This window comes from Gammaproteobacteria bacterium (assembly GCA_016200485.1).
GTDB lineage: Bacteria > Pseudomonadota > Gammaproteobacteria > Tenderiales > Tenderiaceae > JACQEP01.
Window position 1 is genome coordinate 57672 of the sequence record JACQEP010000013.1, and the last position, 47859, is coordinate 105530.

A 47859-nucleotide genomic window follows, 5' to 3' on the forward strand; every position below is an offset into this window, starting at 1 on the left:
TTCGTGGCAGATACTTCTTATTTACACAATAACAAACAATGACAATCTTTGTCAGCTCGCCTTAACGTAAATGGATTAAAAGATAACCAACTGAATAAACGAATACTTTCTGAAAAGATTATTCCCTACACCCAACAAAAAAGCCCAAGGATTTGACCTTGGGCTTTTTTGCTATTTCAATTTATTCAAACCTACTACTCAAACGGGTGCCTGAGGATAATCGTTTCTTCGCGGTCGGGACCGGTGGAGATAATATCAATTGGCACCGCGACAACTTCTTCAATTCGTTTTAAATAACGTTTTGCAGCGGCTGGCAATTCATCATAGCGCTTGATGCCGACGGTGGACTCTTTCCAACCCGGCATATCTTCATAAATCGGTTCGCAGCCTTCCAGAGCCTCGGCACCGATAGGCAGGGTATCACTCACTTCACCATTGCAGCGATAGCCAACACAAATACGAATGGTATCCAGACCATCCAACACATCGAGCTTGGTGATGCACAAACCAGAGACGCTGTTGATCTGGTTGGTACGACGCAGGGCTACAGCATCGAACCAGCCGCAACGGCGCGGGCGGCCAGTAGTGGAGCCAAATTCGTGACCACGCCGCGCCAGGTGTTCACCCATTTCATCGAATAACTCGGTTGGGAACGGACCCGCACCGACGCGTGTCGTATACGCCTTGGTAATACCCAATATGTAATCGAAATCAGCAGGACCCACACCACTCCCCGTCGATGCACCACCGGCGGTGGTATTCGATGAAGTCACGAATGGATAAGTACCGTGATCGATATCCAGCAACGCGCCTTGCGCGCCTTCAAACATCATGTTTTCACCGCGCGCCTGATAGCCATGCAACACGGCAGGAATGTCTGCGACTAATGGCTTGATTTGCTCAGCCCAGGCCAGGGAGTTTTCCAGCACTTGCTGAAAATCAACGGCTTCTGACTTGTAATAGTTTTGCAGTACAAAGTTATGATAATCGAGCACTTCGCCAAGCTTGGCGGCGAAACGTTCCCGATGGAACAGATCGCCGACACGCAACGCGCGGCGCGCAACCTTATCTTCATACGCTGGGCCGATACCACGGCCGGTAGTACCGATGGCCGCTTTACCACGCGCCTTTTCACGCGCCAGATCCAGCGCCACGTGATAAGACAGAATCAACGGACATGCCTCGCTGATCAACAGGCGTTCACGCGCGGGCACACCTTTGGCTTCGAGACCGGCGATTTCTTTCAACAAGGCTTCGGGCGACAACACAACACCGTTACCAATCAAACATTGCACGTTTTCGCGCAGAATGCCGGAGGGAATCAGATGCAACACCGTCTTGGCGCCGTTAATCACCAGGGTATGACCGGCATTATGGCCGCCTTGAAAACGAACCACTGCCCCAACGCGATCGGTCAACAGGTCGACGATTTTGCCCTTGCCCTCGTCACCCCATTGCGTACCGATGACGATTACACTCTTGCCACTGCTCATTGTCATGTCGCTCACTGATTGTTTGAACTCACCATTTCAAAATCCAATTCAAAATCTAACGCGGAGACGCAAAGACGCGGAGGAAACCAGGGAACCCCTGATTAATTTAGAGATTCCTTAAAAGACTCCGCCACGATAATTTTATTATCACCTTTGCACCTCCGCGTCTCCGCGTTGGATTTTTAGTTAATCTCGCCTGCTAAATCGCCACCACTTCCCAGCGCCCTTTGCGTAATTCAAGGCGGCGATCACATCCCATTTCGTCCAGGGTGCCTCCCTGCCCCGGCAGGGCACAAATCACCCGCTCACCTTGGGCGCGCAGTGCGTCGATTCGCTGACCAAGGGCTGCGTCATCCACTGCGGGCGCGAGTATACCCTTAATTGGGGCAGCTGCCACCTGGCTGATCTGAATCAAGGTCTTAAGATCGGTACTAAAGCCGGTCGCGGGACGGGCCCGACCAAAGCAACGGCCAATGGCATCGTAACGACCGCCACGGGCCACTTCCTGGCCATGGCCGGGGACAAAAGCGGCGAACACCACTCCGGTCTGATAACGATAACCACGCAATTCGGCCAGATCGAAATACAACGGCAAACCATGGAGATGACGCTTGGCCAGCGCTGTAATTTGGCATAGGTTATCCAAAGCGGCACCGACACCCTCACCGACACCGCTCAATATTTTTTTTGCTTCGGTCAGTACCGTCTCGTCACCATTCAAATCGACCAGTGATAACAGATGCTGGCGTGCCTTGGCAGCAATCTTCCAATCACGCAGATATTCTTCAATTTGCGGTCTGGACTTGCGTTGCAACGCCTCGAACATCGCGACTTCTTGTTCTTGCGTTAGTCCCGCTTCTTGCACCAGACCACGATAGATCCCAACATGTCCAAGATCGATATGCGTATGCTGGATACCTGCCACGCGCAATGCTTCCACCATCAAGCGCAGCACTTCGACATCACTCTCAATTCCCGAGTGCCCATAAAGTTCTGCGCCAACTTGCAAAGGCGCGCGTGAACGGCTGAGTCCATTGGGACGGGTGTGCAGAACTTGGCCCAAATAACACAAACGCGTGGGTGCTTCACGCTTCAGTACATGGGCATCAATGCGGGCGACTTGAGGTGTCATATCAGCCCGAATCCCGATTAAACGCCCGGTCATCTGATCAATGAGCTTGAATGTCTGCAAATCCAGATCGCGACCAGTACCGACCTGCAGCGATTCGATATACTCGATCAACGGCGGCATGACCAGGTCATAGCCCCAGCGATCAAATAAATCGAGCAACTGGCGGCTCAAAGATTCCAAATGCCGTGCTTGTGCCGGCAACAATTCAAAGATACCCTCTGGCAACAGCCAGCGGGCATAATCCGATTTAATCCGTTTTTCCATTTTATTTCAGCGCACCAGATACAAAAGTACAATTCCTGCCACCATACTCAGCAGCCCAGCCCAACGCAGTGTCTTGTCATCCATGTGCGCGATTTGGGCAAAGACCCGGCGCATACTTTGCGGGGATAAAAAGGGCATCATGCCCTCTATCACCATCACGAGCGCCAGAGCGGCCCAAAAATCCTGCCATAGCATCTTACGCTAAGACCTCTGACACAAAAAAAGCGGGCATCACACTGGTGTGTCATGCCCGGCCAAGTTTCTAATATCCAATCCGTCCAATCGCGCCGCGCTTATTTGCGGCCTTCACTATCGCCAAAATAACGGAAGAAATCGGTATTCGGCTGGATCACCATCAGATCTTTCTTGTTCTTGAACGATTCCTTGTACGCCGTCAAACTGCGGTAGAAAGAATAAAATTCCGCATCCTTCTGGAATGCTTTGGCGTAAATCTGCGACGCCGTGGCATCACCCAAACCCCGCAATTGCTCGGACTCGCGATAGGCCTCGGCCAAAATCACCGTCCGCTGCCGATCGGCATCGGCACGAATTCTTTCCGCTGCTTCAGCACCCTTGGACCGCAGATCCTTCGCCACACGCGTCCGATCCGATTCCATACGTCTATACACCGAATCACTGACCGTACCCTTGAGATCAATACGCTTGATGCGCACATCGACCACCTCCATACCGAAGTCTCTAACCTGCTTGTCGGCGCTGGCAGCAAGAATCTTCATGATCTCGGCCCGTTCTCCGGAAACCACCTCTTGAATCGTGCGCTTGGCAAACTCACCCCGTAAACCGTCTTTCATGATTTGCGACAGGCGCTGATTGGCCAGCGCTTCGCTGCCACCCATTGCCGTGTAATATCGTCCCACGTCACTGATTCGCCATTTTACGAACGAATCCACCACCACATTTTTCTTTTCAGCGGTCAGGAATGACTCAGGCTCGGCATCCATGGTCAACACCCGACTGTCGAACTTGCGTACGGTTTGCACCAGTGGAATGCGGAAATACATGCCAGGTTTGATATCCGTGCGTTGGATCTTACCCAGTTGCAACAGGATCACTTTCTCACGTTCATCGACCGTAAAAAATGAGAACAACAAAATGATGAGAACGACTACCGTCGAAACGATAATGGTTAGGCTCTTAGTCTGGTCCATAATTATCTCTCCCGCTCCCGGCTGCGCGTATCACGCTCAGCTGGCGTAGCCAGTTTTGCCGCTGGCGCCGCTTCGGGCGTTGCCGTTGACGCTGGCTGCTGTGGTACCGGCATGCCAGACTGTTCCATTATCCGATCCAAGGGCAGATAGATCATGTTGTTACCACCTTTGACATCGACCATGACCTTGGAAGACTTGGATAACACTTCTTCCAACGCCTCAAGATACATGCGCTCCCGCGTCACGCGTGGTGCCTTTTTGTATTCATTGACAACACGGTCGAAACGAGAGGCTTCACCCTCGGCCTTGGCAATGACTTCAGATTTGTATGCTTGCGCCTCTTCAATCAAACGTGCCGCGCCACCGCGCGCCCTTGGCAATATATCGTTTGAATAGGCTTCAGCCTCGTTAATCTGACGCTGTTCATCTTCACGCGCTTTGACGGCATCATCAAATGCGTGCTGCACTTCATCCGGCGGCTGAGCATCCTGCATGTTGACACTCGTCACCAATAACCCAGTCTGATAGTGATCCAGTATATGCTGGGTCAGTGCCTGAATCCGGGCCACGATGTCACTACGCCCTTCCGTCAATACAAAATCCATTTTGTTCTGCCCGACCACTTCGCGCACTGCACTTTCGGTCGCTTCACGCAAGGTCAGATCAGGATCTTTGACATTAAAAAGATAATCATTGGCTGACTTGACCCGATATTGAACCGCGAACTGGACATCGATAATGTTTTCATCGCGCGTCAGCATCAAGGATTCCGACGGCATGGGTGTCGTCTTGCCACCCTCACCGCTGGAACGGAAACCAATCTCAACGTTTCGACTCTTGTCGACATCCACCCGTTCAACACGCTCCAGCGGCCGTGGCATACGCAAAGTCATGCCAGGCTCCAAAGTGGCAACATACTGGCCAAAGCGCAGCACAACACCTCGTTCAGCGGGCTGAATGATATAGACCATGTCGTAGATCAGCCACAGACCCACAACCAGAAGGATAACCCCCCCGATGCCTGCGCTACCGCCGCCTAAAGGAGAGCGGCCACCACCGGTGTCACCCTGCCTCCCCTTACCACCAAACAAGCCATCCAACTTGCGGCGTATATTGCGGACCACTTCATCCAGATCCGGCGGACCCGATTTCTTGCTCCGGTTGCCCCATGGATCGTTATCCTTGGAACCCCCTGGCTCATTCCAAGCCATTCGCTTCTCCAATCAATAAATTTAAGCAGTTACGCATCAACCAGCCACTCCCGGCCAGAACCTCTAATTCTAAAAAGCTTGAACAAGCACCGCAAGGCAATTATTCAGAAAAGATTAGGCTACGTCCCGTTCCGATTCACATTGGCACCCCGGTTCGGACGCCAAGGCCTCGATCTGACGCGGCCACAACATCACTTCCAGCAGCCAATCCCCATTTTCAGCCTGCTGCTCGGACTTCACCGCACCTTGCTGAAACAACACTGCCCGCAGCCGCCCTGCCTCCGGGGCCAATCTTAGCTGGTACAGACGACGACGGCGCACTTGGCCATAGCCCTGGTCCTCACCTCGGGCCTGAGCCGCAATCACCTGCAAATACTCAGTAATTGCCTCACGTAATAGATCAAGTCCGGCCCCTGTCCGTGCCGACACCCAAACCCTCAAAGGCCGGCCATCATCAGCCCGATCCAGGTGCGGCTCCACTCCTTCCACCAGATCGATCTTGTTATAAACCTCCAACTGGGGCAAGGACTCGGCACCCACTTCCTGCAACACCTTATTCACTTCATCAATCCGTGATTGACGCTGCTCGTCCCCGGCATCAATCACGTGCAGTAACAAAGACGCCGCTTCGGTCTCTTCCAAGGTCGACCGAAACGCAGCCACTACACTGTGCGGTAAATGGCGGATGAATCCTACTGTATCAATTAATACCACATCGCCCTCGGTGGCCAGCTCCAGTTTACGCAGTGTTGGATCCAATGTCGCAAACAATTGATTCGCAACGTAGACATCCGCACGGGTCAACGCATTGAAGAGCGTCGACTTGCCGGCATTGGTATAACCCACCAGCGACACTGTGTTGACATCGGATTTACGCCGGGCACGCCGCCGATCCTCACGCTGACGACGGACTTTTTCCAAATGTTTGTTCAGTTGTTTAATGCGTTCGCCAATTAAACGGCGGTCAGATTCAAGCTGCGTTTCACCGGGGCCCCGCAGACCAATCCCCCCTTTTTGCCGCTCCAAGTGTGTCCAGCCACGCACCAGTCGCGTCGATAAGTGCCGCAACTGCGCCAGCTCTACCTGTAACTTACCTTCAAAGGTGTGCGCCCGCTGGGCAAAGATATCCAGAATCAATCCCGTGCGATCCAGCACCCGGCACTTGAGCAAGAATTCAAGATTTCGTTCCTGGGAGGGACTCAGGGCATGATTGAAAATGACCAGCTCGGCCTGTTGCTGTTCGACCTGGTCGCGGATTTCCTCGGCCTTACCCAGGCCGGCGAAATATTTGGGATCGGGTTTTTTGCGGCTGCCTAAAACGATGGCCACCGGCACCGCACCGGCGGAGAGCGCCAATTCCTTGAATTCATCAAGTTCTTCACGCACGTCCTCGTCCTTAAAGTCCAGGTGGACGAGGACAGCGCGCTCGCCCACATTGGGGCGTTCAAAGAATTCCACGTGTTTCTAGAGTCTCAGGCTTCTTCAACCACTTCTTCTGCACCGGTGGAAAGTTTGACATTCCGCGCCGGAACGATGGTTGAGATCGCGTGCTTGTAAACCATCTGATTGACAGTGTTCTTCAGCAGCACGACAAACTGATCGAAAGATTCCACTTGTCCCTGGAGCTTGATTCCATTTACCAAATAAATCGAAACAGGAACCTTTTCTTTACGTAATGCATTCAAAAAAGGGTCTTGTAAGCTTTGCCCCTTACTCATCATGATCGCTCCTTTGTTATCAATTATTCATGTCCTACTGCATGGTATTTTCGGCATTATCATGCAGCAGTCTACATCCCTATCTAACAACCCCCACAGCCGATTTCCAGCTGTCAAATAGTATCATACCCGGTAAAATCTTTTATACAGAATCTAGATTTAATGCTTTTTTTATACAATTCAATGAGATAGCTAACAAATCCGGCGCCGCGCCATCCAACCACACAGCATCTTTCTCAGCACGTAACCAGGTCAGTTGCCGCTTTGCAAAACGACGTGTGGCAACGATGCCATCATGCAACATCTCATCATATGAAATCTTTCCTTCCAGGTATTCCCACACCTGGCGATAACCCACAGCACGCATCGAAGGCAAATCGACATTTAAATCCCCGCGGGCATGCAAGCCACGCACTTCTTCCACCAATCCTGCATCCAGCATTTGCCGAAAACGCGATTCAATCCTGCGATGCAGTTCTGCGCGATCCGTCGGCGCTAAAATCAATTTTGCCAATCGATAAGGCAATGCCTGACCACTATCCAGCGCTTGTAATTCGGTCATGGTCTGACCGGAGAGCTGATACACTTCCAACGCTCGCTGGATGCGTTGCCGATCGTTGGGATGGATACGTGCCGCAGCAACAGGATCAATTTGCTGCAAACGTTGATGCAAAACCACAGAACCTTCTCGTGCCATTTCATCATCCAGGCTGGCACGCAGCTCAGGATCGGATTCAGGCAAATCAGACAGCCCTCGTTCCAAGGCGCGGAAATAGAGCATGGTTCCACCTACCAGCAGGGGTATGCGCCCCGCCACCGTAATCTGCGCCATGCATTTCAGCGCATCCTCGCGAAAACGCGCCGCTGAATAAGCTTCTGTTGGATCAATAATATCGATCAAGTGATGAGGTACCCGCGCCAGAATGTCAGGCGCGGGTTTGGCGGTTCCGATATCCATGCCGCGATAAACCAAGGCCGAATCAACACTGATGATTTCACAGGGAAGATGTTCACACAGCGCGAGGGCCAGATCGGTTTTGCCCGCTGCGGTCGGCCCCATCAGGAATATGGCTGGGGGAAATGAATTATTCAAAATAACCACCCTGAATTAAGTTCAACGTTGATCAGCCTCGCTGCTGCCTTGGCAGTTTCAATTCCCGAATTTAATTTACGAGTCCTGCCTGAAGCGCAGGCCAATCAACCATCAAGGGTTGATTTGGATATTGACCTTGAGTATGCAGAATTTCACGTAACGCAGCCAGTCGCTCATCACTCGGTGGATGGGTGGATAAAATCGCCAACTGCGGCCCTTTCTGTTTGCTCATGCGCTCAAAAAAATTGAGCATGCCCTCAGGGGAGATTTGCGCCTGTCTGAGCAATGCCACGCCTTTCGCATCGGCATCGTTTTCCTGGCTACGACTGAACTTCAGCGTTCCCAGTTGAGTCGCCAACTCTTCTGCCATGCCACTGCCGACGTTGCCAATCGCCAAACTTACCACTGCCTGCCAACCAATGGCTTGCACCATCGCCCGTAAACTATGGCGTTGCAGCACATGCTGCGTCTCATGTGCTAATACACCGGCTACTTCTTCTGGAGTCTGCGCTGATTTGAGTAGTCCGGTAAACACTACGACATGGCCGCCAGGTACTGCAAAGGCATTAACGACGGGACTATCGACCACATGCCACTGAAAGTGATAGGCACTTCCCTTCGTTAAGAGTTCGCCCGTTTGACGCACAAAATCAACCGCCGGACCATGATCGAGCATCTTCATACCGAGTGTGCTCTGGGCAAAAGCGGCCTCACCCAATTGTTGCTCCATCTCGATCGTGATATGACTTACGGCCCAATCGATAATCCGAGACGATTGCCACCAGAACACAAGCACCAGCAAGACTGGACTCAGCAACAGGAAGATCAATACCACCCATCCGACACGAGAACGACGTTGCGAACGCCGTTGCTGTCCGTTTACCTGTGCCAGCTGGGCAACAATTGCAGCCGGCGCTCGCGTCAACAACACGTAGTGCACCTCTGCATCGGATAAGGACAATGCCGTTTTACCCTGCAAATCCGGCCATTCCAGCAACAGGGTATCGCCGTGAAATCCGCCACTGCGGAGCGTGATTGTATCCCATGCCACACGTTGCGCCCGCACTTCACCAGGACACAGCACCAAGCCATCGGCAGTGATTTCCGCCGCCACGGTTTCACCATTAGAAGAAAATGCCGGGCCATGGGCCCGGCCGGAGAGCTGATTCATCCAACATTCCTTACCACAGAGACACGGAGACATCGAGAAAGAAAAGAAATCAATGAGGTAACGATTTCAAAACCTGACAGATGAGTCCCAGAAACAAAACGATAACCTGTTTTTCCCCTGTGCTCTCTGTGCCTCTGTGGTGAAGCCGAGGTTTTAAGATTCATATTTTTATTATGAATTATCTCCGTCAAGCAAGCCACCCAAACCACCGAGCAGCGATCCTTCTTCACGGCTGCCGCCTCGCTGTGGTATGGCGCTATAAATGCGCCCGGCAAGCCGGCTCAGGGGCAAGGATTGCAACCACACCTTACCTGGCCCGCGCAAAGTCGCAAAAAACAAACCTTCACCGCCGAAGATTGCCGATTTAATCTTGCCAACATATTCGATGTCATAACTAACATTCGGTTGCATTGCCACCAAACAGCCGGTATCGATACGTATCAATTCACCCGGCGCCAGCACTCGCTCACACAAAGTACCGCCGGCATGCACGAAGGCCAAACCATCGCCTTCGAGTTTTTGCATAATAAATCCTTCACCACCAAACAGTCCCACACCTAACTTGCGCTGGAAAGCAACACCAATCGACACTCCCTTGGCCGCACAAAGAAAGGAATCTTTTTGACAAATAAGCTGACCACCCAGCTTATTCAAATCCATCGGCAAGATTTTACCTGGATAGGGTGCTGCATAAGCGACCTTGCGTTTGCCCGTGCCTTGATTGATAAACACGGTGGTAAACATCGACTCTCCCGTAATCAGGCGCTTGCCCGCGCCGACCAGACTGCCGAACAAGCTTTTTTTCTGCTCAGAACCATCGCCAAAGATCGTCTCCATCTGGATGCCGTCATCCATCCACATCATGCTACCCGGCTCGCCGATGGCGGCCTCACCTGGATCCAGCTCGATCTCTACATACTGCATCTCGGAACCGAAGATTTGATAATCAATGACATCCATCCCGGGCATGATTGACTCCTGCGCTTGTTATAAAAAACTGAAAAAGGTGCTTGGATTGTACACCAGATCAATCGCTGGAAGGACCACTCGCACTTCGCACTCGTCACGGTTACCACAATGACTTGACGGCGTCACACACCTTCTCCCTACAATTCAATCATTGGAGAAATAGACTCCTCCGCTATGCTTGGCGCCGTCCTTAGTCTTGAACAGGATGATGACCTGATGCTTGCCGGCATGGCCAAGACTATATCCCGCCATGTAGCTATCGCCCATTGGCATCATCATCTTGGTCTCTTCCTTGCCATCGGGATGGATAACCTTGGAATTCACTTGCGCATCTATTACGGTCTTGCCACCTTTCTCGATGTTCACTATGACATCGTGGCTGCCCCCCATCTCCATATCGGCCTTGGCCCTGGCAATATGGAAGGTAACGGTGTAACCGTCGATGGCTTGTTTTTCTTCCAGTGCACCGCCGGCAGCCACGGTGGTTGCAAATACAAGACCGAATACGGCAGCGATCATGGATGTAATAAATTTCATAACATTCCCTTTTCAAAATAGATCAACAATCAAAGTTTCTCTCTCATCTGCAAGACCAAGCCGTAAATCACCGGCAAGACAATCAAACTCAACACAGTGACGCTCACCATGCCGCCCACCATGGGTGCGGCGATGCGACTCATTACCTCGGAGCCGGTGCCGCTGCTCCACATGATGGGCAACAGACCAGCGGTGATGGCGGTGGCGGTCATGGCGATGGGCCGCACGCGCTCGGCGGCACCCGCCTGTGCGGCTTGCATCAATTCCATTGTGCTTAATCGCGCGCCCGCAGCGCGGCGCTTGGCGACTTCCTGGTCGATAAAGGTCAGCACCAGCACACCGATCTCGGCGGCCACACCGGCGAGTGCGATGAAGCCTACCGCCACGGCCACCGACAAATTGTAACCGAGCAAATATACCAGCCATACGCCGCCGATCAGGCCGAAGGGAATAGACAGCATCACCACCAGCGGTGTGGTGACATTTTTAAAGTTCCAATACAGCAACACGAAAATAATGAGCAAAGTCGCCGGCAGGACGATCTTAAGCCGCGCCGCGGCACGTTCCATATATTCATATTGTCCCGACCAGGCAATGGTATAACCGGACGGCAGCTTCACCTGGCGCGCCACCGCTTCTTTTGCGTGCGTCACATAGCCGCCGATATCCGCGGTATTGATGTCCACATACACCCAGGCATTGGGACGGGCGTTTTCGCTCTTGATGTCCGGTGGACCGCGGCGCAATTTGAGTTCCGCCACCATCGAAAGCGGAATCTGCGCCCCCGTGGGTGTGGGGATCAACACACGATTCAACTGTTCCAGATTGTCGCGCAGTTCGCGTGGATAACGTAGGCTCACCGGATAACGCTCCAGTCCCTCCACCGTCTGCGTCACGTTCATGCCGCCGATGGCGGTTTGAATCACATCCTGCACGTCGCCCACGGTAAGGCCGTAACGTGCCGCCTCATCGCGCCGGATATCGAAATCCAGATAATAACCACCCACGGCGCGATCACCGAAGGCGGAGCGAGTCTCCGGCAGTTGTTTCAACGTCCGCTCCACTTGCGACACCAGTTCCTGTAACACATTGAGATCGGGGCCGCTCACCTTGATTCCCACTGGCGTTTTGATGCCGGTGGCAAGCATGTCGATGCGGTTTTTGATGGGTAACGTCCAGGCATTGGCCACGCCGGGAAACTTGATCGCTGCATCCATCTCCTGAATGAGCTGTTGGGTTAGCTTGTCCGGATCGGGCCAGTCGCTGAGCGGCTTGAGGCGTATGGTTGTCTCTAACATGGACAGTGGCGCCATGTCGGTGGCGGTCTCCGCCCGGCCGCTCTTGCCGAATACCGATTGCACCTCGGGAAAGCGGCGCAGAATCTTGTCGGTTTGCTGAGTGAATTCGCGCGCCTTGGTGATCGACACACCGGGATACATCGTCGGCATGTAGAGGATGTCGCCTTCATCCAGCGGCGGCATGAATTCCGCGCCCAGCTTCAACATGGGATAAAGCGTGACCACAAGCAACGCCCCGGCGATACCCAGCGTGACCCAGCGATGGCGCATGGCCAGCGTCAGCACAGGCATGTGCCAGGCATGCAGGGCGCGGTTGATGGGATTGCGCGCCTCTGGCAGGATCTTGCCGCGTATCAAATAACCCATCAGCACCGGCACCAGGGTAACGGCCAGCACCGCCGCTGCCGCCATAGCGTAAGTCTTGGTGTAAGCGAGCGGCGAAAACAAACGGCCTTCCTGCGCCTGAAGCGTAAACACGGGCAGGAAAGATACCGTGATTATCAGCAGCGAAAAAAACAAAGCGGGACCGACTTCCTTGGCTGCCGCGCTGCACGCCTCCCAACGTTCCGCATGACTCAACGCGCTGCCCTTGGCCTCAGCCGCGCGTTCGAGATGTTTGTGGGCGTTCTCGATCATGACAATCGCACCGTCCACCATGGCGCCGATGGCGATGGCGATGCCGCCCAGCGACATGATATTGGCATTGATGCCTTGCCAGCGCATAACAAGCAGCGCGGCGAGTATTCCTATCGGCAAGGTGACGATGGCCACCAGTGCCGAGCGGATGTGCAACAAGAATATGACGCACACCAGCGAAACCACCAGCGACTCTTCTCCTAGCGAACGTTTCAAGGTGGCGACCGCCCGCTCGATGAGGGCGCCGCGATCGTACACTGGCACGATCTCCACGCCTTCGGGCAGACTTTTCTTAAGCTCCTCCAATCTGGCGCGCACTTGCTGGATGACGGCGAGCGCGTTCTCGCCATAGCGCATCACCACGACACCGCCCGCCACTTCGCCCTCACCGTCGAGGTCCGCCAAGCCGCGCCGCAGTTCCGGGCCGAGATGCACATGGGCGATATCCTTGAGACGGATGGGCACGCCGCGCGCGTCCACCTCCACCGGGATTCCTTCAATATCTTCGCGCGAACGCAAATAACCGCGGCCGCGCACCACATATTCGGTTTCGGCCAGCTCGATCACCCCGCCGCCCACGTCGGCGTTGGAACGCTCGATGGCCTCGCGCACACGGGCAAGAGAGATGTTGTAGGCGGCCAGCGCGCGCGGATCCACTTCCACCTGGTATTGCTTCACATAACCGCCGATGGAGGCCACCTCCGCCACGCCCCGTACGGTCTGCAACTGATAGCGCAGGAACCAATCCTGAATCGAGCGCAGTTGCGACAAATCATGGCGGCCGCTTTTATCTACCAAGGCATATTCATAAACCCAACCCACACCGGTCGCATCGGGACCCAGCGTTGGATTTACGCCGGCGGGCAGGCGTTCGCGCACGTAGTTGAGATACTCCAGCACTCGCGTGCGCGCCCAATAAAGATCGGTACCGTCCTCGAAGATGAGATAGACGAAAGACATCCCGAACAGAGAATAGCCGCGTACCACCTTGGCGTGCGGCACGGCGAGCAGCGCCGTGGTGAGCGGATAGGTGACCTGATCCTCCACCACTTGCGGTGCCTGGCCGGGATAGTCGGTGAATACGATTACCTGCACATCGGAAAGATCGGGGATAGCATCCACCGGCATGGTGCGCAGCGCCCATATCCCCACTGCGATCAGCACCAACGTCGCAAGTGCGACCTGGAATTTGTTACGCAGCGCTGCCGCGATGACGGAGTTAATCATGCTGATGTTTTCCATTGCCCAAGCGCTGCTTATCCGTAGTCTTGCCCGCAGGCACGGATAAGGATATGCCCGACATATCGAGATCATCGGTTGGCGGCGTAATGGAAGGAGAAGGTTGCAGCACATTGGACATCTTGGCCGCAGCCTCGCGCAGCTTGGATTCCGAATCGATCAGGAACTGCGCCGAGGTCACCACTTCCTCGCCGGCGCGGACCCCTCGCTTGATCTCGCTCCAGCCTTCGGCCGAGAGTCCCAGCTCCACCACACGCGGCTCGAACTTGCCCGGCGCGCGCACAACAAACACTTGTTCGCGTTCTCCGGAACGGATTACCGCCTCGCTCGGCACCGCGACTGACTCCAGTTTGAGACCCGTACGCAACGTTACCTGGACGAACATCTCGGGCTTGAGCAGATCGCCGTGATTATCGAATTCCAAACGCAGACGCACCGTGCGGGTCTTGGGGTCCACGAAGGGGTAGATATACGTCACCCGCCCTCTGAACACTTTTCCCGGTGCAGCAGCGATGTGCATCTCGGCACTATCGCCAACCCTTAGCCACGGCAGTTCATTTTCGTAGATATCTACATATACCCACAGTTTTCTGAGATCGGCGATACGATAAAGCTCGGTGTTGGGCGTGACATACTGACCGGGACGCACTCCAATATCCACTACCACCCCGTCAAAGGGAGAATGAATATGGAGGGTCTTGCTGATCTGGTGCTTGGTCTCCAGATCTTGGATCTGATGGGCCGGCACATCCAGCAATTCCAGGCGCGCACGCGCCGCCTCCACCAATTGTTTGGCGCCGTGATGCAAGTCCTCGTAAGGACTGTCCTTCAATGTCTCCATGTTTTGTAATGCCAGCAGATACTCCTGCTGCGCCGTCACCAACTGCGGTGAATAAAGGCTTAACAAGACGGTGCCCTTAGCTATCCGCTGACCTGTAACGGAAACATTGAGTGACTCCACCCAGCCATCGGTCTTGGGATTGAGCCGCGCCAGGCGCTCTTCGTTGTAATCCACTCGACCCACAGCATGAATGGTCTGGCCGAGCACGCGGCGCTCGGCGCGCACGGTGCGTACGCCGATGTTCTGTACCGTACCCGGATCGATGCTCACCATCCCGGCGGAACCCTGCTCTTCTTCGGCGTAAACAGGGACATAATCCATCCCCATCTCGTCCTTTTTAGGCACCGGTGATGTCACAGCAGGATTCATGGAATTGCGGTAATAAAGCGGCTTGCGCTCTTTAGGCGCCTGCGCCAATGGAGCCACGGCTTCTGGCATACCGCGCTGCGCCCACCAATAACCGCCGCCCACGCCCAATATCAGCGCGACCATGGCAATAACGATGATTCTGCTATTCATGCACCACCTCTTGTCCCACAGCCGCATCCAACTGCGCCAGCGCCATGCGGGCCTCGCTCAACGCCTGCCAATAACGGGTTTCGTATTCATAAAGAGTGACCCTCGCCTGGGCGAGATTGAGAAAATCCACCTTTCCCACCTGATAGCCGGCCAACATGGAGACCACACTCAGATTGGCCTGAGGGATCACACCTGTCTTGAGTAGTACCACCTGACGACGGGCACGCTGATAATCGGCCAGCGCCGTCGCCACCTCGACAGCCACTTGCGCCTCCGTCTCCTGCAAGGCGAAACGCTGCGCCATCAACTCGGCGCTGCGCTGATCCACCGCCTTATCCTGGCGGGAGGCTGTATGGATGGGCAAGGTCATGGTAAGCATCACACTCTTCATGTCGGCTTCGCCCTCACGCCACTCGTAATTGGCGCCCACCATGAAGTCGGGGCGGTAATCTTTGCGCGCCAGCGCCAATGAATTCGTGGCGGCTTCTATGTTGCGCTGCCGCACCAGCACTTCAGGCCGGGTCGCCGCCCGATCCAACAGCTCTTTTTCCGCAGGCAATTCGGGCAGGAGTTCGGAGACCTCCATCGGCAATGTGATGGCCTTGGCGACTGGCCAATACATGAGCGTGTTGAGCCGCGCCTCCGCGCCCCGCCGTTGCCCTTCCAGCTCCGCCTCCATCGACAGCAACTTGGCCAGCTCCACCTCGGCGAGCAACACATCTTGCTGCAACCCTTGTCCTACACGGTAACGGGTCTGGGCCACTTCCACCAGTTGACGCATCACTGTCTGGTTGCGCCGCACCGTGGAAAGCGCGCGGTCAAGATAAAACAAACGCCACCAGGCTTGCTTTACCTCAGCCGTGAGCCGCAATACGGCCCCGCCAGTCTCCAACGAAGACGCCTCGGCTTCCTGCTGAGCAATACTGCGTTGTAACTTGAGTTTACCGGGATAAGGCAACTCCTGAGTGATCCCCAGTCTGAACTGAGTCATGGCGGCACGGCCGGGTTCAAGGGTGAGACTGGGATCGGGCAGCGTGCCGGATTGCAAAGGAATGGCGGCGCGCGCCTCGGTCTCGGCACGGCGTTGTGCCAAACCTGGATTGCCGGCTAGCGCCGTGGCAAGCGCCTCTTGCAAACTGAGTACCGGCGGTTCAACAGCATGAGCAGTCACTGTTGCGCCCAACAAAATGGGCAGAAACAAACGCCACCCGCGAAATAAGCAGAGCGGCCTTGGCATGAGATATCCTCCTAATCCTGCCCCGCTCGCGTTTGCAACAGACGCGGCCAGAGCTGAAAAAACATCGATGCTTCTGGAAAGGGTGCCAGATATGCGCCAATAATGGAATTTCGCGCGATCAACACGCTTCCGAACACAACGTGAACTGAATAGTCGCCTCACCCGCTTTTATTCATGTCCGCTTTCCTGCTGATGTCCGATTATTTGTTCGATCATATCGTGCATCATATCCATGCGTTTTTCGATAACGCTAATTCGCGTCTCAATGGATGCGCCATGCGCCGCCGCTGAACAATCACTCGCGAGCTTCAAGTTGTGCATTTCTTCCATGGCCTGCTGCATTTTCGAGAGATGAACATTCAATAGATAGCGGCGCTGATTACTGCCCGCTTTCATTCGGCGTATCTCATCAAGCGAGTTTTTCGCTTGCTCGAGATGCTCATGCAGCCTTTCCTCGTTAACAATCCCCATTTTATCGACGTAGACGGTCACATCATTATTACAGCCCGCATGATCAATACTCTCAGCGAGCGCAGACATGGAGAACATGCTCAAGATAAGTGTTGCAAGTAAATGGCGTATCATTATGACTTTCTCCTTCTTAATAAGCATTGAACGCTAAAAAATCTATTATAGGGTTATACGTACGCACAACACTCATTGATTACCTGGATTTCGACTGGCTGGCGGCGGAAACGTTATAAAGCGGCACCCACACCAGTGCGACGTACCAACCGTACCCATAAGCTTCTGCCAAACCAAGCAAGACGCTCTTCCAAGTGATCCACTCAAACCCCGGCAGCAGTTTCTGCCAACTTTGATACATGGCATGACTGGGAAAAGCGAGATCGAACCCCACACACAGAACGAAAGTGATTACAAATAATAGACTGGTAGCGTGACCGGCCGCCACGAGCGATAAGCCCTTCATAGCGAATCCCCCTTATTGTCGCCTTTGCCAGGAGACGGATGCAGATAACGCTCGGGATCGGTGTCAAATTTATCCAGGCAACTACGGGTGCAGAAGCGATACAGCCTGTCCTGATACATTTTGCCATAACCTTTGTTTGCCTCCACTTCCATGCCGCAGACAGGATCAATGTACTTCTCCTCATCTCCGCCATGGCCAGCGTGTCCTTCATGCCCACCGTGTCCATGGACCATGTGGGCACCACAGCCGAAGCGCATCATGACGTAAAACAAAACCGCAAACAGTAAAAATGAGAATAGTCCTTCCATTATTTTCTCCTTAAACCCGCGGCTGCCGGTCAGTGGCCTGTTTATCGCGCATAGGCGATCTCTTGTCGATGCCTTTCAGATCAATACCGTGGCCAGGCGATCAATCAGCGCTTTCATGGTTTATCCTCTGTCAATGAGATAAGTGTTTATGCGAACTACTGCTACCTGAATGACCAGGATAGCTTTCACCATTGCTCGCGCAACCACCGAATAGAACAAGCGAAACTGCCAACACTGCAAGCCGTACTTTGATCATCGAATATATCCTTGGATTGATTGTAGAACCCCTGAATTATTTGGCCTACCGTTATGGTTCCTTGGCTATATCTGACTATGGGATATCAGCCATGACAGTGGGCTGACACCACGATTACATGTTTGTAAGGTTGAAGCGCGGTCATATGAACGCGATAGTCCGGGCCCGGCACCCTCATCGTTCACACTGATGGACTACTCAAACCACGCTTCAACCCGAGGGGCCGCCACGCTCCTGTTTGTTGCGCACCTGTTCTTGATGATAGCGCTGCGGCGCCTGATCAAACTTGGCCAGACACGCGGGGCTGCAAAAATAATAGTTCCTGCCCTGGTAATCGCGCTGTCCTGCCGTGTGTTCAGGGTCTACCAACATACCGCACACCGGATCCTTCTCCATCGCTCATCTCCTTTTGCGATCACACCAGATGGCGTCGCAGCCGTCGCAAGCTCAGTCCGAGCAGCAGCACGCCAATGGCAAACATGGCGAGCAATCGAGGCCACAGTACCTCGATACCCACCCCCTTGAGAAACAACCCCAGCACCACTTCCATATAGTGGCGCAGAGGACTCGCCTCCGACAGATACTGAAGCGCTAGCGGCATACTCTCCAGCGGTACGATGGTTCCGGATAGGAACAGCACCGGGAATAAGACCAAAAAAGAAACCAGCAGTGCCTGTTGCAGGGTCTGGGTCACCGTGGCCACCATGATACCGATGCCCATGCTGCTCGACAAAAACAGCGCCGAGCTCAACAAGAACAGCAGCAAGCTGCCGCGCAACGGTACGCCCACCGCAGCAGCCACCGCGAGACTCGGAAACAAGGCCATCAGACCCACCAGCAACGGCGGCACCATCTTCGCAAGGATCAACTCGGCAGCGCTGGCCGGTGTCACCAACAATTGTTCGATGGTGCCCGCTTCTTTCTCGCGCACAATGCCGGCGGCGGCGGTGATCACGCCCACCAACATGCCAGCGAGCGACATCATCGACAACACCATGAAATGGCGGTAATCGAGTTCGGAGTTGTACCACACACGCGGACGGTGTACGACGGGCGGCTCCATGCCCGCGTGCCCGCCTTTTTCAAGGGCAAAATTCTGCACAATGCGCTGGGCGTAACCGTGGGCCACGGAAGCGGTATTCGCAGTGGCGCCATCAAGCAATAGCTGCACCTGCGCCGGCTCTCCCAGGACAAGGTGCTGGGCAAAACCGGGGGGGATGATCACTGCTGCCAACACCGCTCCACGATCAAGCAGTGAGGCCAACTCATCCTCCGTACCCGCACTGTGAGTGATGCGAAAATATTCCGAATGGCTGAAGTCTTGTTGCAACTGTCGACTCGCCACCGAGCGGTCATTATCCAGGAACACCGTCGCGAGGTTACGCACATCAAAAGACATGGCGTAAGTACACATCAACACTTCGGCTGTGTAGAGATAGAGGATGAGCAACAACATGGCGCGGGCACGCAGGAACTGGATCAACTCCTTGCGTATCAGTGCCCACACTCGCCCCGCCCGTCCCATCACGCTACCTTCTTGCGAAACAGACGCGCGGTCAACACGAACACCAGCATGGTGTAAAACAACAAGGCCAGGAATTGCGGCCATAGCAACGCCAGTCCCACGTCTTTCATGGCAATGCCCCGCGCAATCTCGATGAAATAGCGCGCCGGAAACAGATAGGTGTACATCTGCAACATGGGCGGCATGGTAAAGGTTGGAAACAAAAACCCCGAGAACAGGAACGACGGCATGAGCGTGACGAGCAGCGCCAGCAACATGGCGACCAGCTGGCTGCGAGTGACGCTGGAGATCAACAGACCCAGACCCACGGTGCAGAAGACATAAATCACGGTGGCGGCCAAAAACAGGGCAAGGCTGCCGCGAAACGGGATCGCGAACCATCCTACGCCGGCGGCAAGAATCATAAGCATTTCCAAAAAGGCGATGACGGCATAAGGGATCATCTTGCCGGCGATGAACTGGTAGGGGCGAATGGGAGAGACGAAGATCTGCTGCACCGAGCCGCTTTCCTTCTCGCGCACCACTGCCAGCGCGGTGAGCAGCGGCGGGAAGGCCATCAATATCACCCCAAACAAGCCCGGCACGATGTAGTTCACACTCTCCAGGGCGGCGTTGTACCACACCCGTCCTTCCACACGAATCAGCATCGGTGTTGCGCCACCGCGCGCCGCGAGTTGCTGCAGGGCATAGTTCTGAATGATGACCTCGGCATAGCCGACCACCACCATGGCGGTCGCGGAAAAGGCGCCGTCGGTCAAGGTCTGCACAGAGGCGGACTCACCCCGTGCGAGCTTGCGCGAAAAATCTGCTGGAATTACCAGAATCAGACGTGCTTGGCCACCATCGAGCACGGCGGCGATCTCATGCTCGCTGCGGATATCATGCACACGTTTGAAGTAACCGGAGCGTGAAAAGGCCTCGCTCAATTCACGGCTCGCGGGGCTTTGATCCAGGTCATAGACCGCAAGAGGCGCATCCTTGACGTCCAGTGAAAGCGCCGAGCCGAAGAGATAAAGCATGAGCAGCGGCAACAGGATCGCCACCGCGAGGGTAACCGGATCTCGGCGGATTTCGCGCACCTCTTTCCATACTATGGTCCAGATCAGGTTGCTCATCGATCACCCTTCTCTAACATGTCTCAAACTCTCAAGACGCGACTGTTCCATTTGGATAAATGCCAGAAACACATCTTCGATACCGAGCGACACCGGCTCGAGGCGCAACACGCGATGTCCTGCCTGATCAAGGCGTGCCTCGATGTGTGGCCGGGCAACAGCGGCATCGTCCACCAACAGGTGTAAACGGTCGCCGAAGAACGAGGCCTGTACCCCGGGTGTGTTGCGAAACAAGGCGAGGGCCTCGATCGGCTGGTCGCACTCGAGTTCCAACATCTCGCCCGCGCGCATGCCCTCACGCAACTCCTGCGGTGAACCGAGCGCGATCAGACGTCCGTTGTAAAGCAACCCGAGGGTATGACAGTGCTCGGCCTCGTCCAGATAATGGGTAGTCACAAAAACAGTGACGCCACGTTCGGCGAGCGTGCCGATCAGCTCCCAGAAGCGGCGACGCGACAACGGATCCACACCAGCCGTGGGTTCATCGAGAAACAACACCTCGGGCTGGTGCAATACAGCACAAGCAAGCGCAAGACGCTGCTTGAGACCGCCGGAAAGCGCGCGCACCAAGCGTTGCTCCTGCCCGGCTAGCCCGGCCAGGGCCAGCGCCTCGGCGCGCCGCGCGGAAAGTACTGCGCGGGGAACCTGATACACCCCGGCAAAAAATTCCAGATTTTCGCCTACCGTCATATCCTCGTAGAGTGAGAAGCGCTGCGACATATAGCCGATGCGCGTTTTCACTGCGGCCGCCTCGCGTGCCACGTCATAACCGGCGACGCGCGCCCGGCCGGCGCTGGGTACAATCAACCCGCACAACATCTTGATGGTGGTGGTCTTGCCCGAGCCATTGGGGCCGAGAAAGCCGAAGATCTCGCCGCGGCGCACGCTGAAACTCACGCCATCCACGGCAGTGAAGGCGCCGAAGCGCATGCTGAGCGCCTCCACCTCTACCGCGATCCCGGCCATCTCCGGCATGGCGACCGCCACGGGCTGGAATGACACCACCGGCGCGGCGGGCAGCAGCGCCACGAACACATCTTCCAGACTGGGCGCGACTGGACGCGATGCCGCCACCTCTACCCCCGACTCCGCGAGCGCTGTGCGCCAGTTTTCTTCTGCGCCTGCACCCGGCGGCAGATACACGTGCAGGCGTTCGCCATAGACATAGACCGTGGCCTGCGGCAACGCCTGCTGCAGTATCGTCAGTGCACGGCGCTGCGGGCGCGCAACGAGCTCATACATCTTCCACGGCAGACCGGCGCGCAATCGTCCGGGTACATCGCTGGCGATCAGTCGCCCATCGTGCAACAGCGCCACCCGCGTACAGCGCTCGGCCTCGTCCATGTAAGGCGTGGAGACGATGATAGTCGTGCCCTCCATGAGCGCCTGATAGAGGATGTTCCAGAACTCGCGCCGAGATAGGGGATCGACCCCTGTGGTGGGTTCGTCGAGAATGAGCAGCGACGGTGCATGGATGAGCGCACAACACAAGGCGAGCTTTTTTTGCATACCCCCCGAAAGGTAGCGGGCTAGCCGTGCACGGTGCGCCGCAAGCCCCGCAAAGGCGAGCAGATTTGACTTGCGCGCCGCCCGCGTTTCCTCCGGCACATGGTGCAGGGCGGCGAAGAAATCCAGATTTTCCTCGACAGTCAACCGTCCATAGAGGCTGAAAATCTGCGACATGTAACCGATGCGCGCATTCACCTGCGCCGCCTCGCGCACAATGTCGTGACCGAGTACTCTCGCGTGGCCTGCCGTGGGATCAAGGATGGCGGCGAGCATTTGCAGCGTCGTGGTCTTGCCGGAGCCATCCGAGCCGAGCAATCCGAATACTTCGCCGCGGCGGATCTTGAGATCGAGCCCGGCCACCGCCGTATGTTCACCGTAGCGCCGGCCCAGTCCCTCGGCCTCGATCACCCAGTCTTCGGCGGAAGCGTTCATGGTTAACGCGGCACCGACAGTTTGTCCGGCCACGACACGTCCGGCTGCCAGCGTATCCAGGCGTCAGCCGGCATGCCGGGCTTGAGGTAACTCTGAGGGTTGTCGACGGCGAGTATCACACCGAATACCAACCGGGCACGTTCATCCGGCATGTGCACATCCTTGGGCGTAAACTGGGCGCGCGCGTCGACACGCGCCACCCGCGCCTCGAAGGTGCGCTCGGGAAAGGCATCGACACGCACGCGCGCCGGATCGTTGAGTTTGATCTTGCCGAGATCCGCTTCCGGGATATAGACCCTGAGTTCCAAACGCGCCAGATCCGCCAGCACGGCGATGGCACGGCCAGGGGCAGTCAGCTCGCCGGGCTCGATGCCCTTGCTGAGAACGGTGCCGGCGCTCGGTGCACGGATCACTGCTTTAGCCAACTGTGCGCGCAATAGCTGCTCCTCGCGCTGTGCCGCCTCCAGATTGGCGGCGGTCTGGGCAAGCTGCGCCTCCAACGCCCCCACCTGACCGCGCGCCTCCTGGTACTGGTTCTGTGCCTTGTCCATGGCCTGCGCCGAAACGGTGCCGGCGTCGCGCAAGGTGCGATAACGCGCCAGATCGGCCTCGGCGGTCTGCAGGTGATGCCGCCAGGCGCTGAGCTGCTGCCCGATTTGCGCGTTGGCACGCTGCACCGCCCGCATCTGAGCCTCGGCTTGCTGGGCGCGGGTGTTGAGGTCGGTCTCATCCAGGCGCACCAATACCTCACCGGCTTGCACCGTGCGCCCCTCCGTCAGATTGCTCTCGAGCACCCGGGCCGTAACCTCGCTGCTCACCGTTACCTCGGTGGCCTCGATCTGGCCGTTGCCGTAGAGCATTCCCGCAGACAGTGTGGGCGGCCGCAGCCATAAAAAAAGTGCAAACGACACTGCTACCAGCACCCCCATCCCGCTCAACGTCCACAACCAACTTTTGCGCATCGCCGTCCCCCCTTTTTTCTAAAGCCGCCCTGAACGAATAATGCCGCTGGACAACAACAGCGTGAACCACAGCGCCAATCCATAACCGATGATCGCAAACACGGGTATGTCGGCCACGCGCGGCCCCACGGCATGCTGCATCAGCAATGAAGAAGCGATGTACAACCCGAGCGATACCAGCGCCAGCGCCAGGCGGTTGGTACCGCGATCGACGTGCCGCTGCAGCTCTTCCAGAGTGCGGCGCCCCACTCCCAAATCCAGCCCTTCATTGCGTAAGGTACGCGCCAGACGGCTCAATGTGCGCGGGACTGCCTGCAGTGTCATGGCGGCCTCGTACTTGAGGCGCGCCTGAGACGCCTTCCATCCATGATCTTGCACAATCGTACCCAAGGTCTCTCCCGCCCTCTGCATCAGCCGTTCCTGCAGGTTAAATTCGGGATCGAGACTACGTACGGTCGATTCCATGATGAAAAAAGTGCGCATCAGCAATAACAAGTGATGCGGCAGGCGGATGTTCTGTCCACGCCCCAGATGCATGATGCGCAGGAAGACCTCGGCGAACGACCACTCCTTGAGCGGCAACCCCGCATAATCCAGCAGCAGTTCCTCCAGGCCGCGCTCGAACTCGGGCCGATCCATGTCACCCGCCAGTACACCCAGGTCCAGATAGGCATCCAGCAGCCAACCGCCATCCTGGTGCACAAAGGCTTGCATAAACGCCGCAAGATTGCGGCGGGTGCGACGATCCAGAAAGCCGACCAGTCCGAAATCGTGGAAACAGATACACCCGTCGTCACGAATGAACAGGTTGCCGGGATGCGGATCGGCATGGAACAGGCCAAGCACGAAAAATTGATGCAGATAGGCATCGACGAAGGCCTCCGCCAACCGCGGCCCACTGGCGTGTATGCCCGGATGATCCACGCGGCGCCCGCTGCTCATGACTTGCACCAGCACCGCCTCGGCGACCAGTCCGTCAATGACAGGCGGAATGTACACCGTCGCCGACCCGCTAAACGCAATGACAAAACGTTTGATATTGTGCGCCTCCTGGCGCAAATCGAGTTCCTTGAGCAAGTTGGTCTCAAGCTCGTCGATGATGTCGAGCGGGCGGAAACGCCGCAGCCCCCACGCCAGCAGCATCGCTACCCGCAACACGCGGCGCAGCAGGCGCATGTCGCGGCTCACCTGGGCCTTGATGCCCGGACGGCGGACCTTCACGATCACTTCCGTGCCATCCGGCAACCGCGCCCGGTGCACCTGGGCGATGGAGGCGGCGGCCATGGGTTGACGCTCGAACTCACTGAACACCTGATCCACTGGTTTGCCGAAGGCTGCTACGATCTCGCGCTCCGCCTCCACGGCGGGAAACGGCGCCACCCGGTCCTGTAGCTCCTGGAAGGCGCTGACATACTCGTCGGGCAGCAAATCGCGACGCAGGCTCAGACTTTGGCCCAGTTTGATAAAAGTGGTGCCCAGACGCTGCAAGGTCAAGCTGGCTTTGCGCCCGGGGGACACGGTCGCTGGCCACAGGTGCAAGCGCCGCAGCAGCAGCCACAGCAGATAACCCCACACCGCGACCCCGATGCGAATCAAACGGAACAGGTCTAGCATGTGCCGATCCTGCAGGCGCTAAGCATTGACAATAACTTGCCCATATCAATGGCTCTCGTCTTCATCTTTGATGCTTCTTTTCTCAAGTATCTCAAGAACGGCAACTGCTTATCCGTTGTCACGTGCAGCAAACGCTGCACCAAGCCGTTGGTCTCGACCACGGCACAACAGCCAAAACGTGCAAGCAACCTGCTCGCGTTATCTCTATTTGCTTTCTTCTTGTTCACCACGTTCACTGCCTCGTTCATAGATGTCATCGCGCCGCAGCGGTGTTGCCAGGGGTTGACGCGCGTGGCCGGCCAGTACCTGATAGACATTGGTACTACCCTCATCAAAGTAATAGGCGGACCCCGCCATATACAGGCGCCATACGCGGTAGGCCGTTTCGCCCACGCTGTCCACCGCCTGCTCGCGGTGGAATTCCAGTGCCCGCAGCCAGCGACGCAGGGTCAGCGCGTAGTGGCGTCGCAATCCTTCCACGTCGATGATCTCGAAACCGGCCTGCTCCATGGCGTTGGATACATCGCTGATACGCGCCAGCTCGCCATCCGGAAACACATAACGGTTCATGAAGCGTGTGATCGGCGTATCCTGCCAGCCGGTGTCGTTGGTGATGCCGTGATTCAGAAACAGGCCGCCCGGTTTGAGCACCCGCTTGACGGTGCCGAAGTAGACCGGAAAATTGGCCACGCCGATGTGTTCGAACATGCCGACGCTGACAACCTTGTCGTAGCGTACGCCTTCGGGTAGTTCACGGTAGTCACGCAGTTCGATCGTTACCTGTCCCGGCAACCCCTCGTTACGCACCCGCTCAACGGCGTAGTGGTACTGCTGCTCACTCAGCGTGATGCCATGGGCGCGAACGCCATAATTACGTGCCGCCCAACACACCAAAGCACCCCAGCCGCAGCCGATATCGAGCAACGTCTGCCCTGGCGCCAGACGCAGCTTGCGGCAGATGTAATCCAGCTTGTCGCGCTGTGCCGCCGCCAACGACTGCCCCGCATCGCGGAAATAGGCGCAGGAGTAGACCATTTCCGGGTCCAGCCACAGGCGGTAGAAGTCGTTGCCGACATCGTAGTGATGGGCGATACTGGCACGCGAGTTGCGACGCGCACTCCGGCTGGCCCGCACCTGCCGAAGCGCGCCGATACTCGCTTTATGGGACAAACGCAGCACTGGCCACAATGTACCCAGGCGCATAGACCTGACTAGTGGATGGCCGTGCAGGTATTCGACCAGATCGAACAGCGACTCCATGTCGCCTTCCACCTCCACTTCGCCGGCCAGGTAGGACTCGGCAAGACGCACCAGATCCCGGTGCAAGATCAAATGCCGCAATACCGTCGGATGCCTGAACACCACATTGCAGGGCGCGCCCGCATCGCCTACGACCCGCTCGCCGTTCCACAGGGTAACCGCCACCTTGCCTCGGTAATCCGCCAGCACCCGAGTGAGGATGTCACGGGCGGCATTTACCGCCTTGTCAAACCGGCCGCTATCGCGCGCGCCCCCGACCGTGACAACAGACCTGCCTACCTTCCGTTTGCTATGTTCTCCCACCATTCCCATTTTTATTTCCCTCTTGGCAGAATGTTACCGGCACCCGTCTCACGCACGCGTGAGGACATGATCAATCTCCGCTTCGGCCTGGAGCCAATCATTCACTTCGCATCCAGGCACGAAGCCACACGGACGAGCGTCACGACTCACCTTGTTGCTGTGCTGCCCGGATCCGTCGCCCGAGCTCGCGAATGGCCTCGGACTGCGTGAAACCCTTTTCCATGAGCGCTTTCACGAACTCCGCCTTGGCCAGGATGCTGACGATTTCTTCCGTCCGGCCCGACGGTTCGCACACGTTGCCGCCCTTCTGGAGCTGGTCGCCGATGCACGCTTCGAGCTCTTTCGAGCTGAAGCGTTGCGCCAGTATCCGGATCTCCGTCAAATGAAGACTCGGGTGCGGCAACCGGCTATCATCATTCATCATGATCAGCACCTCCTCCAATTTACGCCAACCCAAACAATCACGCTGGACGACTCCACCCAATACGCGTCGTGACAGACGCAGACCTTCAATGCTCACAGCCTCTCAAAAAGAGCGCCGCGGCGGGCTGGCCTCCAGGCTCTCGATCTCCCATTCCTCGACTTCGTGCATGAAGGCGCGCTTCAACTGTTCCGTCCAGCCTTCGCCCAGCCGCACACCCGTCCCGGTGAGGGCGGCCTCGATCTCGTCGGCGCTTACCTGCAACAATTCGTAGGTGATCTCGATCACCTCGCCGGCAATAGACACATGCGCAACCCCCATGAGGCCGCGCAACACCTCTTCCACGATGGCCGCGCCTTCACCCGACAACGGCCGGGCCAGACGCAGGCGCCGCCGCTTGAGCACGGTCTTCCCCGCCTGCTTTGCCGCCTTCACGCCCGGATATCCGATGTACAGATGCGGATGCGCGAGGAAACGTGCCCGGCATTGCTCGGAACAAAAAGCAAACTCCATCTGCAGGTGGACCAGCGCATGTTGCCCCGGCGCCACTTCCATGCCGCAGACCGGATCCCGGACTTTTTGCTGCCCTTTGCTCATCGCATGTACGCCTCGGTCGCATAGCGGCGCATCATGCGATGGCTGTTGAAATACGCCGCGTTCTTGCTGATCGCGCCCTTCATCACCTTGATCCAGCCGCCGGGATCGCCGTCATGGCTGTAGTAAAGGGGCAACACCACCTGCTCGAGTTTGTCGTAGAGGGCACGGGCATCGCCGTCGGCCGTACCTGCCGTGTTGCCAACCGCCCAACCGGTCACGCCCTCGATGCAGCCCTCGACCCACCAACCATCAAGCACCGAGAGGTTAGGCACGCCGTTGAACGTGGCCTTCATGCCGCTGGTGCCGGACGCCTCAAGGGGACGCAGCGGTGTGTTCAGCCACAGATCCGCGCCTGACACCAGGGCGAGCGCGGTGTCCAGATCGTAGTCGGGCAGGTATGCGATCGGGATGACGTCTGCAAGTGCACGCATATGGCCGTGCAGGGTTTCGATGAGCTGCTTGCCGCCCGCATCGCGCGGATGCGCCTTGCCGGCGAACACGATCTGGAACGGGCGGTTGCGGGCAATCGCCCTCAAGCGTTCAAGGTCGGAGAACAAGAGATCCGGCCGCTTGTAAGCGGTCATGCGCCGTGCAAAGCCGATGATCAGAACCTCAGGCTGAAGAGCAACGCCAGTGCGCGCCTGCACCTGCGCGATAAGTGCCTGCTTCGCCTGCCCATGCGCTTCACGCACCGCGGCATCGGGGATGCAGCAGTCGGCGCGTGTCAGCAGTTCTGGCTCGTGACACCAGCTAGGGAGATAACGGTCGTAGAGCTGGCGGAAGGGTTCGCTCGTCCAGGTGAACGGATGCACACCGTTGGTGATCGCGTGCACGCGATAGCCGGGGAACATCGCGTTCGACACTTCCGCGTGTTTCTTGGCGACACCGTTGACATATTCGCTCAGGTTCAGCGCCAGCCGCGTCATGTTCAGGCTGTCCTCGCCGGCCAGGCGTTTGATGATCTCGATCTCGAAGCCGTTGTCGAGGACGCGCTGCACCAGACCGTAGGGGAAGCGATCATGGCCGGCCTCGACCGGGGTGTGGGTGGTAAAACTGCACAGATTGCGCACGCGCGGGATGTCGTAGAGCGATTCGCCGGGCCGCAGGTCCTCGGCAGGGTAACTATGGCGCCGCATCAGTTCCAGCCCGAGCAGGGCGGAGTGTCCCTCGTTCATATGGTAATGCCATATCCTGAAGCCGAGCGCCTGCAACAGACGCACGCCACCTATGCCAAGCACAATTTCCTGTTTGAGCCGGTAGACGTTGTCGCCGCCATAGAGATAGTGCGTGATTTCGCGGTCGTCGCCCCGGTTCTCGTCCAGGTCGGTGTCGAGCAGCAACACCGGCTGGCGGCCGCCCATGTGGCCTTCGAGCACGTACAGCCAGGCGCTAATCCAGACCGTGCGGCCTTCGATCGGCACGGCGATCTTGGCGTCGAGCGGATGCGCCCAGCGCCCAGGATCCCAGCCTGTCGACTGCTCCACCTGCCGGCCCTGGGCGTCGATCTCCTGACGAAAATAACCGGCGCGGCTCACCAGGCTGACCGCCACCAACGGCAATTCGAGGTCCGTGGCCGAGCGCATGGTATCGCCGGCGAGTACGCCGAGACCGCCGGCGTATGTCGGGATCTCATTGCGCAACGCAATCTCCATGGAGAAGTAGGCGACACGCGGTTCGTGGGTGAATTCGTCGAGCATGGTCATCTCCTCAGGCCGCATTCACGCGGGTATCACCGGTACAGGGGGCCACTTCCATCCCAGTATCTCCGGCAGGTCCTGGCCGTGGCGCTCGATGTATTGGCGGTGCTCGATGCGCTTGTCGCGCATCTGCTGCTTCAAGTAGGCGGCCTTGTCGCCGAGTTTCGGCACGCGGTCGATCACGTCGGCCACGAGATGGAAGCGGTCAAGGTCGTTGCGCACCGCCATATCGAACGGCGTCGTGGTCGTGCCTTCTTCCTTGTAGCCGCGCACGTGCAGGTTCTTGTGATTGGTGCGGCGGTAGGTGAGCCGGTGAATGAGCCACGGGTAGCCGTGATAGGCGAAGATGATCGGCTTATTGGTGGTGAAGAGTGCGTCGAAGTCGCGGTCCGCAAGGCCGTGCGGGTGCTCCTCCCGGGGCTGGAGCGTCATCAGGTCCACGATGTTCACCACGCGCACCTTGAGATCGGGAAGCTGCCGGCGCAGCAGGTCGACCGCCGCCAATGTTTCGAGCGTCGGCACATCGCCGGCACAGGCCATGACCACGTCCGGTTCACCGCCGGCGTCGCTGCTCGCCCATGCAAAGATGCCGATGCCGGCCGCGCAGTGCTTGATGGCGGCGTCCATGGCGAGCCACTGCGGCTGGTCGTTTTTGCCGGCGACGATGACGTTCACCAGATGACGGGAACGCAGGCAACAATCGGTGACACAGAGCAGCGTGTTGGCGTCGGGCGGCAGGTACACGCGGATGATGTCGGCCTTCTTGTTCACGACGTGGTCGATGAAGCCTGGGTCCTGATGCGAGAAACCGTTGTGGTCCTGACGCCAGACGTGCGAGGTAAGCAGATAATTGAGCGAGGCGATCGGCCGCCGCCACGGGATCTCCTTGCTCACCTTCAGCCACTTGGCGTGCTGGTTGAACATCGAATCCACGATGTGGATGAACGCCTCGTAGCACGAGAACAACCCGTGCCGGCCGGTGAGCAGATAGCCCTCGAGCCAGCCCTGGCAGGTGTGCTCGGAAAGGATTTCCATGACGCGCCCGTCGGGGGCGAGATGATCGTCTCCAGGCAGACGCTCCGCTACCCATGCGCGCCCGGTCACCTCGAACAACGCCCCGAGACGGTTGGAGGCAGTCTCGTCCGGGCCGACCACGCGGAAGTTGCGTGAGTCGGTATTGAGCTGCATCACGTCGCGCAGAAAACCGCCCAGGATGCGCGTCGCCTCCGCGCTTGCCGCACCGGGATGCGGCACCGCCACAGCGTAGTCGCGAACATCAGGCAGTCGCAAGTCCCTGAGCAGTTGACCGCCATTGGCGTGCGGGTTGGCGCCCATGCGGCGCGTTCCTTTGGGCGCGAGCGCCGCGAGTTCGGGCTTGAGCGCACCGCACGCATCGAACAGCTCCTCGGGCCGGTAGTTGCGCAACCACTGTTCGAGGAGTTTCAGGTGCGTGGGCTTCTCTGCCAGTTCGCCGAACGGCACCTGGTGCGAACGCCAGCTGCCCTCGGTCTTCTGGCCGTCTACTTCCTTCGGACCGGTCCAACCCTTGGGCGTCTTGAGAATAATCATCGGCCAGCGTGGGCGGGCACCCACGCCGTTCACGCGCGCCTTCTGTTGTATTGATTTGATCTCGCCGATCACGGCATCGAGCGTCGCCGCCATCTGCTGGTGCATGATCTCGGGCTCATCTCCCTCGACGAAGTACGGCCGGTAACCGTAGCCGATGAAGAGACTTTCGAGCTCGGCGCGCGGGATGCGCGCCAGCACCGTGGGGTTGGCGATCTTGTAGCCGTTGAGATGCAGGATCGGCAGCACCGCGCCGTCGCTCGCCGGGTTCAGAAACTTGTTTGAATGCCAGGCAGCGGCCAGCGGCCCGGTCTCGGCCTCGCCGTCGCCCACAACACACGCGACGATCAGCTCCGGGTTGTCGAAGGCAGCGCCGTAGGCGTGCGACAGGGCGTAGCCGAGCTCGCCGCCTTCGTGGATCGAACCCGGGGTTTCGGCGGTGACGTGGCTGCCGACGCCGCCGGGGAACGAGAACTGGCGGAACAGCTGTTGCATGCCCGCGGCATCGCGCCCGACGTTCGGGTAGAACTCGCTGTAACTGCCCTCGAGCCAGGTGTTGGCGACCAGCGCCGGCCCGCCGTGACCGGGGCCAGCGACGTAGAGCACACTGAGATCATACGTATTAATGATGCGATTCAGGTGCACGTAGAGGAAATTGAGCCCGGGCGTGGTGCCCCAGTGTCCCAACAATCGCGGTTTCACATGCTCGAGCGTCAGCGGCTGCCTGAGCAGCGGGTTGTCGAGCAAATAAATCTGGCCAACGGAGAGATAGTTCGCCGCACGCCAATAGGCATCCATTCCGCGCAGCTCCTCGACGGAGAGCGCGTCTGCCGGTACATCTTCATGCCCGATCGCTATCTGCTTCATCATCTCACCCTCCCATACGGCTTGCCGCTGCGCCCGCCATGACAGCGAGCGCCGCTTCAACCAGAACCCCGGCCTCGTCCACCGGAATCACCCATACCGCCATACGGCTGTCCGCCGCGCTGATGCAATGTTCGCCGCCATTCGCCGCCTGGTTCGCCGCAACGTCGAGACGGATACCGGCCCATTCCAGACCGGCCAGGATCTTTTCGCGCACCGCTGCCGCATGCTCGCCCACCCCGCCGCCAAACAGGATGACGTCGGCGCCGCCGAGCACCGCGAGATAGGCGCCCAAATATTTGCGGGCGCGATAGCAATAGAATTCGATGGCAAGGCGTGCCTCGGCCGTATCGGCGAGGAGCAACGTGCGCATATCAGCGCTGGTCTCCGACATCCCCAGCAGTCCCGAGTCCCGGCTCAACAGCTGGTCAAGCGCAGCCACCGTCATCCCGGCCTCACGCAGCAGATAAAGCAGCAACCCCGGGTCAAGGTCACCGGCACGCGTCGCCATGACCAAACCTTCAAGTGGCGAAAAGCCCATGGAGGTATCGCGTGGTGCACCGCGCTCGATTGCCGTCATCGAACAACCAGCACCAAGCTGTAACGAGATGACGCGTCCTCCCTCGGCTACATCCGGGCGCAGTGCGCGCCAGCGCCGCCACAGTGCCTGGTGCGCGATACCGTGAAAACCATAACGGCGCAGTCCGAACCGTTGCACCAACTGGCGCGGCAACGCATAGCTGCGCGCCACCTCGGGCAAATCCGCATAAAAGCCCGTATCGAACACCGCGACCTGCGCAATATCCGTGCCGAGTACCGCACGGCAGGCGCGGATCCAGGCAAGCGCACGCGGATGATGCAGCGGCGCGAGTGCGGCAAGATGGCCGATCTCCGCCTCCACAGCCGCGTCGATCACGCACGGCGCGCCAAGATGAGCGCCACCATGCACCACGCGATGCGCCACGGCATTCACTGGTCCCGCGCGCAGAAACTCGCGCAGGGTATCTTCGATCTGCGCCTCACCCGGATAGCTAGCGGCGGCAAGCTGCCGCAGCGATCCACCGTCGTGGGTGTAGAGCGTGAGCCGCACCGAAGAACTCCCGGTATTGACCGCGAGCAACCTCATCGCCCTTCCCCCGCCGCGTGCTGATGCGCTGCCCATACCGGTCTCCTCGGCACCAGATCCGCTCCCAAAATGGTTCCGGCTAAATTGCGCGGACTTGCTAATGGATAGCTCCTGAACATCGCATCATCCCTTGCTACCCAAATTGGGCCACAGCTTGCGCATATGTGGAAAAAACGCCGGTGTTACCATGGCGTAACGCGCATATGCCTCGCCAACCTCGGCCGCCACCTCCTGCTCCTCCCGCCGCCCCAATCGCACATACATGTAGACCAGCACCGGAAACATGAGCAGCGTCAGGATCGTCGGCCATTGCAGCAGAAAACCGAACATGATCATGATGAATGCCACATATTGCGGATGACGTATCTTGGCGTACGGACCCGAGGTTGCTAGCGTGCGTGTCTGCTGCGCCGCGTACAATACCTTCCACGCCGACGCCAATAACCAGAAACCACCGCCGATAAACAGCATACTGGCGACATGAAACGGCCCCCAGTGCGGATTGGCGCGCCAACCGAACAACATCTCCAGCAGATGACCGGCGTCGTGTGACAACCAGTTGACTTCGGGATAATTGCTCTGTAGCCAACCTGAAAGGAAATAAATGGTCAGCGGAAAACCGTACATCTCGGTGAACAGCGCGACGAGAAAGGCGGAAAACGCGCTGAAGGATCGCCAATCGCGTTTCGTCTGCGGCTTGAAGAAACTGAAGGCAAAGATGATGAACACCAGCGAGTTGATGATCACCAGTGACCACAGACCGTAAGCGGGTGCGGTGTCAGTCATGCTTGTGCTCCCCACCATGACCGCGATGCATAAAGATATGCATCAGTGGACAGGCGAGCAACAGCAGAAAAGGCAGCGCACCCAGCGCATGGGCACGATGCTCGCTCAGGAGAAAAAAGGCGGCGATGGCGAGAAAGCCACCGAAGACCCAACTGAGCAACGTTCCTTGTCGTTGTGGCGGTTGCCGATGTTCGTGTGTCATGGTTTTACCTCCAAGTTTTTTGTCTCCGCTTTGTCTGGCATGGTCCTTTTCGCCTGTTCAGGCGTGTTAATTGCGGTCTCCGCACGACCATCCACCATACCTTTATGATGACCAGGACCGAAAATGGCGACGAACATTACCACCATCATCACAATCATCACAATCATCAATTCAGACATCTTGTAGACCTCCTTAACAATAAATATCCTGCTCAAAAGCAATACTCGATTTCACAAATTGCTTCCAGCTTCCGGTGATTTTGCCGCCACTCAGAAACTCAACGAAACCTGCTTTTGTTCCAACTTCCGCCTGATCGCTTCCAGAATATCTGTTTCCATATCCCGTACCAAAGGATCAAGGATATGCATCAGCACCCGCTCCACCAAATGCTTCGGCAGCGCGTATTGCATGACAAGAGAGACTCGTGTGTCACCATCCACCTGTGTCAGCGTATAGGAACCGTCATTGGACACACCCGTGATGGCGCGCCAGGCAAACCGTCGTGGCCGGTCGCGTTCCGTTACCAAGGCATTCCATTCCAGGGGAATACCTGCAAGTTGTACGCGCCAGTGATAGCTGTCAGGGCCGGTGCGCCGAATCTCTCTAATCATGCTCGAATAAAGGACGAAATCCTCCACCCGTGCAATGAGATCGTACACATCCTCGGGAGAGGCATGGATGACAACTGTCTTGCTGATGGTATGCATGGTTGGTTTCATATGTCGGCACACCAGATCATTTCGCCGTTTCAAACGTTTCCAGTAGATGTAGGGTGGGCACGTTGTTTGTGCCCACCAAGCGTGCCCAAAGCGCTTCGCGGGGCAGGCTCTGCGCAGCACACAACCTGTTTTATTGGTGAATGCATCACGGCACGGCCGGTGGTTTCACGGCCACCCAGAAACTCAACAATCCGCCTTTGCGCGCCCGCACCTCCACCGGCGCGAACCCAGCCGCGCGCAGATAGCGGGGCACCTCACCACGCAGATTGGGTGCGGTGAAGGGCATGAACAGCAGTGGCCAGCACAACAGCCACCAGAGCGGATTCACTGGCCGGTCGATGTCCACCACCAGTAACCGCCCGCCGGGCTTGAGCACGCGGTAGACATCGGCGAGGCCCGCGCGCTTCACTGCGGGTGGGAGGTGATGCACCATAAAACTGGAGAGCACGAGATCGAACGACGCAGCCGCAAACGGCAACGCTTCAATGGCGGCGACCTTGAAGACGGCACGGCTCGCCTCCGCAATGGCATTACGACGCGCAACTTGCAGCATGGCCGGTGAGGGATCTATCCCGACCACTGCACCGCCAGCTCCCACCTGCTGTGCCGCCAGGCGCGTCAACACGCCGGTACCGCAACCGACATCGAGCACATGCTCGCCCGGTACAAGCGCCGCATGATGCAAAGTCTCGCGGCGGAACTCCGCGCCCAACCCCAACAGTGGACAGTAAAAATCATAAACCGGTGCGGCATAATTCATGGTCACACCATGAGTGTGGACGGCAGGTTCATCTAGTGATGACAAAGCCCGCCGCGACAACCACCAACCGTAAAGCATCACGGCAGGACAGGACAAGGCAATAACCGCCAGCAGTAGCGTCAATGGCGTAACGCCCCACACACGCAGCACAATGACGGCAAACAACACCATGCCGATCGCGCACAGCTTACCGGCGATGTGGCTCATGACGTCAACCTCGCCCGTTTGAGCGTGGCTGAATTGACAATCACCGACAGCGAACTCAGCGCCATCGCCGCGGCGGCGATAACAGGATTGAGAAATCCCAACGCCGCTACCGGGATGCCGATGCTGTTGTAAATGAAGGCCCAGAACAGATTCTGTTTTATCTTGCGCAACGTCATGCGTGAAAGCCGAATACTCGCCACGACATCCCGCACGTCATTTTTGACCAGGATAATACCGCCGGTTTCTTTAGCCACATCGGAGCCGGAACCGATGGCGATACCGATGTCGGCGGCGGCGAGCGCAGGGGCATCGTTCACGCCGTCGCCTACCATCGCCACCACCTTGCCCTGTTTCTGCAAGTCTTGAACGACGCGTGCTTTGTCGGCGGGCAGCACCTCGGCGATAACATTTTCGATCCCGAGTTCGCGCGCGATAGCCTGCGCCGTGCGTTGATTGTCGCCGGTGAGCATGATCGGCGCGATGCCTTCCTGTTTGAGCATGGCAATTGCTTCCTTGGCCTCGGGCTTGAGCGTGTCAGCGACAGCAACGATGCCAACGAGTCTGCCGTTGGCGCCGATCAGCATCGCCGTTTTGCCTTCGTGTTCGAGGCGCATCATGGTTTCTTCTGTTGCCGCAGTGTCTATGCCATCACGCGCGAATAAACGACGGTTGCCGAGCTGCACAGTCCATTCCTCCACCTGTGCCTTGATGCCATGCCCGGGAATCGCTTCGAAATTTTTCACCTTCGGCAAGTCGAGATTGCGATGCTTGGCCGCGCGCACGACGGCCTCGCCCAATGGATGTTCGGAACCTGCTTCGACCGCCGCCGCCAGCCGCAGCACTTCAGTCTCGGCCAGATCGGCAAGCATTACGATGTCAGTCACATTCGGCTCACCACGCGTCAGTGTACCGGTCTTGTCGAACACTACCGTGGTGAGACTGCGTGCGCGTTCCAGTACCTCAGCGCCACGAATAAGAATGCCCGCCTCTGCCCCTTTCCCCACACCTACCATCAGCGCGGCAGGTGTAGCAATGCCGAGTGCACATGGACAGGCGATGATGAGCACGGCGATGAAGGCGAGCAGGCCCTGCGGAAAATTGCCAACGGCCCACCAGCCAAAAAAAGCGGCGAATGCCGTCGCCACCACGGCGGGCACAAAGTAGCGCGTCACCTGATCGGCGAGGCGTTGAATCGGTGCGCTCGATGCCTGCGCCTCTTCCACCAGCTTGATGATCTGGGCGAGCGCAGTCTCGCTACCAACGCGCGTAGCCTTGAAACGAAACAACCCGGTGCGATTGAGTGTGCCGCCGATCACCGCCGAGTCCACGCGCTTCTCCACCGGCATGGATTCGCCGGTGAGCATCGACTCGTCGACACTGGATGAACCCTCCAGCACCACACCATCAGTGGGAATCTTCTCGCCGGGTTTGACGATAACGGTCTCGTCCACCATCACGCTCTCTGCCGGCACCTCCATCTCCGCAGCATTACGCACAACATGTGCGGTCGCCGGTTTCAAATCCATAAGTTTGCGGACCGCCGCCGAGGAGCGTTTTTTGATCAGCTCCTCCATGTACTTTCCGAGCAGCACAAAGGCGATGATGACGGCGGAGACTTCGAAGTAGACATCACGCTCTTCCACCTTCACCGGCAATACTTCAGGAAAGAAAATCACCGCGACGCTGTAGAAATAAGCCACCGATGTCCCGAGCGCGATGAGGAAATCCATGTTGATGCTGCGTGTCTTGATCGCGGACCACGCGCCCTTGTAGAAACTCCAGCCGCCGATGAACTGCACCGGCGTCACCAGGATGAATAACCACATGCCCCAAGTGAACCACGGCAGTTGCGGGATCGGCGCCCAGCTGACGATGGTTGCGCCCGCGGCCAGAAACAGAAACGTGCCCGCGCGCAGAATAGCGAGCGCCAGCACACCCGTCAGCGCGATGGTCACACGCGTACGCATGGATTTCAATTCCTGCTCCGGCGACTCGAAGGTACGCTGACAGGCGGGACTGCAAAAATAATAACTGCGGCCACCGCGCTCGGTCTTGAGTGCGGCGGCCTTCTCCACCATCATGCCGCAGATGGGATCTTTGGCAAGCTCCTTGGCGGACTTGGCTGCGGGAATGCCACTGCTCATTTGCACCGGCGACACCGGCGTGGTAACAGCCACTGTTACATACTGTTCAGGATGCGCCTGAAACTTCGCATGGCAACCCGCTGAGCAAAAATAATAAGTCGTGCTGCGATATTCCGCGCTGGCCGCCGCTTGCTTGGGTTCCACTTCCATACCGCAGACAGGATCTCTCACCACCGCCATGGCACTCTCCTTTTTTTATGGCAGAGTGGCCCGCCCCCCTTTGGGGAGCAGGCCGTCAGACCTCACTTCCTCTGATGGTCACGCTCGTCGGCAGCGCCTTCTTCCTTACCTCGCGATTGTTTCGCACCTTCTGCGGCCATCATGTGTTCCATCATTTGCTCCATCATGCCTTGCATCATGTCCATGCGTTTTCCCATCATCTCTCCGTCCATTCCTTTGCCCATCATGCCGTGCATGTCACCCATCATTTTGTGCATCTCATTCATGTGTTCCTGCATCAGACGTTGCCGCTCGGCGGGATCCTTACTTTGCTGTATGCGCTCCATTGTCTTGCGCATCTCTTGCATCCGATCCATGTCCATCATTCCCATGCCCTGCGAAGATGGGGTTGCGGATGTACTCGCCGCCGCTTGTCCCGGCTGTGGATGATGGCGATTATCTGCGTGTACATAGGGCTGGCCGAACAAAAACATGATTGCCGTCAGTTGCGCTAATCTTTTCATGGCACTTCTCCTTGGGTTAGTGACTATGAGTGTGACCATCATCATGATGATCCTGTTGTTCCGCATTCGCATTACTAACATCATGCCCCTTGACCTGATTTCCGGGAGCCACGGATATGTTGCCCTGCCCAACACAATTTTTAGAGGCTCCCTTAATGCCCATGCGATGATTTTTCGTCCTCCGCACCCGCCTCATCTCGCGCCGTAAGAATCTGATATTGCTCCGGTGTAAGACTAGGCAGTTTTTGCAGGAAAGCAACCATCGCCCAAATACGCTGATCATCGTGGCCGTGCCCCCAGGCGGGCATACCCGAGGCCTTGATGCCGTGCTTGATGATCCAGAACTGCCGGCGCGCCGCCTCCGTGCTGTCACCATGTTCGTGCGTTGCGCTCGGCTTCGCCAGATTGGGAGGTGACGGATAAAGACCAATACTCATGTCGCTACGAGTCTTGCCGGGTTTAAGATGACACCCCGTGCACATATCATTATAGTCCTGACCACCCTGGAGCAACATGTCGGGATTATCCAGAGGCGGAACACCGATATCACGCGCGGCACTGGCGATAGAGCGTTCGCGCAGCGTTTCCAATACCCAATATACCGGCTTGGTATGAGGCACATCGGCGCCAACCGGATACCAGCCTGCGTAGACAAAGCCAATCACACCACCCAAGGCAAGCACGGCTAATACCAGTGCCACCTTGACGCATTTATTGGTGGCGGCATCGGCGCCGCGCTGCTCTTGAGTCGTACTCATTTGTGATTCTCATTATGGGTATCTTGATGCTGAGAATTTTTAGTTTCTCCGGCCTTCGCCCCAGGCTTGTCATGTGCGCCTTGTTCGGCATGGGCCATATCGTTCATGCATTTTTTGCGTAACGCCATCATGACCGGATCATGCATATCCATCTTCGATGAATCCATGTTTTTCATCGAAGCACAGTCGGGCTTGGCCGATGGTGCTTCGTGTTCCTTCGGATCGTGCGCAAGGCTTGGCAGGGCATACAGCGTTGTGGCCAACAGTGTTCCATTAGTCAAAAGACGGATATAAGCTCTCATATTGATACTCCTTGGTTAAACATTAGAATGTGAGACTGCATTGCGTACTAAAAACGATTGTTAATACACCTTTGAAATATCAAAACCAGAATCGAACCCCAGCGACGGCCCTTGCCTCCGCCGTTTCCTGTCCCGCAACACGCGCGTAATCGGCGGTGCCACCATGTTTGCTTGCCCATTCAACGCCGATATAAGGCACAAATTCACGCCGGATTTCGTAGCGCAACCGGATGCCGGCTGTTAAATCGGACAAACCGGAACCTAGCGTACGTTCAGCATCGCGCTTACCGTAGAAATCAGCCTCAAGGCGTGGTTGCAGGATCAGTTTTTGCGTCAGCAGCAGATCATATTCACCGTCTAACCGTAATGCGGTACGGCCTTTGTCACCGACATACGCAGTGGCGTTTACCTCGAACCAGTAGGGTGCCAGTCCCTGGATGCCGAACGCCAGCCAGCCGCGATCGGGGGCCACACCATTGTCATAGCGCAAACCGAGTTGCGTATCCCAAAACGGGGTAACCGCGTGCCCCCACAACACTTCCGTGCGCCCATCTTGCAATTTACCGTTGTCGACATCACCCTCGGCTTTGAGCACAGCGCGGTCGAAATTACCGCCGTACCACGCCGTCAGATCATAGGTGGCGGATGTGTTGTTGTCGGTACGCACGGCCTCCAGTCGGTCGACAAGCAGTAAACCGAACTTGAGCGCCATCTCTTCGTGCCGCATCGGGAATTGGTTGAAGTCGTAACCGTCCGCGTAAGCATGGGGATCGCGCAGACCAGACAATGGCGCTTCATCCGGCATCGCGCCGTGTCCATCGTGGTTCATCCCGGACATTGCACCCCTATTCTGGGCCGTACCCACCTCGTGAGTCATGTCCATGTCTTCCATATCCATCTCTTCCATACCGGATATGTCATCATGGTTCATCTGTTCCGTAGCCGTGGTGGATGGTGACGTGTGTTCGCTGTGCGCATCAGTCGCTCCCGCCATCCCTGGCTCTCGCGACACTTGTGCGTCGTGCACATCGCCCTGCGCCCATGCGGGTGAAAGATTGACGATCATCATCGCAGCGGCGAGCCACGGACCTTTGTTGTTCATTGTTATTTCCTTCATTCTCATGCCACCACCACTTGCCGTAACATCCCCGCCGCCATGTGATACAGCAAATGGCAATGCCAGGCCCAGTGGCCGGGCGCATCGGCAGTGACAAGAAAACTGATGCGCTGCGCCGGTTGCACATTAAAGGTGTGCTTGCGGACGAGAAATTTTCCCTGTGTATTTTCCAGCTCGCTCCACATGCCATGGAGATGCATGGGATGCGTCATCATCGTGTCGTTGTGCAGAATCACGCGCAGGCGCTCGCCATGACGAAAATGAATGGGCTTTGATTTGCCGAACTCAAGACCATCGATGGACCAGGCGTAGCGTTCCATGTTGCCGGTGAGATGGAGTTCAATCTCGCGGCCGGGTTCACGCTGGTCCAGCGGACCACCCATCGTATGCAGATCGGCATAGGTCAATACACGGCGGCCATTGTTGCGCAGACCAACACCGGGATCATCGAGATTGGTGCGCGGTGTATCAACACGCATGTCGACACTGGGGCCGAATTCGGTGCTGGCGTGACGTACACGCACAGTCGAATTATTCATTGCCATGCTGCCATGAGCGCTATGATCCATTACACCCATGTCGGCCGCTCCCGCCATCCCTGGCTCCCGCGGCACTTGTGCATCGTGCACGGCGCCCATCATGTCGGTCATGGTCAGCCATTCGGGTTTGTCCATGACGGGAACGTCTGCCGTCATGCCGAGGCGCGGTGCGAGTGTGCCGCGGGCGTAACCGCTGCGATCCATCCCCTGTGCGAAAATGGTGTAGGCTTCATCTTTGGCTGACACCAGCACATCATAAGTTTCTCCCGGACCGATGCGGAACTCATCCACCGTCACCGGCTCGACGTTTTGGCCATCGGCCAGTATCACGGTCAACGCCAGTCCTGGAATACGCACGTCAAAGAAAGTCGCCGTACCGGCGTTGATGAAACGTAAACGTATCCGTTCGCCAGGTTTGAATAACCCGCTCCAGTTGCCTGCGGGCGTGGTGCCGTTCATGAGATAGGTGTAGGTGTAACCCGAGATATCCGTCAGATCGGTGGGATTCATGCGCATCTGATTCCACATCTGACGCTTGTTGAGAGCAGCAGTCAGTCCCATGGCCGACACGTCATGAAAGAAATCAGAAGCCGTCGGTTGATGGAAGTTGTAATAGTCTCCGCGCTTCTTTAGCTTCTTGAACATCGCCAGCGGATCTTCATCAGTCCAATCGGAGAGTTGCACCACATAATCGCGATCGGACTTGATCGAATCACCGTGAGCCGGGTCAATAATGATCGCGCCGTAAAGCCCCGTCTGTTCATGGAGCGTATGGGCGTGATACCAATACGTCCCCGTCTGCTGCACCTTGAAACGATAAGTGAACGTCTCGCCCGGCGCGATGCCATGAAAACTGATGCCAGGCACGCCGTCCATCTCATACGGCAGGATGATGCCGTGCCAGTGAATGGCGGTGGGTTCATTCAGTCGATTGGTGACACGCAGGGTGACGGTGTCTCCTTCGCGCCAACGCAGGGTCGGCGCCGGGAGCGAGCCATTGACGACCGTGGCCATCCGCGGCGTGCCGGTAAAATTAACCGCCGTTTCCTCGACTATCAGATCGAACTCGGTACCGATGAGTACCGGTGCTGTTCCGGTGTTTGTATTGGCCGTTGCGCGCTCCTGCGCCCAAGCCGGTTTCAGCAAAGGCGACATCCCCAGCAGAACACCACCAGCGGCCAGCCCTTGAATGAATCGGCGGCGCGGCAGATCAGGTAACATAAGGGACGGTGGTGAAGTACGTTTCATCTCGGTCTATCCTCTCGCGAGCACTCGAATGTTCGACGTGGGGCTCTTCTGCCACACTATGAAGCCTTGATGAGACCAAAGATAGCCTCTCCCCCCTTTCCCGGGAATGACATGGCCATTACAATTTTGTAATGAGTTTGTCATCTTGACGGCAACTGGCCCCGGTTAAGCTGATGTCCGGCGAGCACTATTGTGTCCGAACCTCGTTTCACCTTAATTAAGTGGATTTCCGATGAAGATTCTGATCGTTGAAGACGAAAACAAGATTGGCGACTACCTCAAGCAGGGCCTCACCGAGGCCGGTTTCGTGGCAGATCTCGCCCGCAACGGCCTGGATGGGCACCACCTCGCCATGACCGGGGACAACGACGTTATCATTCTCGATGTGATGCTGCCGGATATCGACGGCTGGCGCATTCTGCAATCATTGCGCGAGGCGGGAAACAATGTCCCTGTGTTGTTTCTCACAGCACGTGACAACGTGGACGATCGGGTCAAGGGCCTGGAACTCGGCGCTGACGATTATCTGGTCAAACCCTTTGCCTTTGCCGAACTGTTGGCACGAGTCCGCACTCTGCTGCGGCGCGGTATCGGGTCGGCAGCCGAGACAACACTCAAGATCGCCGATCTCGAACTCGACCTGCTTCGGCGCCGAGCGACGCGTGGCGGACAACGTATTCCATTAACCGCCAAGGAGTTCGCGTTACTGGAATTGTTGATACGCCGCCGCGCCGAGGTACTACCACGCTCGCTCATCGCCTCCCAGGTCTGGGACATGAATTTCGACAGCGACACCAATGTCATCGATGTCGCTATCCGCCGTCTGCGCGCGAAAATCGATGATAAATTCGAACTTAAACTCATCCACACCGTGCGCGGCATGGGCTACATGCTCGATGTCTCCAGCGAGACCTGAACAGCTGATGCGTCGCCCTCTGTCCCTTGCCCTGCGGTTAACCCTGTTTTATGGCATCGCTGCGGCCATCGTCTTCACCGGATTCGGTTGGATTATCGGCCGTTCGATCGAAATGCATTTCAAGTCAGAAGATGTCAGTGAACTTAAAGTCATTGTCCAGGCCGTACATCGCGCAATGTCCAGCGTTCGATCCGAAGACGAACTTGCACGTCTAGCGCGAAGGTTCGATGACATCCTCGTCGGGCATCACGGCGCTTCATTGTATATTGCAGGACAAAACCAACACGCGATCTTTGCCAGCGCTGAACCTGATCTGTCTACATTCGTTGCTACAGTGGCCAACAACATTAATGGTGTCGAAGCCGTGCAGCAGTGGAATGATGGTCACAACACCTACCGAGTACTGATTCAGCGCTTGGGTGAAGATACCGTCGTGGCAGGCGGACCATTCACACTAGCGGTGGCCGTGCCGATCGATTACCACCTCCATTTCCTGGACAGTTTTCGTCACACTTTGTGGCTGATGATTGTGTGCGGTATCGTCATCACAAGCCTCATGGGATGGATCGCGGTGCGGCAGGGACATGCGCCCTTGCGGCACATCGTTAATCAGATCCGGCAGATCAGCGCCAACGAATTGAAAACCCGCCTCTCCTCCGAAACCGTGCCTGCGGAACTCGCCGATCTTGCGGTCTCCTTTAACGAGATGCTTGAGCGTGTGGAAGAAGCCTTTCAACGGCTCTCAAACTTTTCCGCCGATATCGCCCACGAACTGCGCACCCCCGTGACCAGCTTGATGACGCAGACACAGGTGGTTCTTTCCCAGGCACGCAGCATTGAGGAATACCGGGAAATTCTTTATTCAAACATCGAAGAGTATGAGCGCATGGCGCAGATGATCGGCGACATGCTGTTTCTGGCGAAGGCGGATAACGGCCTGTGCAAGCCCAACACTACTGATGTGGATTTACGCAGGGAAGTACAGGATCTCTTCGACTATTATGAAGTCTGGGCGGAAGAACGCCATATAAAACTGTCGCTGGAAGGCTCTGCTATAGTATCGGGCGACCGTTTGATGTTAAGGCGGGCGCTGAGCAACCTCCTTTCCAACGCAATTCGTCATACACCCTCCGGCCAAACGGTATGGGTAAAACTCGAAGCCGGACATAACGATGAGATCGATATTAGTGTCGAAAATCCCGGCACAGTCATTGCGGCCGAACATATTCCGAGGCTGTTCGACAGATTTTATCGCGTCGATCCGTCACGGCAACGCAGCGGCGAAGGCACCGGGCTGGGCCTTGCCATCGTCAAATCGATAGTCGATGCGCATGGCGGCAGAATTGAAGTGAAGTCAACCGATGATTACACAATATTTCGAATTACCTTACACAATTGACGCAATTTCATCTTGGGTTGAATTATGGACGCCCCTAATTCGTTGCTTATATAAAATGATTTGCCTGATTTCTGCTGCGCTAGCTGTCCTGCATCGGTGCTAACTAGCGTCTAGGTGCACATTAGCAATATCTTATATTTATAATGGCCTTAGCTGGACAACACATTCCGTAATTACCGAGAAAACATGGTATTGCAGTGGCTTAGATTCGCCAAGGGATCTCGTAGACCGCACCGAGGTTTGATTCTAGGTTGCCAGGAACACCAGATCTCTTCTTTCTCCTCTGAAGCTGGCGTTTGCACTGCGCGATCAGACAGAGACTATACTTACAGCAGTACTTCTTGACGACACCCAAAAAACGCCACTTTCGCTGCGGACCGCTCTTAAGGCTTACATCAATGAATGGCATTGGTTTCAACATCAAAGACCCTATCCTGGCAGACCGAGGCCAAAAACGTATTGAGTGGGCCATGCATGAAATGCCTGTACTGCGTGATCTTGCTAAGCGGTTTGGTAAGCAGCGACCTTTACAAGGCATTCGCATCAGTGGTTGTCTGCACATTACCACGGAAACCGCAAATTTGGCCCGTACGCTTAAGGCTGCGGGCGCAGATGTTGTTTTATGTGCCAGTAATCCTCTCAGCACCCAGGATGACGTGGCTGCGGCCTTGGTCGAACACTATAAAATCCCGGTATTCGCCATCCGTGGTGAATCGACTGACGAGTATTACCAGCACATTAATGCAGCGTTGGATCACCAACCCGTGGTTACTATGGATGATGGGGCTGACCTGGTATCGGAGATACACAAATCGCGTGCTGATCTTATCGCTAACATGCTGGGCGGCACTGAGGAAACAACCACCGGCGTCATCCGCCTGCGTGCGATGGCCCGGGAAGGCGCTCTCAAATTCCCAATTATTGCTGTGAATGATGCCATGACCAAGCATTTGTTTGATAACCGCTATGGCACGGGTCAGAGTACGCTGGATGGCGTGATTCGCGCCACCAATATCCTGATTGCCGGCAAAATTTTCACCGTGGTCGGTTATGGCTGGTGTGGTCGTGGCATTGCCATGCGCGCCAAAGGTCTCGGCGCTAACGTTGTGGTCACCGAGATTGAACCCTTACGGGCACTGGAAGCGGCAATGGATGGATTCCGAGTAATGCCACTCACCGACGCCGCCATGCAATCTGATTTTATTATCACCGCCACCGGTGACAAGCATGTGGTGGATGAAATCCATTTTGAGGTAATGAAAGACGGTTGTGTACTGGCCAACTCGGGACATTTTAATGTTGAGATAAACATTCCTGCACTGGAGAAATTAGCAGTTAACAAACAACGGCCGCGTGATTCAGTGGATGAATATATTATGGCCGATGGTCGACGACTTCGACTGTTGGCAGAAGGACGCTTGGTAAATCTTGCTGCGGCCGAGGGGCATCCTTCCGCGGTTATGGACATGAGTTTCGCGAATCAGGTATTGTGCGCGGTCTATCTGGCAACCCACGACCACAAACTGAGTATCAGTGTTCATGATGTACCAAAAAAAATCGATCAGGAAGTGGCACATTTAAAACTGGCGGCGATGAATATCGAAATTGATCATCTGACTGACGAGCAGATTCGGTATCTCTCTTCTTGGAGGGAAGGTACCTGATATGAAAAAAGGAATCCGCTACATGATTGCTGACATCGAAAATGAAGTGAGGTATACGCACTCACTCATCGGTAAAAGTGTACTCGACCCCAGAGTTATGAAGGCGATGGCGACAGTGCCACGGGATGAATTTGTGCCGGATGACCTAAAACAAGAGGCCTTTAACAATGGGCCGCTGCCTATTGGTCATGGCCAAACCATCTCTCAACCTTATATTGTAGCGTTAATGACTGACCTGCTTCGGCTTGAGAAAGATCACATCGTGCTCGAGATTGGCACGGGCTCTGGCTATCAGAGTGCGGTACTGTCATTACTATGTAAGAAAGTATATACGGTGGAGCTGATTGCTGAACTGAGTGATGCCGCTATAAAGCATTTCAGAAAGCTGGGCTATGACAATATTGAAGCCTGTACCGGCAATGGCTATAACGGTTGGCCTGAGCATGCACCCTATGATGGCATTATTGTCACGGCGGCGGCTACACATATTCCTCAAGCACTCATCGATCAACTTAAACCTGGCGGCAGACTGGTTGTTCCCGTTGGCCTACCCTATAGCCATCAGGAACTGATGCTTGTCAAAAAAGATGAACAAGGCGAAGTTCATGTTAATGATATTCTTGGCGTTGCTTTTGTACCGCTACAACAAGAAGATATCTCGTCTAAACAGAACCACACTCGGCATTAATGCACGTCGGCTCCAACATAAACGTGCGGCAACCTTCACTTCCTTGCTCACCTATTGCCTCGTCTAGGTTAACGCCCGAGGCTATACCATCCTGTCTTAGGATAAGTTCATGGACCCGCTGCCAATCAATCCTGTCGGCTACTCGCTTTTCCTCCGCGAGTTGGTGGACCACATCGAGAGGTGGAAGCGCTTTACCGTAAATATCCGGATTGATCTCAACGAAAACATGGCCATTTTCTTCGACCATTAATACTGGAACGTAAATGAGCTCGACAATCAATCCTTCGCTTACGCGCGGAAAAAGCTGTTCGATATCGTCGTGGTGGAGACGTATGCAACCGTGGCTTTGAAAGTGGTAAACACTAGCGGGAGCGATAGTACCGTGAATGCCATAACCCGCCGCATCCAGACCAATCCAATACTCACCCAAGGGGTTGTCTGGCCCGGGGGGAACTTTGCTTTTGACGATCTCGCCTTCCCTGGCCATCTCTTCCTGGATAGATTTTGGTACCAGCCATATTGGGTTTTTCTTAAGAATAGCCACATGGAAAGTGCCTTGCACTGTTGGCCAAGTGGTAATCCCCCCGAAAAATAGCGGTGCTCAGAAGTAGAATTTTCTCGTAGACTTAGCGAAGGAGATTCTGCATGAAAAAATCAAGATATACAGACAGCCAAATCATGGCCATTCTCAAGCAGGCCGAAGCAGGTGCACCC

At 56.6% G+C, this 47859-nt stretch carries 46 protein-coding genes; 4 read left to right on the plus strand and 42 right to left on the minus strand.

Annotation, left to right across the window (positions count from 1 at the left end; genetic code table 11):
* Positions 1-194 precede the first annotated feature (194 nt).
* The 41 genes from HY272_08540 to HY272_08740 all read right to left on the minus strand — a co-directional run bounded on the left by HY272_08540 (position 195) and on the right by HY272_08740 (position 42451).
* Positions 195-1493 carry an adenylosuccinate synthase gene (locus HY272_08540; protein MBI3772729.1) on the minus strand — a complete coding sequence of 433 codons (1299 nt, stop codon included), beginning with the start codon at positions 1491-1493 and terminating at the stop codon, positions 195-197.
* Positions 1494-1692: 199 nt separating this feature from the next.
* The gene (locus tag HY272_08545) at positions 1693-2889 is read right to left on the minus strand and encodes an ATP phosphoribosyltransferase regulatory subunit (protein MBI3772730.1); all 1197 of its coding nucleotides are present in this window, start codon (positions 2887-2889) and stop codon (positions 1693-1695) included.
* A 6-nt stretch (positions 2890-2895) separates the two neighbouring features.
* Positions 2896-3084, minus strand: coding sequence for a DUF2065 domain-containing protein (locus tag HY272_08550; protein MBI3772731.1), 189 nt, complete (start codon positions 3082-3084; stop codon positions 2896-2898).
* A 98-nt stretch (positions 3085-3182) separates the two neighbouring features.
* Complete coding sequence (gene hflC, locus HY272_08555; GenBank protein MBI3772732.1) at positions 3183-4058, minus strand: protease modulator HflC; 876 nt, start codon at positions 4056-4058, stop codon at positions 3183-3185.
* Between the two features lie 2 nt (positions 4059-4060).
* A complete protein-coding gene (gene hflK / locus HY272_08560; GenBank protein ID MBI3772733.1) occupies positions 4061-5269 on the minus strand; it encodes an FtsH protease activity modulator HflK in 1209 nt (402 codons plus the stop codon).
* A gap of 114 nt (positions 5270-5383) precedes the next feature.
* On the minus strand, positions 5384-6727 hold the full coding sequence (gene hflX, locus HY272_08565; protein MBI3772734.1) for a GTPase HflX: 1344 nt from the start codon (positions 6725-6727) through the stop codon (positions 5384-5386).
* A gap of 14 nt (positions 6728-6741) precedes the next feature.
* Positions 6742-6987, minus strand: coding sequence for an RNA chaperone Hfq (gene hfq / locus HY272_08570; protein ID MBI3772735.1), 246 nt, complete (start codon positions 6985-6987; stop codon positions 6742-6744).
* A 142-nt stretch (positions 6988-7129) separates the two neighbouring features.
* A complete protein-coding gene (gene miaA / locus HY272_08575; GenBank protein ID MBI3772736.1) occupies positions 7130-8080 on the minus strand; it encodes a tRNA (adenosine(37)-N6)-dimethylallyltransferase MiaA in 951 nt (316 codons plus the stop codon).
* Positions 8081-8150: 70 nt separating this feature from the next.
* Entirely contained in the window at positions 8151-9251 is a 1101-nt protein-coding gene (locus HY272_08580; protein MBI3772737.1) for a M48 family metallopeptidase, read from the minus strand.
* 171 nt (positions 9252-9422) lie between these two features.
* The gene (locus tag HY272_08585; protein ID MBI3772738.1) at positions 9423-10211 is read right to left on the minus strand and encodes a TIGR00266 family protein; all 789 of its coding nucleotides are present in this window, start codon (positions 10209-10211) and stop codon (positions 9423-9425) included.
* Between the two features lie 153 nt (positions 10212-10364).
* Positions 10365-10757, minus strand: coding sequence for a hypothetical protein (locus HY272_08590; protein MBI3772739.1), 393 nt, complete (start codon positions 10755-10757; stop codon positions 10365-10367).
* Positions 10758-10786: 29 nt separating this feature from the next.
* Positions 10787-13918 carry an efflux RND transporter permease subunit gene (locus tag HY272_08595; GenBank protein ID MBI3772740.1) on the minus strand — a complete coding sequence of 1044 codons (3132 nt, stop codon included), beginning with the start codon at positions 13916-13918 and terminating at the stop codon, positions 10787-10789.
* Complete coding sequence (locus HY272_08600; protein ID MBI3772741.1) at positions 13911-15290, minus strand: efflux RND transporter periplasmic adaptor subunit; 1380 nt, start codon at positions 15288-15290, stop codon at positions 13911-13913. The genes HY272_08595 and HY272_08600 overlap by 8 nt, the downstream gene beginning before the upstream one ends.
* On the minus strand, positions 15283-16491 hold the full coding sequence (locus HY272_08605; GenBank protein MBI3772742.1) for a TolC family protein: 1209 nt from the start codon (positions 16489-16491) through the stop codon (positions 15283-15285). Before HY272_08605 ends, HY272_08600 begins: the two co-directional genes overlap by 8 nt.
* Before the next feature lie 204 nt (positions 16492-16695).
* Complete coding sequence (locus tag HY272_08610) at positions 16696-17112, minus strand: hypothetical protein (GenBank protein ID MBI3772743.1); 417 nt, start codon at positions 17110-17112, stop codon at positions 16696-16698.
* A gap of 79 nt (positions 17113-17191) precedes the next feature.
* Positions 17192-17458, minus strand: a complete 267-nt coding sequence (locus HY272_08615; GenBank protein ID MBI3772744.1) for a hypothetical protein — start codon at positions 17456-17458, stop codon at positions 17192-17194.
* Positions 17455-17766 (minus strand): YHS domain-containing protein, encoded by a 312-nt coding sequence (locus tag HY272_08620; GenBank protein MBI3772745.1) that lies wholly within the window; start codon positions 17764-17766, stop codon positions 17455-17457. Before HY272_08620 ends, HY272_08615 begins: the two co-directional genes overlap by 4 nt.
* Positions 17767-18232: 466 nt before the next feature.
* A complete protein-coding gene (locus HY272_08625; protein ID MBI3772746.1) occupies positions 18233-18418 on the minus strand; it encodes a YHS domain-containing protein in 186 nt (61 codons plus the stop codon).
* Positions 18419-18437: 19 nt separating this feature from the next.
* Positions 18438-19547: an ABC transporter permease gene (locus HY272_08630; protein ID MBI3772747.1), complete on the minus strand. Its 1110-nt coding sequence runs from the start codon at positions 19545-19547 to the stop codon at positions 18438-18440.
* Positions 19547-20662: an ABC transporter permease gene (locus HY272_08635; protein ID MBI3772748.1), complete on the minus strand. Its 1116-nt coding sequence runs from the start codon at positions 20660-20662 to the stop codon at positions 19547-19549. The genes HY272_08630 and HY272_08635 overlap by 1 nt, the downstream gene beginning before the upstream one ends.
* A 3-nt stretch (positions 20663-20665) precedes the next feature.
* Positions 20666-22636, minus strand: coding sequence for an ABC transporter ATP-binding protein (locus HY272_08640; GenBank protein MBI3772749.1), 1971 nt, complete (start codon positions 22634-22636; stop codon positions 20666-20668).
* Positions 22606-23565 carry an HlyD family efflux transporter periplasmic adaptor subunit gene (locus tag HY272_08645; GenBank protein ID MBI3772750.1) on the minus strand — a complete coding sequence of 320 codons (960 nt, stop codon included), beginning with the start codon at positions 23563-23565 and terminating at the stop codon, positions 22606-22608. Before HY272_08645 ends, HY272_08640 begins: the two co-directional genes overlap by 31 nt.
* A gap of 18 nt (positions 23566-23583) precedes the next feature.
* Positions 23584-25179 (minus strand): AarF/ABC1/UbiB kinase family protein, encoded by a 1596-nt coding sequence (locus HY272_08650; protein MBI3772751.1) that lies wholly within the window; start codon positions 25177-25179, stop codon positions 23584-23586.
* Positions 25180-25383: 204 nt separating this feature from the next.
* Positions 25384-26751 (minus strand): class I SAM-dependent methyltransferase, encoded by a 1368-nt coding sequence (locus tag HY272_08655; GenBank protein MBI3772752.1) that lies wholly within the window; start codon positions 26749-26751, stop codon positions 25384-25386.
* A gap of 39 nt (positions 26752-26790) precedes the next feature.
* Positions 26791-26892 (minus strand): DUF2934 domain-containing protein, encoded by a 102-nt coding sequence (locus tag HY272_08660; protein ID MBI3772753.1) that lies wholly within the window; start codon positions 26890-26892, stop codon positions 26791-26793.
* A complete protein-coding gene (locus HY272_08665) occupies positions 26882-27163 on the minus strand; it encodes a hypothetical protein (protein ID MBI3772754.1) in 282 nt (93 codons plus the stop codon). Before HY272_08665 ends, HY272_08660 begins: the two co-directional genes overlap by 11 nt.
* A gap of 105 nt (positions 27164-27268) precedes the next feature.
* A complete protein-coding gene (locus HY272_08670) occupies positions 27269-27760 on the minus strand; it encodes a YHS domain-containing protein (protein ID MBI3772755.1) in 492 nt (163 codons plus the stop codon).
* The gene (glgP, locus tag HY272_08675) at positions 27757-29463 is read right to left on the minus strand and encodes an alpha-glucan family phosphorylase (protein ID MBI3772756.1); all 1707 of its coding nucleotides are present in this window, start codon (positions 29461-29463) and stop codon (positions 27757-27759) included. The genes HY272_08670 and glgP overlap by 4 nt, the downstream gene beginning before the upstream one ends.
* A gap of 15 nt (positions 29464-29478) precedes the next feature.
* Complete coding sequence (locus HY272_08680) at positions 29479-31890, minus strand: phosphoketolase family protein (GenBank protein ID MBI3772757.1); 2412 nt, start codon at positions 31888-31890, stop codon at positions 29479-29481.
* 4 nt (positions 31891-31894) lie between these two features.
* Entirely contained in the window at positions 31895-33013 is a 1119-nt protein-coding gene (locus HY272_08685; GenBank protein MBI3772758.1) for an acetate/propionate family kinase, read from the minus strand.
* A 123-nt stretch (positions 33014-33136) separates the two neighbouring features.
* Positions 33137-33799, minus strand: a complete 663-nt coding sequence (locus HY272_08690) for an isoprenylcysteine carboxylmethyltransferase family protein (GenBank protein ID MBI3772759.1) — start codon at positions 33797-33799, stop codon at positions 33137-33139.
* Positions 33792-34001, minus strand: a complete 210-nt coding sequence (locus HY272_08695) for a DUF2933 domain-containing protein (protein ID MBI3772760.1) — start codon at positions 33999-34001, stop codon at positions 33792-33794. The genes HY272_08690 and HY272_08695 overlap by 8 nt, the downstream gene beginning before the upstream one ends.
* Positions 33998-34180: a hypothetical protein gene (locus HY272_08700; GenBank protein ID MBI3772761.1), complete on the minus strand. Its 183-nt coding sequence runs from the start codon at positions 34178-34180 to the stop codon at positions 33998-34000. The genes HY272_08695 and HY272_08700 overlap by 4 nt, the downstream gene beginning before the upstream one ends.
* 90 nt (positions 34181-34270) lie before the next feature.
* Entirely contained in the window at positions 34271-34720 is a 450-nt protein-coding gene (locus HY272_08705; GenBank protein ID MBI3772762.1) for an SRPBCC family protein, read from the minus strand.
* 145 nt (positions 34721-34865) lie between these two features.
* A complete protein-coding gene (locus HY272_08710) occupies positions 34866-35480 on the minus strand; it encodes a methyltransferase domain-containing protein (protein ID MBI3772763.1) in 615 nt (204 codons plus the stop codon).
* A gap of 203 nt (positions 35481-35683) precedes the next feature.
* Positions 35684-38011, minus strand: a complete 2328-nt coding sequence (locus tag HY272_08715) for a heavy metal translocating P-type ATPase (GenBank protein MBI3772764.1) — start codon at positions 38009-38011, stop codon at positions 35684-35686.
* Positions 38012-38073: 62 nt separating this feature from the next.
* Complete coding sequence (locus HY272_08720) at positions 38074-38514, minus strand: hypothetical protein (protein ID MBI3772765.1); 441 nt, start codon at positions 38512-38514, stop codon at positions 38074-38076.
* A gap of 152 nt (positions 38515-38666) precedes the next feature.
* Positions 38667-39272 carry a cytochrome c gene (locus HY272_08725; GenBank protein ID MBI3772766.1) on the minus strand — a complete coding sequence of 202 codons (606 nt, stop codon included), beginning with the start codon at positions 39270-39272 and terminating at the stop codon, positions 38667-38669.
* Positions 39269-39574 (minus strand): hypothetical protein, encoded by a 306-nt coding sequence (locus HY272_08730; protein MBI3772767.1) that lies wholly within the window; start codon positions 39572-39574, stop codon positions 39269-39271. Before HY272_08730 ends, HY272_08725 begins: the two co-directional genes overlap by 4 nt.
* Positions 39575-39653: 79 nt before the next feature.
* The gene (locus HY272_08735; protein ID MBI3772768.1) at positions 39654-40697 is read right to left on the minus strand and encodes a copper resistance protein B; all 1044 of its coding nucleotides are present in this window, start codon (positions 40695-40697) and stop codon (positions 39654-39656) included.
* On the minus strand, positions 40694-42451 hold the full coding sequence (locus tag HY272_08740) for a copper resistance system multicopper oxidase (protein ID MBI3772769.1): 1758 nt from the start codon (positions 42449-42451) through the stop codon (positions 40694-40696). The genes HY272_08735 and HY272_08740 overlap by 4 nt, the downstream gene beginning before the upstream one ends.
* A gap of 259 nt (positions 42452-42710) precedes the next feature.
* On the opposite strand from HY272_08740, the gene HY272_08745 reads away from it, so the two are divergent.
* The 4 genes from HY272_08745 (at position 42711) to HY272_08760 (ending at position 47145) form a co-directional block, all read left to right on the plus strand.
* Positions 42711-43394, plus strand: a complete 684-nt coding sequence (locus HY272_08745) for a heavy metal response regulator transcription factor (protein MBI3772770.1) — start codon at positions 42711-42713, stop codon at positions 43392-43394.
* A gap of 7 nt (positions 43395-43401) precedes the next feature.
* Positions 43402-44793, plus strand: a complete 1392-nt coding sequence (locus tag HY272_08750) for a heavy metal sensor histidine kinase (GenBank protein ID MBI3772771.1) — start codon at positions 43402-43404, stop codon at positions 44791-44793.
* Between the two features lie 398 nt (positions 44794-45191).
* Positions 45192-46457 carry an adenosylhomocysteinase gene (locus HY272_08755; GenBank protein ID MBI3772772.1) on the plus strand — a complete coding sequence of 422 codons (1266 nt, stop codon included), beginning with the start codon at positions 45192-45194 and terminating at the stop codon, positions 46455-46457.
* Between the two features lies 1 nt (position 46458).
* Complete coding sequence (locus tag HY272_08760) at positions 46459-47145, plus strand: protein-L-isoaspartate(D-aspartate) O-methyltransferase (protein ID MBI3772773.1); 687 nt, start codon at positions 46459-46461, stop codon at positions 47143-47145.
* On the opposite strand, the gene HY272_08765 is transcribed toward HY272_08760, so the two are convergent.
* Entirely contained in the window at positions 47120-47689 is a 570-nt protein-coding gene (locus HY272_08765; GenBank protein ID MBI3772774.1) for a L,D-transpeptidase, read from the minus strand. The two genes, HY272_08760 and HY272_08765, sit on opposite strands and share 26 nt — an antisense overlap.
* Positions 47690-47859 lie beyond the last annotated feature (170 nt).

Coding starts and splice junctions, on each gene's coding strand:
- HY272_08540 (MBI3772729.1), bottom strand. CDS start 1,493: ATGAGCAGTGGCAAGAGTGTAATCGTCATCGGTACGCAATGGGGTGAC.
- HY272_08545 (MBI3772730.1), bottom strand. CDS start 2,889: ATGGAAAAACGGATTAAATCGGATTATGCCCGCTGGCTGTTGCCAGAG.
- HY272_08550 (MBI3772731.1), bottom strand. CDS start 3,084: ATGCTATGGCAGGATTTTTGGGCCGCTCTGGCGCTCGTGATGGTGATA.
- hflC (MBI3772732.1), bottom strand. CDS start 4,058: ATGGACCAGACTAAGAGCCTAACCATTATCGTTTCGACGGTAGTCGTT.
- hflK (MBI3772733.1), bottom strand. CDS start 5,269: ATGGCTTGGAATGAGCCAGGGGGTTCCAAGGATAACGATCCATGGGGC.
- hfq (MBI3772735.1), bottom strand. CDS start 6,987: ATGAGTAAGGGGCAAAGCTTACAAGACCCTTTTTTGAATGCATTACGT.
- HY272_08580 (MBI3772737.1), bottom strand. CDS start 9,251: ATGAATCAGCTCTCCGGCCGGGCCCATGGCCCGGCATTTTCTTCTAAT.
- HY272_08585 (MBI3772738.1), bottom strand. CDS start 10,211: ATGGATGTCATTGATTATCAAATCTTCGGTTCCGAGATGCAGTATGTA.
- HY272_08590 (MBI3772739.1), bottom strand. CDS start 10,757: ATGAAATTTATTACATCCATGATCGCTGCCGTATTCGGTCTTGTATTT.
- HY272_08595 (MBI3772740.1), bottom strand. CDS start 13,918: ATGATTAACTCCGTCATCGCGGCAGCGCTGCGTAACAAATTCCAGGTC.
- HY272_08600 (MBI3772741.1), bottom strand. CDS start 15,290: ATGAATAGCAGAATCATCGTTATTGCCATGGTCGCGCTGATATTGGGC.
- HY272_08610 (MBI3772743.1), bottom strand. CDS start 17,112: ATGATACGCCATTTACTTGCAACACTTATCTTGAGCATGTTCTCCATG.
- HY272_08615 (MBI3772744.1), bottom strand. CDS start 17,458: ATGAAGGGCTTATCGCTCGTGGCGGCCGGTCACGCTACCAGTCTATTA.
- HY272_08620 (MBI3772745.1), bottom strand. CDS start 17,766: ATGGAAGGACTATTCTCATTTTTACTGTTTGCGGTTTTGTTTTACGTC.
- HY272_08625 (MBI3772746.1), bottom strand. CDS start 18,418: ATGGAGAAGGATCCGGTGTGCGGTATGTTGGTAGACCCTGAACACACG.
- HY272_08630 (MBI3772747.1), bottom strand. CDS start 19,547: ATGGGACGGGCGGGGCGAGTGTGGGCACTGATACGCAAGGAGTTGATC.
- HY272_08635 (MBI3772748.1), bottom strand. CDS start 20,662: ATGAGCAACCTGATCTGGACCATAGTATGGAAAGAGGTGCGCGAAATC.
- HY272_08645 (MBI3772750.1), bottom strand. CDS start 23,565: ATGCGCAAAAGTTGGTTGTGGACGTTGAGCGGGATGGGGGTGCTGGTA.
- HY272_08650 (MBI3772751.1), bottom strand. CDS start 25,179: ATGCTAGACCTGTTCCGTTTGATTCGCATCGGGGTCGCGGTGTGGGGT.
- HY272_08655 (MBI3772752.1), bottom strand. CDS start 26,751: ATGGGAATGGTGGGAGAACATAGCAAACGGAAGGTAGGCAGGTCTGTT.
- HY272_08665 (MBI3772754.1), bottom strand. CDS start 27,163: ATGAATGATGATAGCCGGTTGCCGCACCCGAGTCTTCATTTGACGGAG.
- HY272_08670 (MBI3772755.1), bottom strand. CDS start 27,760: ATGAGCAAAGGGCAGCAAAAAGTCCGGGATCCGGTCTGCGGCATGGAA.
- glgP (MBI3772756.1), bottom strand. CDS start 29,463: ATGACCATGCTCGACGAATTCACCCACGAACCGCGTGTCGCCTACTTC.
- HY272_08680 (MBI3772757.1), bottom strand. CDS start 31,890: ATGAAGCAGATAGCGATCGGGCATGAAGATGTACCGGCAGACGCGCTC.
- HY272_08685 (MBI3772758.1), bottom strand. CDS start 33,013: ATGAGGTTGCTCGCGGTCAATACCGGGAGTTCTTCGGTGCGGCTCACG.
- HY272_08690 (MBI3772759.1), bottom strand. CDS start 33,799: ATGACTGACACCGCACCCGCTTACGGTCTGTGGTCACTGGTGATCATC.
- HY272_08695 (MBI3772760.1), bottom strand. CDS start 34,001: ATGACACACGAACATCGGCAACCGCCACAACGACAAGGAACGTTGCTC.
- HY272_08700 (MBI3772761.1), bottom strand. CDS start 34,180: ATGTCTGAATTGATGATTGTGATGATTGTGATGATGGTGGTAATGTTC.
- HY272_08705 (MBI3772762.1), bottom strand. CDS start 34,720: ATGAAACCAACCATGCATACCATCAGCAAGACAGTTGTCATCCATGCC.
- HY272_08710 (MBI3772763.1), bottom strand. CDS start 35,480: ATGAATTATGCCGCACCGGTTTATGATTTTTACTGTCCACTGTTGGGG.
- HY272_08715 (MBI3772764.1), bottom strand. CDS start 38,011: ATGGCGGTGGTGAGAGATCCTGTCTGCGGTATGGAAGTGGAACCCAAG.
- HY272_08720 (MBI3772765.1), bottom strand. CDS start 38,514: ATGAAAAGATTAGCGCAACTGACGGCAATCATGTTTTTGTTCGGCCAG.
- HY272_08725 (MBI3772766.1), bottom strand. CDS start 39,272: ATGAGTACGACTCAAGAGCAGCGCGGCGCCGATGCCGCCACCAATAAA.
- HY272_08730 (MBI3772767.1), bottom strand. CDS start 39,574: ATGAGAGCTTATATCCGTCTTTTGACTAATGGAACACTGTTGGCCACA.
- HY272_08735 (MBI3772768.1), bottom strand. CDS start 40,697: ATGAGAATGAAGGAAATAACAATGAACAACAAAGGTCCGTGGCTCGCC.
- HY272_08740 (MBI3772769.1), bottom strand. CDS start 42,451: ATGTTACCTGATCTGCCGCGCCGCCGATTCATTCAAGGGCTGGCCGCT.
- HY272_08745 (MBI3772770.1), top strand. CDS start 42,711: ATGAAGATTCTGATCGTTGAAGACGAAAACAAGATTGGCGACTACCTC.
- HY272_08750 (MBI3772771.1), top strand. CDS start 43,402: ATGCGTCGCCCTCTGTCCCTTGCCCTGCGGTTAACCCTGTTTTATGGC.
- HY272_08755 (MBI3772772.1), top strand. CDS start 45,192: ATGAATGGCATTGGTTTCAACATCAAAGACCCTATCCTGGCAGACCGA.
- HY272_08760 (MBI3772773.1), top strand. CDS start 46,459: ATGAAAAAAGGAATCCGCTACATGATTGCTGACATCGAAAATGAAGTG.